We start from the raw sequence: 53911 nt of genomic DNA, 5'->3' as shown, positions 1-53911 counted from the left end.
CCATGTGAGAGTAGGGTGCCGCCAGACTTTTAAATATAGAGAGCCCAGCAGTCATGCAGGGCTTTTTGCTTTCTACACAAAACTTATTTGTAGTGTATTTCTAGTTTATTCGATGTTTATTATACGTTTTAACAATAGGTGTTCTCGCTGATGGTATTGGTCGTAATTTATAAAGATAGGTTATGATAATGAATGAAGAATGGGAACCTATATTTCAAATAGAGTTAATGGATATCATTAACAGTCTAAATATCAAAAAATTGCATGTTGGCTCATCTGATTCACTTATTTATGAAATAATGGGAGAGCCAGAATTAGCTGTCACAAGACTGAATAGAAAATCAAAAATATTTAGTCATCTATATGGCAATGTCAATATTCTCTCTGAAAATAACATGGTAATAAGTATAAATATTGATATGCATTGTTTTAGAAAAAAAATGGTAGTTCTTGGTAGAATAAATAGCTGGAAACTTGATACTTGGTTAGAGTTATCAAAAATAAAAGATTGGCGTGTAAATAAATTTTGTGATGTGGTTCGACTTGAAGGAAAAGGAATAGTTATTTGTTTATTACCGAATGGAGAAGTAGGGATGATTTCTCTTTGTTGAATGGTTTTTAATCACTGATGTTGAGTAGTAATTTGCGAAAATACTGTAATGAATATTGGAGTTTGTCGAGGTAAATGTGTACATAGAGATCATGTGAAAATTATCGCTTGCTGAGTGGAGTAACGTCAAAAGGAGACCAAACTGGCTGTTCCCATTGTATGAAGTTATTAGTTAGAATTTCTTTTATGTAATTTTCAAATTTAGAATTAAAGTATTTATCAGATATTATTGTTATTTTAAGAGTATAATGTTCATCACATAATAACTCACTAAGCCTATCAATTTTGTCGATAACAGCAATACTAAAATAATCCAATTCCGCTCTGGCAATATAACGACCTTTTTCATCTTTACAGGATAATTTACATTTAAATGCTAGTTCTATCTTAGTCAGCATTTCTTCAAATGAATTATTACTATCAATAAGTACAAAAGTTAACCATCTTTCATTTATTTTCATAACTCTATTATCCTAGAAAAATTTAATGCTAAAATATTAAAAAATAAATATTATTTACATAAAATGTAGAAATTGTTTACGTGTTATCCGAAGTAATTTGTAATGAATATGCATAAAAAACAAAATTAGCGTCTTATTATAAACAATAGATATGATGTTTATATCATAAAGAAGAAATAACTGCTACTGATTTGATTAAACGCTTATCGCTTGCTGAGTGGAGTAACGTCAAAAGGAGACCAAACTGACTGTTCCCATTGTATGAAGTTATTAGTTAGAATTTCTTTTATGTAATTTTCAAATTTAGAATTAAAGTATTTATCAGATATTATTGTTATTTCAAGAGTATAATGTTCATCACATAATAATTGACTAAGCCTATCAATTTTGTCGATAACGGCAATACTAAAATTATCCAATTCCGCTCTGGCAATATAACGGCCTTTATCATCTTTACAGGATAATTTACATTTAAAAGCCAATTCTATCTTAGCCAGCATTTCTTCAAATGAATTATTATTATCAATTAATACAAAAGTTAACCATCTTTCATTTATTTTCATAACTCTATTATCCTAGAAAAATTTAATCCTGAAATATTAAAAAACAAATATTATTTACATAAAATGTAGAAATTGTTTACGTGTTATCCGAAGTAATTTGCAATGAATATGCATAAAAAAACAAAATTAGCGTCTTATTATAAACAATAGATATGACGTTTATATCATAAAGAAAAAATAACTGCCACTGATTTGATTAAACGCTTTATGGTCAGTTATCCGACTATTTATAACTAGCCTAAGAAAGCCTGATTGAAGCTTTTTATTCCTTTAATCTGTAAGAATGAATGTTCTTAAACCATTATTTATAGCTAGTCAAAGTTGAAAAATCCATCAAAACTAAATTAAGTCAGCAAGCTAAATGCTATAACAAAACCTATTAGGGGATAAACTTATAGGTTATTCTTTACAAGAATAAAACCGATTTGTGTTCCTTTTCCTTGTTCGGTAACAAATGCGCCAACTGCGCAAATCAGTTGTTCGTTGTAGTAAATTAGAGGGATTCGAGTTCGCATCCATGGTGGAATATTATGCTCTTGCCATAGTTTTTTTATTGATCGTGAACCATGGCGATTAACAATTTGAAATTTTCCTTGAGCATGGAATCTAACGGTGATTTTTTCATCTGCTTGTGGTAAGCGGCAACATAAATCAGTTTGATAATTAACTTGTAATTCGCCAACATTATCTGGAAGTGTTAATGGCAACGCTAAATCCCAGTTTAGGATTTGCTGTTCAATATCTTGATATAATGCTAACAAATAAAGTTGATTTTGATAACGGCGAACTTGTTGGTTATTAAAGATAAATTTCGGATTAGCATCTTCTTTTGCTAATGCAACGGTTTGCCAAATTAATGTTATTTGTTGGCGTGTTGGCATATTAATATGATTGTGTTTAAACCACATGCGTAAAATTGCATTTCGTTTATACTCGGAATAGTCCATTAATGGTGCAATAGCCAGTTGATTTTGTTCGGTGATAACTTGTTTAAATTCTACCAATAATAACTCATTAATTAACGTTTCTTGTTGTTGACATAATTCCGCACTGCGTGCAACCATTTGCGAAAAATGTGGCCAGCGTTGATTAAGAATTGGTAAGACTTTTAAGCGTAAAAAATTACGGTCGTAGTGATCATCTTGGTTGCTTTCATCTTCTATCCAATTGAGTTGATGTTTATTCGCATAGGTTTCAATTTGTGATCGTGATATTGTTAATAAAGGTCGAAGATGTTGTTGATTTTCCCTTGGCATTGCGGACAATCCCGCAGGTCCACTACCACGTTTCAATGCCAAGAAGAAAGTTTCACATTGATCATCAAGATGTTGAGCTGTACATAACGTTTCATCATCTTTTAGATGGTGATATATAGCTTGGTAACGTGCATTTCTAGCTTGCTCTTCAATATTACCCGCTATGGGATCAAGTCTGACTTTTTCAATAATTATTGGAACTTGCCATGTTTGGCATTGTTGCCTGCAATGCGTTGCCCAGTTGTCAGCATTGCTACTCAAACCATGATGAATATAGATCGCTCTTAGTTCTAAATTTGGTAACAATTGCTGTTTAAGCTTAACAAGCACGTGCATTAATACCGTTGAGTCAACACCACCACTATATGCAACCAGTAGCGCTTTGTGGTGTTTTATATTATGAAAAACTGTTTGATTTATTATTTCGTCACACGTGATTTGGTTTTGATTATTCATCTTCTACTTAATTATGCTAAACTAAACATTCGTAATGCATTGGTTTTATATAGATTCATTTTTTATAGCTTGATTCTGTCTAAACCAGCAGCAAGATCGGCGATTAAATCATCGGGATCTTCAAGACCTATATGAAGACGAATTAAAGTTCCTTTAAAATCAATACCAGATACAGGTCTAATTTTTGCTAGTTCTTCGGGTTGATTGGCTAAAATTAATGATTCAAAACCACCCCATGAGTAAGCCATTGAGAAATAAGTTAAGTTATCAATAAAATCAGATAATTGCTCGTCAGTTAATCGATCTTTGAGTACAAAAGAAAATAATCCACTTGCACCTGAAAAATCACGTTTAAAAAATTCATGCCCCTTACAACTTTCTAATGCTGGGTGATTGACGGTAGCAACTTTAGGATGATGAGCTAACCATTTTGCTACTTTTATGCCATTTTCGTGGTGTTGCTTTAATCGTATTGCTAATGTTCGCAATCCTCGTGTGGCTATATAAGCGGTATCCGCATCGCACATTTGTCCCATTAAGTAAGAACGTTCGCGTAATTTTTCCCAACAGCGTTTGTTAGCAACAGCAGTGCCTATCATGGCATCAGAATGACCGATTAGGTATTTTGTACCTGCTTGTATTGAGATATCAATATCATGATCTAATGCTTTAAATAATACGCCGGCGCTCCATGTATTATCGATCATAATAATAATTTCTGGATTGGCGCTGCGAATTGCTTTAACCATTGAAGGAATATCATGAATTTCCATCGTAATGGAACTTGGTGATTCTAAAAATACGACTTTGGTATTGGGTTTAATTTGATTTGTAATATTGTGCCCCACTAATGGCGTAAAGTAATCTGTTTCAACACCAAAATTTTTTAAAATTTGCTGACAAAATTCTTGAGTAGGTTCGTAAGCGGCTTCAGACACTAATATATGATCGCCAGCTTGGACAAAAGCTAAAATAGCATTAGCGACGGCAGCTGCGCCACAAGGGTATAGATAGCAACCAGCTCCACCTTCGATTTCAACCATCGCATCTTGTAGCGCAAAATGAGTTAATGTACCACGGCGTCCATAAAATAATGCACCATTAGCACGGTTTTTGGTTGCTTCTTTTTTTGTTTCAATTGAATCAAAAACCAATGATGATGCACGTTGAATAACCGAATTAACAGCGCCTTGTGTATAACGCTTTTTACGTCCTGCATGAACTAATTTTGTTGGTAATGACATAATGATACACCCTTGCTACTATTTATTAAGGTTGATATTTTTATTAATTTTGATAACAGTTAGCATAGCATGCTGTTAGAATAGTAAAAAATAAATTTTATTAATATTTTCTTGCCAATTATGCTAATTGTTCAACTTGCTTGTCTTAAGGATGCTGACATTGATTTTTCGCTGTTGCCTCAAACGCTTCTTGATGAAGCGAATAATTTAAGTGGCCAACGTAAAAAACAGTTTTTAGTTTGCCGATCAATTTTGGCTCATTTGCTTAAACAATACTGTGATATTTCGATGTTACCTGTTATTAAGGTTGGAGATAATGGTCGTCCCTCTTTTTTAGAGCCACACTTACCAGATTTTAATATTAGTCATAGCCAAGATTGGGTAGCAGTTGCGATTTCGTTAGTAGGTAAGGTTGGTTTAGATATCGAAGTTGCACGTCCACGAAAAAATTATTTGAAAGTAGCTAAAAATTTTTTTGCTGATGACGAATATCAATGGATGACTAAACAAGATGATACATTAAGAGCCTTTTGGCAACTATGGACATTAAAAGAGTCTGCATTAAAGCTTTATGCTAAAGGTGTTTGGCAAATAAAATCGGTTAACGTCGACTTAAAACAGCAGATGATTATGGCACCTTTTGCACAAGAATTTTATTATCAATATCGTCAAGTGGATAATGTTCATCTGTCGGTGAACAGCAATCAACCGATCTCTAAATTAATTTTGTTGTCTTAATACAATGTTTTTCCATTATTTATTATGGTGCGATAATGGCTTGTTATTTATTAAACCAGATAGATATCTTGAATTCTTTTTCTATTAGTTTCGTTTAATTGATATTCCTGTGATAACCAATTGTCAATTGTACCGTGACGCGTTTTAATTGCATTCAGTGCCGCAGTTAGATACTCTTTTTTGGCGGCAAAAATTAATTTGCGTTTTTCAAACTCATCAGGCGTCATTTTATGTTGATATTGGCTTAATAGATTTTCACGATAATCTGACAATAGCTGTTCTGTTAGTAAATAATCTTGCATGACAGTTTCTTCACTAACACCCAAAGCAAACAATGTTAATGCAACGCCAACACCTGTACGATCTTTACCAACAGCACAATGTTGTACCAATGGTCTACCTTGTGAGTTTAGTAGGATTGAGGAAAGTTTTTGATATGCTGTGTTATTAAATGGTAGTAGCTGGTAAAGCTTAATCATAAAATCAAATGGAGCATTTTTTTTAAGTGTTTGGTGAGCATTGCCTAGATCACTTGTTAAACTTGCGGTGATCGTATTACTTAACGGATTAGCTGGTACATTAATATAATGAGTATTTTGCCATAATTTATCTGGATTTCGCTTAATTTCATCAGGATCGCGATAGTCTAAAACGTAGTGCAGATTTAGCTGATTAGCTAAAAAAGATTGCTCTTGTTGTGTAATAAGCGAGAATGCGCCTGAGCGGTATAGTAGGCCCGATCGAATTTGACGTCCATCAATTGTTTTGATTCCACCTAAATCACGAAAATTAATCCCATTTTTTATTGGTACAACTGATGCCATAACCCGTCCCTATTTATTTTTAACTTTACTTGCTATATTAACATGTTTCTGATTAGAATTAACTCATTGTTATGTTGTTTATCAATTTTTTGAGGTTTTTACTATGTCGATGTTATCTGTTTTACTAACTGATAAACCTGCACCAAAACAGTGGGGAAAAGATGCATTACTGAGCTTTTCTAACGAGGCGATTACTATTCATTATAAACCGGAACATCGCTTAGGGGCGATTCAACGTGCAGGTCGAAAGTTAGATAACCAAGGAATAAATTCGGTTAAACTAAGCGGTGAAAATTGGGATATCGAAGCTTGTTGGCATTTTTGGTTGGGCTATCGTAATGCCAAAAAAAGTACAAAAGTAACTTGGTCAGAACTCAACACCAAAGACAAACAAGAATTGAAACATCGTATAGAAATTATTGATTGGTGTCGGGATATTATTAATGAACAAGCTGAAACATTAAGTCCTGTTGAGTTAGCCACACGAGCAGCTAAGTTAATTAGCACTTACTCATCTGCTGTGACTTACAACATCATTTCAGGTGAAGCTTTAAGAGAGCAAGATTATATGGGCATTTATACGGTTGGAAAAGGTTCGGATCGGCCAGCGGCTTTGCTTGAACTAGATTATAACCCAACCCAAAATCCTAATTCACCGATAACAGCCTGTTTAGTTGGTAAAGGTATTACCTTTGATTCAGGAGGATATAGTTTAAAACCAAGTAATTTTATGGAGTCAATGCGCTCAGATATGGGTGGGGCTGCGTTAGTAACAAGTGCATTAGCATTAGCCATTGCGCGCGGTTTAAATCAACGTATTAAACTTTATCTATGTTGCGCCGATAATTTAGTCAGTGGCAATGCGTTTAAATTAGGCGATATTATTCGTTACCGTAACGGTAAAACGGTTGAAGTTGATAACACTGATGCAGAAGGGCGACTAGTTTTGGCTGATGGTTTAATTTGTGCTGATAATGACCAGCCTCATTATATTATTGATTGTGCAACACTGACTGGAGCGGCTAAGATTGCGGTGGGGAATGATTATCAGTCATTACTTTCGTTTGATGATAAATTTGCTAGCCAATTGTTAGCTAGTAGCGATATTGAGCATGAAGCTTTTTGGCGATTACCATTAGCCGACTTTCATCGTTCGCAATTCCCATCATCATTTGCTGATATAGCAAATTCAGGTATACCTAATACTGCTGGGGCAAGTACTGCTGCGGCTTTCTTATCGCATTTTATTAAAAATTATCAAAAAAATTGGCTACATATTGATTGTTCTGCAACATTCCGTAAAAGCGCCACAGCTTTATGGGCAACAGGGGCAACAGGTATTGGTGTGAGGACAATTGCTAATTTACTTAGTCAGCTTAAATAAAACAAAAAACCACTTTTAAAAAGTGGTTTTTAAAGTGGTTTTTGTTAACAAAGTGCAATTTTAATCATTTTTAATAACAATTGCTTTTTTGATATAAATAGGCTCAACTGGCACATTTTGATGTGGTCCCATGCGTTTAGTTGGGACACTAACAATTTTATCAACTATATCCATCCCTTTAGTTACTTTACCAAATACAGCATAACCATATTGTTCAGGTGATTTGTAATTAAGGAAATCATTGTTTACTACATTGATAAAAAATTGACTGGTTGCGCTGTTTATTTCACTTGTTCTTGCCATTGCAATGGTGCCACGATCATTTTTTAATCCATTGTCTGCTTCATTTTTAATTGGTGGGTTATTGTCTTTGAATTTTAGTTGATCATCAGCGCCACCGCCTTGAATCATAAATCCAGGAATTACGCGGTGGAAAGTTAAATTTTCATAAAAACCACTGTTAACATAATCAAGAAAGTTTTTAGTGGTAATTGGCGCATGTTCGCTGTCTAGTTCAATCTCAATATCGCCCATACTGGTTTGTAATAAGACTTGAGGAGTAGCTAAGGCGATAGTTGAAAAAATTGTTAGCAATAATGTTAAAATTAATAGTTTGATTTTTTTCATATTAATAAAATCTCTTTCCATTTGAATTGACTGATTATACCGAATATTAAGCTAATTTAAATAGCAATTATGCAAAATCGGATAATTTTTTGTGCTGTATATCGTATAACAATTTAATTATATTTAATTAAAAAATTGATTGGTCTATTTTATTAATGTTAACCTGATTTTAAACATTGATAAGATAAGGAGTTATAAAAAATGTTTTTTATAACTCCCTTTTTTATACTAACCGTTTTTATACTGAAACATAGTGTAACCTGAAACTTTTTTACAAATAAAACTATTAAATTTTATGCGATGTATTTTGTGTGATATGCCTTTATTTCTATCTCATCATGGCATTTGTAGCCAATGTGTTCAAAATATACCTAAATTTAATAAAGTCTGCCATCAATGCTGTTTACCACATTCTTTATCGACTGATATATGTTATCGGTGTCGTGCAAAGAAACCTTATTGGGATGAACTTATTGCTGTTTCTGAGTATGTTAATCCTTTAAAAAAATTGATTCATCATCTAAAGTTCTACAACAAAATTGAATTGAGTACTGCATTGGCAAGATTGATGTTTTTGGCTTGGTATCAACGGCGAGAAATCGATGCGTTAATTAAGCCCGATTTGGTCACTTGTGTGCCATTGCATCATTTTCGTTATTGGTCTCGTGGTTTTAATCAAGCTGAGTTATTGGCAAAACCGATTGCAAGATGGTTAGATTGTGAATTTTATCCTTATTTACTATCTCGAACGTCAAATGTACAAGATCAAAAAAAACTATCTCTTACAGAGCGAATCGCTAATGTTGAAAAGCTTTTTACATGCCATCAAAATCTTTCACATAAATCAGTAATGCTTATTGATGATATCGTTACAACAGGTAATACGATTAATGCAATTAGTCAGCAACTAAAAAATTGTGGAGCAACGAATGTTTATGTTGTTTGTTTATGCCGTACAGTATTGTAAAATCCTAAACAGCCCCTATAATAACCAAGAAAGTTAGTCAACTATTATTATTAATATATTATAAATGATGTTAGGTTTGTTTATTACCTAACTACATTAAAGTGAGGGGTTATGTCTATTATCACTATTTCTGAATCAGCTCAACAGCACTTTAAAAAATTGCTTGCTAATCAAGCCGATGGAACACAAATTCGAGTATTTGTTATTAACCCTGGTACTCCAAGTGCGGAATGCGGTGTTTCGTATTGCCCTGCTGATACTATAGAAGATAGCGATATAGAAGAACGGTATGCTGATTTTTCAGTTTATATTGATGAAATTAGTGCGCCATTTTTAGAAGAAGCTGTCATTGATTATGTGACTGATGAATTAGGTTCGCAGTTAACATTAAAAGCACCAAATTCAAAAATGAAAAAAGTAGCTGATGATGCACCTCTTATTGAGCGTGTTAATTACGCAATTCAAGCACAGGTCAATCCGCAATTAGCTAGCCATGGTGGCCATGTTAGTTTAGTGGAGTTGACCGAAGATAATTATGTTGTTTTACAATTTGGTGGGGGGTGTAATGGTTGCTCAATGGTTGATTATACTTTGAAAGAAGGTATTGAGAAGCAATTAATGGCAGAGTTTCCCGAACTCGCTGGTGTAAAAGATATTACTGAACACCAAGCTGGAGCTCATTCTTTTTGCTAATAATGGCAGAAAATAATTTTTATTTAAATCTTGCTTATTGCTGGGATTGAGTCATAATCGGATAACGTTTGCCATTTGACATTCTGATGGGGTTTTATGAATCAAGTTAGTATTATTTCAGATCTTATCGTTTGGATTGAAAAAAATTTGGAACAACCATTATCTATTGATCATGTTGCACAAAAATCAGGTTATTCAAAGTGGCATTTACAACGTATGTTTAAAGAGGTAACTGGTCAAGTTCTTGGTACTTATATTCGACATCGTCGTTTAACTTATGCTGCGCTTGCTTTACGCATGACAAGTAAGCCTATTTTAGATATTGCGATGCAATATCGTTTTGATTCTCAACAAACATTTACTCGTTCTTTTAAAAAACAATTCAATGAAACTCCAGCAAGTTACCGACGAGGAGATATTTGGGATCCTACAGGATTAACTCCTGCTATTGAGCTTAATAAAAACCGGTTTTCATTGCCTGAGCCAAAATTTGTTAATATGCCTCAAAAAACGTTTTGGGGTATCACCTTTAAAAATAATTGCAATTTGAGTCAATTATTAGATGAAGAAAATAAACTAAGATCACAATTTTTTCATAATTATATATCTCGCTGTGGCAATACATGTGAAAACTTGCCAGATAAAATTTATGCTTTTAGCCGTATATTGAAAAGCAAAGATAATGCTAATGAACAAGAGCTTTTTTATACAATTGCTTTAGATCAGAATAATAATTTAGAGCATATTGAGCAGATAGTTAATGAAGGAGGATTGTATCTTTGCTTTAGATATATTGGTTCTCCTGATGAGTTTGGCGATTTTATTTCACAAGTACATTTAGCTGCTATGCCAGCATTAAAGGTACGCTTACGTTGCTCTAGTTGTGTAATTGAGATTCATCATAATCTTCGTGATGACTCTGTCGAATCGTTTAAGGATATTAAGCATATGGAGTGTGATTATTGTGTGCCGGTTGTTGCTGATAGTGACGTCAATATCCAATCAAGTTTATAGTTAATCATAGTTATAATATGATATAAAAATCTGCTATTAGATATTGACTAAATCATTTAATTATCCTAGTTTAATAAAACCTTTTCTAACCACTTTTTAAATTCTGGAGTTGCTTCTTTTAGGCTATTAGATCCTCTTGTTACTGTTGCAATACCAATTTTTAGTTGCTCTTTAAGTTGGCGTTGATTGATTGAACCATCAAGTAATGAATGTACGATTTTAACTCGAGTAATTAAAGCATCTCGCTCATCGGCAGTCATTAGTAATTTTAATATATCCAGTGAATAACCATCGTTAAATGCTTGGTGTAATAATTCAACTGTTTGTTGCCATTCGTTAGTTTTCATTATAATCACCATTAATATTGTTTATTAAATTCATTTGAACTAAGAAAATTGACATTTTTTTGCCCTAAGATTACTTGATAAATATAATCATATACCAATACGTTTTTGACGTAATTACGTGTTTCAGTAAACGGTATACTATCGATAAATGCTACTGCATCAAGTTTTCCGTTACTCTTTTTTAGCCAGCGCTTAACATTATTTGGACCAGCATTATAAGCGGCTGAAGATAATATACGATTTTTATCATTTTGTAGATAAGCAGTGTTTAAATAGGTAGTGCCTAACTGTATATTTGTTTGAGGATCAAACAATTGTGCTGATGAAATATAAGTTAATGAATTAACTTTTTTAGCTGTCTCTTTTGCTGTAGCTGGCATTAATTGCATTAATCCACTGGCGCCGACAGGTGATTTGACAGTAGTATCAAGTGCACTTTCTTGGCGAGAAATAGCTAAAGCATAAGATAAACCAATAGCTTTATCTTTTAATGCATTGTTATATAAATCTTCGTACATAATAGGCAAACGCTCTGTCCAGTTATTCCAGAGTTTGCCTGCAATGGTTGCTTGAATACTAAGATCCCCCCACCCTTTTTGTAAGGCATATTGAGATAATGCTAAATATTCATTCTTATTTTTTTGATTATTTAACATATATCGCCATTCGTAGCTTGATTCTGAAAGCATTCCTAAATAACGTAATTCGTTAATTCTTTTTACATAGGGTTGATTGTCGTATTTGCTTTTTAAGGTTGATATTTCTGATGGTGTAATCTTTGGTGATTGGTTATTGATCGAATAAGGTTGATTAAGAGTTTGTGCACTTATCATGCCATAAAACCCACGTTTGGTTGTGAGTGTTTGTAAAATTTTGTTAGCTTCACTTTTTTTATCATTATTTAATAAAACTCTAGCTTGCCAATATTGCCAGTCTTCTTTTAATTGATCTTCTGGTGATAGTTGTGCTATCCAATAAGCGATGTCTGTGAAGTTATAGTTATCGATAGCAAGGCGGATACGTTTTTCAACTAATGTTGTATCGTGGTATTTTTCAATATAGCTATCACGCCATTTAATTTGTTCATCTGTTGCAGAATTTTTAAAGTAGCTGTTAGCTAAACTTTTTTGTAATGCTACCTGCTCTGCTTTACTTAAAGTTTGCTGTTTAACTAATTTTGGTAATAATGCTGCAGCTAAATTCATATCAGCTTTTACTAAGCGAGGGAATGATGATAAGACAACTTTTTTAGTGAAAGAGCTAGCTTTAATATTTTTTGAAAAATCTTCTAATTTTTTAGGATTATTAAGAACAGCTAGTAAATTGATTTTTGTTGTTTTGTAGTTGTCATCAAGTAAATTAGCTAGGTGTTTGGCTAATTTTAAATTATTTGCATCAATAGCAAGTTCGATACGTAATAGTATTAAATTAGCTGTCCGTTTACCTGCTTGAGCCCAAGCGTCAAGTAATGGATCGCATGCAGAAGGAAGTTCTTTGCCTGTCATCCAAAGAGATTCAACAGAGCTAAAAGCAACCTCGTTATTTCCTTGTTGTAGTAATGCATATTGATAACGACAGTTAGAGAGTATGGAGTTATCTTTTGGGAACGAAACGATTGAATTCCAATCTTGACGATTGCTTAATTCGGTTAAATAAGATTGTGTCAATGAAGCTGTTAGCGGAAAATCATTATATTGATTGACAAAATTGCTTACCATTTGTGGTGAAACGATTTTAATATTACTCTGAAAAAACTGTACAGCAGCATAAGGATATAATGGGTAATCTTTTATGGTAGAGAGCAATGTTTGCTGTTCTTCAAAGTTAAGTGATTGATATGAATTAAGCCATTTTTGATAATTTTCTCGTCCTTTTAGAGAACTATCTGCGTAAATGTTACCTGTGGACAATAGGCTAATTATCAAAAAATAACGTAATAGTAATTTCATCCTTTAACTCCCATGTGAATTTAGTTTATTAGATTAGCATATTAAGCTATGATTCGTCGATAATGAACTGCGGTTTAATTCCTACTAAAACACTCAACTAAATACTTGACTAAATCGAAAGGATATATACAATATGCATACACACATATAAAGGAATGCTCAATGAAACTGACATCAAAAGGGCGATACGCGGTGACAGCAATGCTTGATGTTGCTTTACATGCAGATTCAGGACCGGTATCACTAGCTGATATTTCAGAACGTCAAGAAATTTCACTTTCTTATCTTGAACAATTGTTTGCTCGATTACGAAAAAATGGTTTGGTGCGCAGTGTTAGAGGCCCTGGTGGCGGTTATATACTGAGTCGTTCTATGGATCAAATTGCTATTAGTTCAATTGTTAAAGCTGTCGATGAAACAGTGCATGCGACAAAATGTCACGGGCAAGATGGATGTCAAGGCGGTGTTAGATGTTTAACCCATACACTGTGGAATGATTTAAGTGAACGAATTGAGGACTTTTTAACTAGCATTACATTGAGTGAATTGGTCAATAATAAAGAAGTTAAAGCTGTTGCTAGCCGACAAAGTAATATACAACACGTTCAAATTAATTAATAAAAATAGAATACAGAATTTTTCATTGGGAGTAATTAATGAAACTACCTATTTATATGGATTATGCAGCGACAACGCCTGTAGATCCTAGAGTTGCTGAAAAAATGATGCAGTATTTAACGCCAGACGGTATATTCGGTAACCCAGCATCTCGTTCCCACAAATTTGGCTGGCAAGCTGAAGAAGCCGTTGATATTGCCCGTAATCAAATTGCCGATCTTATTGGTGCTGATTCACGCGAAATTGTCTTTACGTCAGGGGCAACTGAAGCTGATAATTTAGCAATTAAAGGTGCCGCTCATTTTAATCAAGCCAAAGGTAAGCACATTATTACTTGTAAAACTGAGCACAAGGCTGTGCTTGATACTTGCCGCCAGCTTGAGCGAGAAGGTTATGAAGTAACTTATTTAACGCCAGAATCCGATGGGATCCTTGATCTTGATAAACTTGCAACGGCTATGCGTAGTGATACAACCGTTGTATCAATTATGCATGTCAACAATGAAACGGGTGTAATACAAGACATCGAAAAAATTGGTGAGATGTGCCGTGAAAGAGGCATTGTTTTTCATGTTGATGCAACCCAGTCTGTTGGTAAATTACCAATTGATGTAGCTAACTTAAAAGTTGATTTAATGTCATTTTCTGGTCATAAAATTTATGGGCCAAAAGGTATTGGTGGGCTTTATGTAAGGCGTAAACCGCGTGTTCGTATTGAAGCTCAAATGCATGGCGGTGGTCATGAACGAGGTATGCGCTCTGGTACTTTACCTGTGCATCAAATTGTGGGCATGGGTGAAGCGTATCATATAGCTAAACAAGAGATGGTTACTGAAATGCCTCGTTTATTGGCTTTAAAAAATCGTTTATGGGATGGTTTAAAAGACATTGAAGAGGTTTATTTAAATGGTTCTTTGGAGCACAGTGTGCCAAATATCTTAAATGTGAGTTTTGCTTACATTGAAGGTGAATCGTTGATGATGGCTTTAAAAGATTTAGCTGTTTCATCTGGTTCTGCATGCACATCTGCGAGTTTAGAGCCGTCTTATGTATTACGAGCATTAGGGCTTAATGATGAGCTGGCTCATAGTTCAATTCGATTTTCTATTGGTCGTTTTACCACAGAAGAAGAAATTGATTATGTCATTAAATTAATCAGAGAATCTATTGGGAAATTAAGGGATTTATCGCCTCTTTGGGAAATGTTTAAAGATGGCGTTGATTTAACAAAGATTAAATGGTCAGCACATTAAAATTGGGAGTAAATTATGGCATATAGTGAAAAAGTTGTTGATCATTACGAAAACCCACGTAATGTTGGTTCGTTTGATCAAAATGATCCTAATGTTGGTAGTGGTATGGTTGGCGCACCAGCGTGTGGTGATGTGATGCGTCTACAAATCAAAGTGAATGACAACGGTATTATTGAAGATGCTAAGTTTAAAACTTATGGTTGTGGCAGTGCAATTGCATCAAGTTCTTTGGTTACAGAATGGATAAAAGGTAAATCATTAGACGAAGCAGAAGCTATCAAAAATACGGATATTGCTAAAGAACTTGCTTTACCACCGGTTAAAATTCACTGTTCAATTCTAGCGGAAGATGCAATTAAAGCTGCTATTGATGACTACAAAACCAAAAAAGGACAACGTTAATGGCAATCACATTGACTAATAGCGCAGCTGATCGTGTTCAAGCCTTTTTGGCTAATCGCGGAAAGGGTGTTGGGTTACGATTAGGTGTTAAAACATCTGGTTGTTCTGGTATGGCTTATGTTTTAGAGTTTGCCGATGTGATTAATGATGATGATAGTGTCTTTGAAGATAAACATGTCAAAGTTATCGTGGATAAAAAAAGCTTAGTTTATATTGATGGTACTGAACTTGATTTTGTTAAAGAAGGATTAAATGAAGGTTTCAAGTTTAATAATCCTAATACGAAGCACGAATGTGGCTGTGGCGAAAGCTTTAATGTGTAATCGGACACAATAATTATGGTTAATTACTTCGAGCTATTTAGTTTGCCAGCTCAATTGCCGGTAGATGTCGATCAACTAACAACTCATTATCAGCAATTGCAAAAGCAATATCATCCAGATAATTTTGCTGTTGTAAACGATATTGATAAAGTGGCAATTGTTCAAAAGTCAGCAATCATTAATGATGGTTATCATACGTTAAAAAATCCAATTAAAGCCGCTGAGTATTTTTTATCTCTACAAGGTTTTGACGTAGCAACTGAACAAAGTATTATTCATGATACTGATTTTTTAATGGAACAATTTGTTTTACGTGAAAGACTTGATGATATCGAACGTAAAGATAATTTTGAATTATTAGATGACTTTTATGCTGAGATTGTTGCTCGTCAAAAGATAGTCTATAACGAATTATTACAATTTATTACTAATCAAGATTGGTCAAAAGCACTTAATCAGATCTATAAAATTCGCTATCTTGCCAGATTGATTGAACAAATCGAAAAGTTACAAGAAAAGCAATTTGATTTATAATTTAAGATAAGTAACATATCGATAGAGATAGATTAAATGGTATTATTACAGATCAGCGAACCAGGACAAACTCCACTACCACATCATCGCCGCCTTGCTGTAGGAATTGATCTTGGTACAACTAATTCATTAGTAGCAACGGTACGAAGTGGACAAGCAGAGGTATTGCCTGATTTAGAAGGTAATCCGCTATTGCCATCCGTTGTGCATTATGGCATCGATCATGATGATAACTTTGTTATCACGATTGGAAAAAATGCCAAAGATAATGCTGTGAATGATCCGCAAAATACAGTTAGCTCTATTAAGCGATTAATGGGGCGAAGTTTATCTGATATAGATTTATCACAATTTCCTTATACTTTTTCACAAACTGAAAATGGTGTTCCTTTATTAAATTTGCCTAATGAACAAGTAAATCCAATACAAGTTTCATCAGAAATTTTGACAGCGTTAGCTGAGCGAGCAAAAGAGAGCTTACAAGGTGAAATTGATGGTGTGGTTATTACTGTGCCAGCTTATTTTGATGATGCACAGCGGCAAGCAACAAAAGATGCTGCCAAATTAGCTGGTTTGCATGTATTGCGCCTACTTAATGAACCTACAGCTGCTGCGATTGCGTACGGTTTAGATTCAGGGAAGGAAGGTATAATCGCTGTTTATGATTTAGGTGGCGGTACTTTTGATATTTCTATTTTACGCTTAAATAAAGGTGTTTTTGAGGTTCTAGCAACTAGTGGTGACTCAGCTCTTGGTGGTGATGATTTTGATCGGCTACTTGCTGACTATATAAAAGAGAAATTAGGATTAACGAATAATATAGATCCTTATATTAATCAAAAAATCAGTAGCCAAGTTACCGAAATAAAGATTTTATTAAGTGAGCAAGATTTAGCTGTATTTTCTCTGGATAATCAATCTTTGACTATTACTCGCCAGCAATTTCAACAATTAATTGAGCCATTGGTTAAACGCACTTTAGCTGTTTGTCGCCGTGCATTAAAAGATGCCAAGATTAATATGGATGAAGTAGTTGAAGTTGTTATGGTTGGCGGCTCTACTCGTGTGCCATTAGTGCGAGAATTAGTAGGGAATTATTTTAAAACTAATCCCTTGATATCTATCGATCCTGATAAAGTAGTTGCTATTGGTGCAGCTATTCAGGCCGATATTTTGGTTGGCAATAAACCCGATTCAGATATGTTATTGCTTGATGTGATCCCATTGTCGTTAGGCATTGAGATCATGGGTGAATTGGTCGAAAAAATTATTCCACGTAATAGTACAATTCCGTGTGCAAGAGCTCAAGAGTTTACAACTTTTAAAGATGGTCAAACCGCGATGATGGTTCATGTTTTACAAGGAGAACGTGAAAGTGTTGCTGATTGTCGATCTTTGGCTCGTTTTACTCTGCAAGGTATTCCAGCAATGCCTGCTGGTGGTGCGCACATTAGGGTGACTTTCCAAGTTGATGCTGATGGTTTATTAAGTGTAACAGCAATGGAAAAATCAACGGGTATTGAAGCTGCTATCCAAGTAAAACCTTCATATGGACTGACTGATAATGAAATTGCCGATATGATTCAAGATTCAATCAGTTACGCACAGCAAGATAAACAGATTCGAATACTTGCTGAACAAAAAGTTGAGGCAGCTAGAGTGCTTGAAAGCTTGCAAAGTGCTTTAGATAAGGATGCTGACTTATTAGATGAAAGTGAACTAAACCATATTTTAATTGCTAAGCATCAATTACAAGCTGTAAGTGAGTCAAATGACAGTTATGCAATTGAAAAACAAATTAAAATTGTTGATAAAGTAACACAAAATTTTGCAGCTAAGCGAATGGATAGGTCAATTCGACATGCGTTAACTGGCCATAACGTTGATGATATTTAACTAACGAGATTATTATGCCAAAAATTACTTTTTTACCGAATACGGAGCTTTGTCCAGATGGAAAAACTGTTGATGCCCAAGAAGGCGAATCCATTTTAGAAGTGGCATTGCGCAATGATATTGAAATCGAGCATGCTTGTGAAATGTCATGTGCTTGTTCAACATGCCACTGTATTGTGCGTAAGGGATTTGATTCGCTTGAAGTAAGCGATGAGCAAGAAGATGATATGTTAGATAAAGCCTGGGGAGTTGAACCGCATAGTCGTTTAAGCTGTCAAGCTCGTGTCACGAATGAAGATTTAGAGGTCGAAATCCCAAGATATAGCCTTAATCATGCCAAAGAAGATCATTAGTAAATTATCATAATGATTATCCATTATGGGTTAATATAAAAATAACATTAAATCTGGTTATTTGATTGAAATTTGGTAATTGTAAATTAATAACCAGAAAAAGCTTCCCATCTTTAAACCCAAATATCTGTATTTATTTCTTGCCGTTAGTTAACTAACAGAGTATAATTGCCCCACTTTGTTTATTGCCTTTATGTAAGCAAATGAGAAAAAGATATAATTGTTATATAAAAAATAGCTAATTATATCAACAATACTCCCGATTTGGGGGTTACGAAAAAGAACGGATTACACTCTCCTGTCAATCGAAACAGGGAAAGAGGAGTAGTCTTTTGTTATAACTTTTAAATAATGGAGCTCTGGTCTCATGTCGAACCAAAGAATCCGTATCCGGTTAAAAGCGTTTGATCATCGTTTGATTGATCAATCAACTGCTGAAATTGTAGAAACTGCGAAGCGCACAGGTGCGCAAGTTCGTGGTCCTATTCCATTACCGACACGCAAAGAGCGTTTCACTGTATTGATTTCTCCACACGTAAATAAAGATGCGCGTGATCAGTACGAGATTCGCACTCATAAGCGTCTAGTTGATATTGTTGAGCCAACTGAAAAAACAGTTGATGCTTTAATGCGTCTAGACCTTGCTGCCGGTGTTGATGTGCAGATCAGTTTAGGTTAATCCTAAGCTGAATGATTGAGAGGTCGAAACAATGATTGGTTTAATCGGTCGTAAAGTAGGAATGACGCGTATTTTCACTGAAGATGGTGTTTCTATTCCTGTCACCGTAGTTGAAGTTCAAAGCAACCGCATTACCCAAGTTAAAACACTTGAGAATGATGGTTATCAAGCTATTCAGGTTACTACTGGTAGCAAAAAAGCAAGCCGCGTAAACAAACCTGAAGCAGGTCATTTCGCTAAGGCTGGCGTTGAAGCTGGTCGTGGTCTATGGGAATTCCGTTTTGAAGAAGGCGAATTTTCTGTAGGTCAAAGTATTAACGTTGATATCTTCGCTGACGTTAAGAAAGTTGATGTTACTGGAACATCTAAAGGTAAAGGTTTTGCTGGCGTTACTAAACGTTGGAATTTCCGTACTCAAGATGCTACTCATGGTAACTCTTTGGCACACCGTGGTCATGGTTCTATTGGTCAAAACCAAACTCCGGGTAAAGTGTTTAAAGGTCGTAAAATGGCAGGTCACCTAGGTAATGAACGTGTAACTGTTCAAAACTTAGATATTGTACGTGTTGATGCTGAACGTAATCTTTTATTAATTAAAGGTGCAGTTCCTGGCGCAATCAATAGTGACGTAATTGTTAAACCGGCAATCAAGGCTTAACGTCGAGGAGATAGAGATGGAATTAGTAGTAAAAGACGCGAAAGCGCTTTCTGTTTCCGAAACTACCTTCGGACGTGAGTTTAATGAAGCGTTAGTTCATCAAGTAGTTGTTGCTTATGCATCTGCTGCTCGTCAAGGCTCTCGCGCACAAAAAACTCGTGCAGAAATCGCTGGTTCAGGTAAAAAACCATGGCGTCAAAAAGGTACCGGTCGTGCTCGTTCAGGTTCAATTAAGAGCCCAATCTGGCGCAGTGGTGGTGTAACATTTGCAGCAAAACCACAAGATCATAGCCAAAAAGTTAACCGTAAAATGTATCGTGGTGCATTAAAGAGTATTTTCTCTGAATTAGTGCGTCAAGAACGTTTAGTTGTGGTTGAAACATTTACTGTTGAAGCACCTAAGACTAAATTATTAACTCAGAAATTAAACGATATGAATCTTAATGATGTTCTTATTATCACTTCTGAAGTTGATGAAAATCTTTTCTTAGCAGCACGTAACTTACATAAAGTTGATGTGCGTGATGTGGCAGGTATTGATCCAGTTAGTTTGATTGCATTTGACAAAGTGGTTATCACAGTTGATGCCGTTAAACAAGTAGAGGAGATGTTAGCATGATTCGTGAAGAGCGTCTGCTTAAAGTCCTGCGAGCACCACATGTTTCTGAAAAAGCATCTATTTCAATGGAAAAAACAAATACATTAGTATTGAAAGTTGCTAAAGATGCTACTAAGAGAGAGATTAAAGCCGCAGTTGAACAACTATTTGAAGTTAAAGTAGATGACGTTAATACACTTGTTGTTAAAGGTAAAGTTAAACGTCGTGGTCAACAAATCGGTCGCCGTAGCGACTGGAAAAAAGCTTACGTTACTTTAGCAGAAGGTCAAAATTTAGACCTTGCTGGCGTCGCTGAGTAATTCGGAGGAGTAAGAACAATGGCAGTTGTTAAGTGTAAACCTACATCTCCGGGTCGTCGCCACGTTGTTAAAGTGGTTAACCCAGAGTTGCATAAAGGTAAACCTTATGCACCGTTGCTTGATTCAAAAAGCAAAACTGGTGGTCGCAATAATAATGGTCGTATCACTACCCGTCACATTGGTGGTGGTCATAAACAACATTATCGTATTGTTGACTTTAAGCGTAATAAAGATGGTATTCCAGCAGTTGTTGAACGTTTGGAATATGATCCAAACCGTAGTGCAAATATTGCATTAGTTTTATATAAAGACGGTGAACGCCGTTATATTTTAGCGCCTAAAGGCTTAAAAGCAGGTGATCAGATCCAATCTGGTGTTGATGCAGCAATTAAAACAGGTAACTGTTTACCAATGCGCAATATCCCAGTCGGTTCTACTGTGCATAATATTGAAATGAAACCAGGTAAAGGCGGACAAATTGCTCGCTCTGCTGGTAGTTATGTTCAAATCGTTGCGCGTGATGGTGCTTATGTAACATTACGTCTACGTTCAGGTGAAATGCGTAAAGTATTATCTGATTGTCGTGCCACTATTGGTGAAGTTGGTAATTCAGAGCATATGCTTCGTGTATTAGGTAAAGCGGGTGCAACGCGTTGGCGTGGTGTTCGTCCTACTGTTCGTGGTACAGCAATGAACCCGGTAGACCATCCACATGGTGGTGGTGAAGGTCGTAACTTTGGTAAACATCCTGTGTCTCCATGGGGTCAAAAAGCCAAAGGATTGAAAACGCGTAGCAACAAACGTACTGATAAGTATATTGTTCGCCGTCGCAATAAGAAATAATTAATATAGAGGATTAGCTATGCCACGTTCTCTCAAGAAGGGTCCTTTTATTGACCTACACTTGCTGAAGAAGGTAGAGAAAGCGGTGGAAAGCGGGGACAAGAAACCAATTCGTACTTGGTCCCGTCGTTCAACGATCTTTCCTAACATGATCGGTTTGACCATCGCTGTCCATAATGGTCGTCAGCACGTTCCAGTTTATGTTTCCGACGAAATGGTTGGTCATAAATTGGGTGAATTCGCGCCGACTCGTACTTATCGCGGCCATGCGGCTGATAAGAAAGCTAAGAAGAAATAAGTAGGAGAAAGAGATGGAAACAATTGCAAAGTACCGCCACGCTCGTTCTTCTGCACAAAAGGTTCGCTTAGTTGCAGATCTTGTTCGCGGTAAGAATGTGTCTCAGGCACTAGATATTTTAACGTACACCAATAAAAAAGCGGCTGTACTTGTTAAAAAAGTATTAGAGTCTGCTATTGCTAACGCAGAGCATAACGATGGTGCTGATATTGATGATCTAAAAGTTGCGAAGATTTTCGTAGATGAAGGCCCAACCATGAAGCGTATTATGCCTCGTGCGAAAGGTCGTGCAGATCGAATTTTGAAGCGTACGAGTCACATCACCGTGATCGTTTCAGATCGCTAGGCTGGAGAATAGCAATGGGTCAAAAAGTAAATCCAAATGGTATCCGATTAGGCATTGTCAAGCCTTGGACATCTACATGGTATTCGGGTACAAAGACATTCGCTGATAATTTAGAAAGTGATTTTAGAGTGCGTGAATTCTTAAATAAAGAATTATCTCAAGCGTCAATCTCTAAGATTGTGATCGACCGTTCAGCAGAAACTAACGTTCGTATTACTATTCACACTGCTCGTCCGGGTATCGTGATTGGTAAAAAAGGCGAGGACGTTGAAAAATTACGTAATGCCGTAGCTTCTATTGTCAATAAATATAAAGACAAAAGAGAAAAACGTGATGTTGCAGTACAAATTAATATTGCTGAAGTTCGTAAACCAGAACTTGATGCTAAATTAGTTGCTGATAGCATTACTTCTCAGTTAGAACGCCGTGTTATGTTCCGTCGTGCTATGAAACGTGCGGTTCAAAATGCAATGAAGGCGGGTGCTAAAGGTATCAAAGTCGAAGTAAGTGGTCGTTTAGGCGGTGCTGAAATTGCTCGTAGCGAATGGTATCGTGAAGGTCGTGTACCTTTACATACATTACGAGCTGATATTGACTATGGTTTATCTGAAGCATTAACTACCTATGGTATTATTGGTGTTAAAGTGTGGATCTTCAAAGGTGAGATCCTTGGTGGTATGGCTGCCGTTGAACAAGCAGAAAAACAACCTGCTGCTCAACCGAAAAAGCAGCGAAAAGGCCGAAAACAATAAGGAGCGTCGCTGATGTTACAACCAAAGCGTACAAAATTCCGTAAAGTGCACAAGGGCCGCAATCGTGGTCTTGCTGTAAGTACTGACGTTAGTTTCGGTACATTCGGTCTTAAGGCTGTAGGTCGTGGTCGTTTGACTGCGCGCCAGATCGAAGCAGCACGTCGTGCAATGACTCGTGCAGTTAAGCGTCAAGGTAAAATCTGGATTCGAGTTTTCCCTGATAAACCAATTACCGAAAAACCACTTGCAGTGCGTATGGGTAAAGGTAAGGGTAACGTTGAATACTGGGTTGCTCAGATTCAACCAGGTAAAGTCCTTTATGAAATGGACGGTGTACCGGAAGAAGTTGCTCGTGAAGCATTTGCGTTGGCAGCTGCAAAACTGCCAATTAAAACCACCTTTGTGATTAAGACGGTGATGTAAATGAAAGCAAAAGAGCTACGCGAAAAAAGCGTTGAAGAGTTAAATACTGAACTTCTTAATTTATTACGTGAGCAATTTAACTTACGTATGCAATTAGCTGGAGGTCAGTTAACACAGACTCATATGTTAAAACAAGTGCGTCGTAATATTGCACGTGTTAAAACATTATTAACTGAAAAGGCGGGTGCGTAATATGACTACTGAAGTAAAAATTCGTACTCAGCAAGGTCGTGTTATTAGCGACAAAATGGATAAATCTATTACTGTAGCTATTGAACGTAAAGTGAAGCATCCGTTATATGGTAAGTTCATTAAACGTACGACTAAATTGCATGTACATGATGAAAACAACGAGTGTGGTATTGGTGATACTGTAGAGATTAAAGAGTGTCGTCCATTATCAAAAACCAAATCTTGGACTCTTGTTCGAATCGTTGAAAAAGCAGTTATTTAATCTTTTTTTGATTGAAAACTGTACATAATATAATAAACGGCTGAACGGCCGTTTATTTTATGCTATCCATTTTATTTGAGTGGTGTTATACTATGCGTCCTCACGTAAGTGGGTTTTTGGTTGTCTATTCTTATCCATGGTAGTTGAGGTGGATGAAGGTAGATTAGACAATAATTAATTTATACGGAGCATTAAAATGATCCAAGAACAGACTAGGCTAGATGTTGCCGATAACTCTGGCGCACGTAGCGTAATGTGTATCAAGGTTCTCGGTGGATCGCACCGTCGTTATGCAGCAGTAGGCGATATCATCAAAGTTACCATTAAAGAAGCAATTCCGCGTGGTAAAGTTAAAAAAGGTGATGTACTTAAAGCTGTTGTTGTGCGCACTAGAAAAGGTGTTCGTCGCCCTGATGGATCTGTCATTCGTTTCGATCGCAATGCTTGTGTTATTTTAAATAATAACAGTGAGCAACCGATTGGTACGCGTATTTTTGGACCGGTCACTCGTGAACTTCGCTCTGAGAAGTTTATGAAGATCATTTCATTAGCACCAGAAGTACTGTAAGGAGCGGGTAATGGCAGCGAAAATCCGTCGAGAAGATGAAGTTATCGTGTTAACTGGCAAAGATAAAGGTAAACGCGGTAAAGTTAAGAGTGTTTTGTCTACAGGCAAAGTGATTGTTGAAGGTATCAATTTGGTGAAAAAACATCAAAAACCAGTACCTGCATTAAATCAAGAAGGTGGAATTGTTGAAAAAGAAGCAGCTATTAATGTTTCTAATGTGGCAATTTTTAATCCAGCTACAGGCAAAGCAGATCGCGTAGGCTTTCGTATTGAAGACGGTAAAAAAGTCCGTTTTTATAAGTCTACTAATGAATTAATCAATTAAGTAATTTGGAGTGTACGATGGCGAAACTGCATGATTACTACAAAGCACAGGTAGTAAATAAACTGCAAGAACAGTTTGGCTACAAATCTGTCATGCAAGTCCCTCGGATCGAAAAGATCACCTTGAATATGGGTGTGGGTGAAGCAATTACTGATAAGAAATTATTAGATAATGCTGTTGCAGATTTAGCTGCAATCAGTGGTCAAAAACCACTAGTCACTAAAGCACGCAAATCAGTTGCTGGTTTTAAAATCCGTCAAGGGTATCCTATTGGTTGTAAAGTCACTTTACGTGGCGAACGTATGTGGGAATTTTTTGAGCGTCTAGTTTATATTGCCCTTCCTCGTACTCGAGATTTTCGCGGTTTAAGCGCAAAATCTTTTGATGGTCGTGGCAACTATAGCATGGGTGTTCGTGAGCAAATCGTTTTCCCTGAAATCGATTATGACAAAGTTGATCGTGTTCGTGGTTTAGATATTACTATCACCACTACTGCACAATCAGATGAAGAAGGCCGAGCTTTATTATCTGCCTTTAACTTCCCATTTCGTAAGTAAGGTAGGGCATAATGGCTAAACAATCAATGATTGAACGCGATAAGAAACGCGTAAAGCTAGCAGAAAAATATTTTGCAAAGCGTCAAGAATTAAAAGCGATTATCTCTGATCTTAATGCATCAGATGAAGATCGTTGGAATGCAGTGCTTAAATTGCAAACGCTTCCTCGTGATTCTAGTCCATCACGTCAACGTCGTCGTTGTCGTCAAACTGGTCGTCCTCATGGCGTCCTTCGTAAGTTTGGTTTAAGCCGTATTAAGGTTCGTGAGTCAGCCATGCGTGGTGAGATTCCTGGTCTTAAAAAGGCAAGTTGGTAATCAGGGGAGTGTTATAGATGAGCATGCAAGATCCTATAGCAGATATGTTGACCCGTATTCGTAATGGTCAATCTGCGAATAAAGTTGCAGTCACCATGCCTTCCTCTAAGCTAAAAGTGGCAATTGCCAATGTGCTAAAAGAAGAAGGTTATATTGGGGACTTTAAAGTTGTTGGTGACACTAAGCCAGAACTGGAAATTACTTTAAAATATTTCCAAGGTAAAGCTGTTGTAGAAAGTATCAAACGTGTTAGCCGTCCAGGTTTACGTATTTATAAACGTAAAGATGAATTGCCGAAAGTTATGGCAGGATTAGGTATCGCAGTTGTTTCTACTTCTAAAGGTGTTATGACTGATCGTGCAGCACGCCAAGCAGGTCTTGGTGGTGAAATTATCTGCTACGTAGCGTAAGGGAGAAAAGAATGTCTCGTGTTGCAAAAGCACCTGTCGTTGTTCCTGCTGGCGTAGAGGTAAAACTCAATGGTCAGGTAATTACGATTAAAGGTAAAAATGGCGAATTATCTCGCACAATAAATAATGCTGTTGTGATTAATCAAGAAGAAGGACAAATTAAATTTGCTCCTCGTGATGGTTTTGCAGATGCTTGGGCTCAAGCTGGAACTGCGCGTGCTTTGATTAATTCAATGGTTATTGGTGTTACTGAAGGTTTTACTAAAAAACTTCAGCTAGTTGGTGTCGGTTATCGTGCACAAGTGAAAGGTAATACAATTAGTTTATCTCTTGGATATTCACATCCAATTGAACATCAATTACCTGCAGGTGTAACAGCTGAATGTCCATCTCAAACTGAAATCGTATTAAAAAGTACTGATAAACAGTTAATTGGGCAAGTAGCTGCTGATATCCGTGCTTATCGTCGTCCTGAACCTTATAAAGGTAAAGGTGTTCGTTACGCAGATGAAGTTGTGCGTACTAAAGAAGCTAAGAAAAAGTAAGGTAACACTATGGATAAGAAATCAGCTCGTATCCGTCGTGCAACTAAAGCGCGTCGCAAGATGCATGAACTACTTGCAACTCGCTTGGTAGTTCACCGCACTCCGCGTCATATTTATGCGCAGATTATCGCACCAAACGGATCAGAAGTACTGGCAGCCGCTTCTACATTAGAAAAAGCTATCAGTGAAAGTTTAAAATACACAGGAAACAAAGATGCTGCTGCAGCAGTTGGTAAAGCAATTGCTGAACGTGCGTTAGCAAAAGATATCAAAGAAGTTTCATTTGATCGTTCAGGTTTCCAATATCATGGTCGAGTTCAGGCGCTAGCAGATGCTGCTCGCGAAGCTGGCCTACAGTTCTAAGGTAGGAGTTAAAGATGTCAAACATCGAAAAACAAGCTGGTGAACTGCAGGAAAAACTAATCGCAGTTAACCGAGTTTCTAAAACCGTAAAAGGTGGTCGTATTTTTAGTTTTTCTGCACTAACAGTTGTTGGTGACGGTAATGGCCGCGTAGGTTTTGGATATGGTAAAGCACGTGAAGTGCCAGCAGCAATCCAAAAAGCAATGGAAAAAGCACGTCGCAATATGATTAATGTTGCTTTAAATAACGATACTTTACAGCATCCTGTTAAAGGTGCTCACACAGGCTCTCGTGTTTATATGCAACCAGCATCAGAAGGTACAGGTATTATCGCCGGTGGTGCGATGCGTGCAGTTTTAGAAGTTGCTGGAGTTCGTAACGTTCTAGCTAAAGCATATGGTTCTACTAACCCAATTAATGTGGTTCGTGCAACTATTGATGGCTTAGAAAGTATGAAATCACCAGAAATGGTTGCTGCTAAACGTGGTAAAACCGTCGAAGAAATTTTGGGGTAATTAACCATGGCAAAAACAATTAAAATTACACAAACTCGTAGTTCTATAGGTCGTCTGCCTAAGCATAAAGCGACATTAATAGGTCTAGGATTACGTCGTATTGGTCATACTGTTGAGCGTGAGGATACTCCTGCAATTCGTGGTATGGTAAACCAAGTTTATTACATGGTTAAAGTAGAGGAGTAATAGTAATGCGTTTAAATACTTTATCTCCTGCTGAAGGTTCAAAGCATGCACCAAAACGTCTGGGCCGAGGCATCGGTTCAGGATTAGGTAAAACTGGTACTCGTGGTATTAAAGGTCAAAAATCTCGTTCAGGTGGTGGCGTTCGTCGCGGCTTTGAAGGTGGTCAAATGCCTTTATATCGTCGTTTACCAAAATTTGGTTTTACCTCACGTAAAGCTCAAGTTACAGCTCAAGTTCGTCTTTCAGATTTGATGAAAGTCGAAGGCGATATTGTTGACCTAAATAGCTTAAAAGTTGCAAATGTGATTAATTCACATATCGAATATGCAAAAATCATGTTATCTGGTGAAGTAACTAAACCAGTAACTGTTCGCGGTATTCGAGTAACTAAAGGTGCTAAAGCTGCAATTGAAGCTGTTGGCGGAAAAATTGAGGAATAATTAGAAAGATGGCAAAGCAACCAGGATTAGATTTTCAAAGTACACGGGGCGGTAGTGGTGAGCTTAAAAGACGCTTGATGTTTGTGCTTTTAGCGCTTATTGTTTTTCGTCTTGGTTCTTATATTCCGGTTCCTGGTATTGATACTAAAGCGTTATCGGACTTACTAACAAGAGCATCGTCAGACGGTATTGTTGGTATGTTCAATATGTTCTCTGGTGGTGCTTTAAGCCGTGCTTCAATTTTTGCATTAGGGATAATGCCTTATATTTCAGCATCAATTATTGTGCAGTTATTAACGGCAATTAGCCCTAAGTTAGCTGAATTGAAGAAAGAAGGTGAATCAGGCCGTAAAAAAATTAGCCAGTACACTCGCTATGGCACACTTGCTTTAGCAATAATACAGGCTGTTGGTATCTCGACTGGTTTACCTAATATTCCTGATTATGGAAAGGTAGTAATTAATCCAGGATTTTCTTTCTATTTTATCGCATCGGTTAGCTTAGTTACTGGCACTATGTTTCTAATGTGGTTGGGTGAGCAGATCACTGAGCGAGGTGTAGGTAATGGTATTTCAATCATTATCTTTGCTGGTATCGTGGCGAGTCTTCCTCATGCTATTTATGAAACAATTGAACAAGCTCGCTCTGGTTCATTGCATCCGATTTTATTATTGGTTGTTGCTGCATTAGTGGTTGGTGTAACTTATTTTGTTGTATTTGTTGAACGTGGTCAGCGACGGATTGTTGTTAACTATGCCCAACGACAACAAGGTCGTCGTGTTTATGCTGCACAAAGTACACACTTACCATTAAAGATTAATATGGCAGGGGTTATTCCTGCGATATTTGCCTCGACAATTGCTATGTTACCATCAATGATGGCTTCTTGGTTCCAAGGAGATGGTACAGGATGGAGATATTTTATTGCACTTTTTAGGCAATATTTTGACCATGATCAACCGTTATACATAATCTTTTTTGCGGCGGCAATTATCTTCTTTTGTTTCTTCTATACAGCGTTGGTTTTTAACCCAAGAGAAACAGCAGATCAACTTAAAAAATCTGGTGCATTTATTCCAGGTATCCGTCCAGGTGAACAAACATCTAAGTATATTGACAAGGTAATGACTCGTTTGACGCTAATTGGTGCAATCTACATTACTTTTGTATGTTTGGTTCCAATGTTTATGACAAGCGCAATGAAAGTTCCAGTTCAATTTGGTGGAACATCATTATTAATTGTTGTTGTTGTAATCATGGATTTTATGGCACAAGTACAGACTTTAATGATGCCAAATCGTTATGAGTCAGTGTTAAAGAAAGCGAACCTTAAAGGCTATGGCCGATAAGTTAGCCAGAAGTTACGGAGAAAAAAATGAAAGTTCGTGCTTCAGTCAAGAAATTATGCAGAAATTGTAAAATCATTAAACGTAATGGCATCGTTCGTGTTATTTGCGTTGAAGGTAAACACAAACAACGTCAAGGTTAATTTATTTAGCCGGAAAGTTGAGCTTTTGCATATTTTTCTTGCCAAAGTATAGTAAAGCTGGCTAGAATAGCCAGCCTAGATTTATTTGTAAATTCACTATTTGAGTATCCTGAAAACGGGCTTTTCAGTATGGTGAATTTGCTAAACATTAACAATAAAGGAGTGCATAGTGGCCCGTATAGCAGGCATTAACATTCCTGATCAACAACATGCTGTAATTGCTTTACAAGCAATCTATGGTATAGGAAATACTCGAGCTAAGACAATTTGTGCTGAAGCTGGTATTCCTGAACATGTTAAGATCAGAGAACTATCTGAAGATCAGATTGAAAAGTTACGTGAACAAGTCGCTAAATTCACTGTTGAAGGTGATTTACGCCGAGAAGTAACTATGAGTATCAAGCGTTTATTAGACCTTGGTTGTTATCGTGGCATGCGTCACCGTCGTGGACTTCCTGTTCGCGGTCAACGCACAAAGACTAACGCTCGTACCCGTAAGGGACCGCGTAAGCCAATCAAGAAATAATTGAGGTATAATTAAATGGCAAAGACACCTGTTCGTACACGTAAACGTGTAAAAAAGCAAGTTTCTGATGGTATAGCTCATATTCATGCATCATTCAACAATACAATCGTAACTATTACCGATCGTCAAGGTAATGCGTTAGGTTGGGCAACCGCTGGTGGTTCTGGTTTCCGTGGCTCTCGTAAATCAACTCCTTTTGCAGCTCAAGTGGCCGCAGAACGTTGTGCTGAAGCTGTCAAAGATTACGGAATTAAGAATCTGGAAGTTATGGTAAAAGGACCTGGTCCTGGTCGTGAGTCAACAATTCGTGCATTAAATGCAGCGGGTTATCGCATCACTAACATTACTGATGTTACTCCGATTCCTCATAACGGTTGTCGTCCACCAAAGAAACGTCGTGTTTAATTTTTTAAACATTGAATGTTTAGGATTATTGGAGAAATAAAATGGCAAGATATTTGGGACCAAAACTCAAATTAAGTCGTCGTGAAGGTACAGATTTATTCCTTAAATCTGGTGTCCGAGCGATTGATAGTAAATGTAAATTAGAACAAGCTCCTGGACAACATGGTGCGCGTAAACCGCGTTTATCAGATTATGGTGTTCAGTTACGTGAAAAGCAAAAAGTTAGACGTATTTATGGAATTTTAGAACGTCAATTCCGTAATTACTACAAAAGCGCAGCTCGAATTAAAGGCAATACCGGTGAAAACCTACTTGGTCTTTTAGAACGTCGCTTAGATAACGTTGTTTATCGCATGGGATTTGGTGCAACTCGTGCTGAAGCTCGTCAATTAGTTAGTCATAAAGCTGTTCTTGTTAATGGTCGTGTTGTGAATATTGCATCTTATCAAGTTTCACCTGAAGATGTGATTAGTGTTCGCGAAAAATCAAAAAAACAAGCACGTATTAAAGCCGCTTTAGAGCTAGCTGAACAACGTGAAAAACCAACATGGTTAGAAGTTGATGCTAGCAAAATGGAAGGTGTATTTAAACGCTTACCAGAACGTTCAGATTTATCTGCTGATATCAACGAACATTTGATCGTCGAACTTTACTCTAAGTAAAGTTTAGCACTTAAGAGAGGACATAATGCAGGGTTCTGTAACAGAGTTTTTAAAACCTCACCTAGTTGATGTTGTTCAATACAGCCAAACACATGCTAAAGTGACTTTAGAGCCACTAGAACGTGGTTTTGGCCATACTTTAGGTAATGCACTACGCCGCATTTTATTATCATCTATGCCGGGATATGCAGTAACCGAAGTTGAAATTGACGGTGTTCTGCATGAGTACAGTACTAAAGAAGGCGTTCAAGAAGATGTACTTGATATTCTGCTTAATTTAAAAAAATTAGCAGTACGTGTACATACGAAAGATGATGTTATGCTGACTTTAAACAAATCGGGCATAGGTGCAGTAACAGCATCTGATATCACTCATGATGGTGATGTTGAAATTGTTAATCCTGATTTAGTGATTTGTCATCTTACTGATGCCAATGCTTCAATTAGTATGCGTATTCGTGTACAACGAGGACGTGGTTATGTCCCTGCTTCTGCTCGCGTTAAGTCAGAAGATGAAGAACGACCAATCGGTCGTCTGTTAGTTGACGCATGTTATAGCCCTGTAGAGCGCATTGCATATTCTGTTGATGCTGCTCGTGTGGAACAACGTACGGATTTAGATAAACTTGTTATCGATATGGAAACTAATGGTACTATCGATCCAGAAGAATCTATTCGTCGTGCATCAACTATTTTGGCTGAACAACTTGAAGCTTTCGTTGATTTACGAGATGTACGTCAACCAGAAGTTAAAGAAGATAAACCGGAATTTGATCCAATCCTTTTACGTCCAGTAGATGATTTGGAATTAACTGTTCGGTCTGCTAATTGCTTAAAGGCAGAAGCAGTTCATTATATTGGTGATTTAGTACAACGTACCGAAGTTGAGTTACTTAAAACCCCTAATCTTGGTAAGAAATCGCTTACTGAAATTAAGGACGTACTCGCATCTCGTGGTTTATCTTTAGGCATGCGTCTTGAGAATTGGCCACCAGCAAGTATTGTTGAAGACTAAGATAAAATTTATATAAGAAGGATAAAGTTATGCGCCATCGTAAAAGTGGTCGTCAACTGAACCGAAATAGCAGCCATCGTCAAGCAATGTTTCGTAACATGACAAGTTCACTTGTTGAACATGAAATCATCAAAACTACATTGCCTAAAGCAAAAGAGTTGCGTCGTGTTGTTGAACCGTTAATTACGCTAGCCAAAAGCGATAGCGTAGCTAATCGCCGTCTGGCTTTTGCTCGTATCCGTGATAAAGATACAGTTAAAAAATTATTTTCAGATTTAGGTCCACGTTTTGCTACCCGTCCTGGCGGTTATGTACGTATTTTAAAATGTGGTTTCCGTGATGGAGATAATGCTCCAATGGCTTATATTGAATTAGTTGATCGTCCTGCAGTAGAAGAAGCAGCATCAGCTGAATAATAATAAATCATTGTGTATTAAAACCGGCTATATGCCGGTTTTTTATTTATGTTTACTATATTTGAAAACTCAAATTACTAACTTTAGTTAAAATTAGTTAAAAACTAAAAGAGATCAAGACAAAATTATTAAATAAATAATTGTTAACAACAGTTATTTACCTCATAAATACAATTAATAGTGAGGTGGTGGTGTTTCTTCAGATAAATTAGCAATGTTTGAAGGTTGTGTTGCCTGTAGTTTTTGAGATAATAACGTCAATTGTTCTTTTAATTTGCTAACATCAGCTTGAAGGTTAGTTACCATTTGATTAAGTTCTTCGATGGTGATTTCTTGAAAAGCTACTTTGGTTTCAAGTAATTCTAATTGCTGGTTCATAAAATAAATTCATATATAGATTAGTTGATTAAATTACATTGTAAGTAAAAATAGCTACGAAATCCATCCATGCTCTGCAAAAGAGAAATATTCACCTTTACCTATAACAATATGATCTATGACTCGAATATCAACCAACTCACAAACTTCTTCTATTTTTTGTGTAAGATGGCGATCTGCCTGACTAGGTTTTGCCACACCCGAAGGATGATTATGAGCTAGAATCAATGCGGCTGCGTTATGTTGTAATGCTCGTCTAACAACTTCTCTTGGGTGGACTTCAACACAATTATAGGTACCGACAAACATATCTTCTGATGCTATGACGCGATTTTGATTATCTAAAAAAATAACCATAAAAACTTCACGATCTTTATTAGCCAATCGACTAGCTAAATAGTGATGTGTCAAAGATGACGATGTCAAAAAATTATCGGTAGTCATTTTAACTTTTAAATATCTATAAGAAAGTTCAACAACTGCTTTCAATTGTGTATATTTAGCCGTTCCCAATCCTTTCTTCTTGCAAAAATCACTATGGCTTGCATTAATTAAATTATAAAAAGAACCAAACTCATTTAATAGCTTTTGTGACAGTTCCAAAACAGGCAAATCTCGAGTGCCAGTGCGTAAAAAAAGAGCAAGTAATTCAGTATCACTGAGTGCTTCAACGCCAAATTTTAAAAGCTTTTCACGCGGCATTAATGCTATTGGTTGTGAAGGCATAGTTGCAGATCCCAATAATCGTAAAATAGAGATTATTAAAGGAAAAATTAGCAAAGCAAAATGATAATTTAAAATATTGGGAGTTGTTTCACAACTTATTAAGCAAAAACACAAAACAGAAGTAAATAAAAAGCGCTATATAGCGCTTTTAAAATTTAATTTAAATTAATTAAGAATTAGTGACAACCGCAGCCACCATGGCCACCGCCACAGCAGCCTGTGTTTTCATCATCTTCGTCTTCATGAGAATGGCCACCACAGCCACAACCGCCATGTCCGTGATCATGACCATGCTCACCATGAATATGCCCGTGAGCAATTTCATCTTCAGTAGCTTCACGAATAGCCAATACTTCAACGTTAAATTGTAAATCTTGTCCAGCTAACATATGGTTTCCATCAATAGTGATGGTATCGCCATCGATAGCGGTGATTTCAACGGGTAAAGAACCATGCTCGGTATCAGCAAAAAATCGCATACCAACTTCAAGTTCATCTACACCAACAAAAACGTCACGAGGAACATTTTGTACAAGAGCATCATTAAAATCCCCGTAAGCATTAATTAGCTCAACGTCAAATTTGTCGCCAACTTGGTGACCATCTAATGCGTTCTCAAGATCTTGTAGCAAGTTACCTGCACCATGTAAATATTCTAATGGCGCTGTCGTAGTTGCTTCATCAACTAAAACACCGTCTTTAGTGCGAACTTGGTATGCTAAACTAACCACTGTATTTTTTGCTATTTTCATTTTTTCTCCAACAAACTTTTATTGAGCAAATTACATTAGATTTTAACGGAAAAAAGAGTATAAGTATTCTAAATTTTATATTTTTGTTCAAAACTTACAAAAAAATAAAATAAAAAAGGCGCAAACATTTATGGTTTAGCGCCTTTTTCACACACACTGAGAACAGCTTATTTAAGTTCTAATTCATTCATCGCAGCGATGCTAAATCCACCGTCAACATGAATGACTTCACCTGTAATACCTGATGCTAAATCTGAACATAAAAATGCTGCTGAATTACCCACATCTTCGGTTGTCACAGTGCGACGGATTGGTGTTACTGATTCACAGTGAGATAACATTTTTTTGAAATCTTTAATACCCGATGCCGCCAGTGTACGAATAGGGCCTGCTGAAATTGCATTAACACGGACACCTTCAGGCCCCATAGCATTTGCCATATAACGCACATTTGCTTCTAGTGAGGCTTTAGCAAGTCCCATTACATTATAGTTAGGGATTGCACGCTCAGCACCAAGATAAGAAAGTGTCACTAATGCTGAATTTGGATTTAGCATTGAACGACATGCCTTAGCCATAGCAACGAAGCTATAAGAGCTAATATCGTGAGCAATAGCAAAACCTTCACGGGTAACAGCATTAACATAATCGCCATCTAATTGATCACCTGGTGCGAAAGCAATAGCATGAACAAAACCATCAAATTTATCCCAAGTTTTTGCAAGTTCAGAAAATAGTTCAGAGATGCTTTCATCATGAGCAACATCGCAAGGTAAAACGATTTTAGAACCAAAATCAGCGGCAAACTCTTCAACGCGTGTTTTTAATTTATCATTTTGGTAAGTAAAAGCGAGTTCAGCGCCTTCACGATGCATTGCTTGTGCAATACCGTAAGCAATTGAACGATTACTTGCAACACCCGTAACGAGTATACGTTTACCTGTTAAAAATCCCATAAATTATTCCTCTAATTTTCACTATATAGTCTAGGATGATGACGATTATATGTTGATCAAGCCAACTTCGCCACTATAAATTTATTTTCGTTGATAGGTTTTTATTTTATTGTCTAAAATAAATGATTGTTTACCATATTAATATCCTACTATAATAGTCAACTATTGTTTTTTTATAGGAGGTATCAATTTGAATAATTTAGTTTGTTACAAAACATTGCCTATTTGGAATGCTGATACATTACCTGCGTTGTTGCGTCAAAAGCATAATACCCAAATTGGTACATGGGCGAAGTTAGAAATTTTAAAAGGAAATATTGGTTTTGAAATGTTAACCGAACAAGACGAAGTGATTACTAAGCATTGTTTTGATACTCAGCAGCAACCGCCATTTATATTGCCACAGCAATGGCACCGTATAGCCGAAATATCAGATGACTTACAGTGCCAGTTAGCATTTTACTGTTTGCCTGAGGATTATACTCAAAAAAAATACCAAATGACCAAAACCCACTCCGAGGTAATTAACGCAACAAAGATTATCCAAACAGGAAAGGCATTGGATTTAGGTTGTGGTTCAGGTCGCAATTCACTCTATTTGCAGTTACAAGGCTTTGATGTTACCGCTGTTGATAAATCAGAACTCAGTATTGGAAATTTACAAAAAATCATTAATGATGATAACCTTAAGCACATTAATGCAATGGTTTACGATATCAATCAAGCAAATTTACCGGGCGAATATGATTTTATTTTTTCGACCGTTGTCATGATGTTTTTACAACCCGAAAGAATTCCAGCTATTATTAATAACATGCAAAAAATGACCAAATCAGGGGGATATAATTTAATTGTCAGCGCCATGTCTACGTCTGATTATCCTTGCTCTGTTGGGTTTTCATTTACTTTTAAAGAAAACGAGTTGCACCAATATTACCAAGATTGGGAAATACTAAAATATAACGAAGATATTGGACAATTGCATAAAACAGATATACATGGAAACCGAATTAAATTAAGGTTTGCAACCTTATTGGCTAAAAAGAGATAACAATTACAGGATATATCATCCTGTAATTTAATATATTTGATTAAAGTGTATTTAGTTTTTCGCCAACTGTAAACCAAGCCTTGCGTGAGTTTAACAAATCTTGGGCAGACATCGGTTTTTTCCCAGCAGGTTGCAAAAGTATCATATTCAATGCGCCGTTGCTGGTTGCAATACAAATGCCATTTTTATTGGCTTGCAAAATTGTGCCAGCCGGCTGTTTTGAATCCATTTTTAACACATGGGCTTGCCATACTTTTACTGGCTCACCATTAATCTCAAAATAACTCACTGGCCATGGGTTAAAAGCCCGAACGCAACGCTCAAGTTGCACGGCAGGCAAATTCCAATCAAGCTTAGCTTCCTGTTTTGACAGCTTTTCGGCATAGGTTGCTTGCGCCTCATCTTGTTTTTCCGGTTGGATTTTTCTTTCAGTGATTAACTCTAATGTATCAAGCAAGCCTTGGGGACCGAGTTTTGCGAGTTTCTCATACAGTGATGCGCTAGTATCGGATTGCTCAATAGGACAGGTAAGCTTATAAAGCATATCACCCGTATCAAGCCCTGCATCCATCTGCATAATGGTAATGCCTGTTTCTTCATCGCCTGCCCAACATGCACGTTGAATTGGCGCAGCACCTCGCCAACGAGGTAATAACGAACCATGCACATTTAAGCAACCTAATCTAGGTATACCAAGTACAGCTTGTGGCAAAATAAGTCCATAAGCAACAACAACCATAATGTCAGCATTTAATTCAGCAATGATTTTTTGATTTTCTTCGGATTTAAGCGTTTCTGGTTGATAAACAGGAATATTATGCTCAACAGCTAATTGTTTAACAGGGCTTGCTGTTAATTTATTACCACGACCTGCAGGGCGATCTGGTTGCGTAAAAACAGCAATTACATTATGGCGTGAGTTAATCAGAGCTTTTAAATGAGTTGCAGCAAAATCGGGTGTACCAGCAAAAATAATATTTAAAGGTTTAGTTGCATGTGGCATAAGCGTTATGTCCATAATCAAAAATTTATCTGAATTATACCCGAAATTTTAGTGAGAATCTTTAATCAAAAAAACTCATAGATATGATAAACATCTTTAGTTGGTATTAAATTTGATAATATTTATATACATTAGGTTATGTTGTGTAATTATCCCTCTAATTTAATACGATTAAACGGTATAAATGATTTCAGAAAAAACGCTTTATGGGTTTCTAGCGAATTATTTTAATCGATGAGATCCTTATCTTGCATCATGTTAGGCATAGTTATATTATGACTATAATGCAATATTATTTAAGGAATAAATTATGTTAAAATCAATTGATCCAACAACAACCCAATCTTGGAAATCCCTTCAAGCTAGTTACGAAAAACACCACAATAAAACCATTGCACAAATTCTGGAAGAAGAACCAAAACGTGTTGAAAAGCTTACTATTCCTTTTGAAGAAGAGTTTTTGGTTGATTTATCTAAAAATAGAGTGACACAAGAGACGCTAGAGTTGCTTTATAAGCTAGCTGATGAATGCGATCTAATTGGTGCTACTAAAGCCATGTATAGTGGTGAAAAGATTAATCGTACAGAAAATCGAGCTGTATTACATGTTGCATTACGTAATGTATCAAATACACCAATTTATGTTGATGGTAAGAATGTGATGGATGATGTTAATACTGTCTTAGCTAAGATGGAATCATTCAGTAAAAAAATCATTAATGGTGAATGGAAAGGATACACTGGTAAAGCCATTACTGATGTGGTCAATATTGGTATTGGTGGTTCGGATCTAGGGCCAGTAATGATTACCGAAGCACTACGACCTTACAAAAACCACTTGAACATGCATTTCGTATCAAATGTAGATGGCACACATATCGTTGAAGCGTTAAAAGGCCTAAATCCTGAAACTACTTTATTTTTGGTTGCATCCAAAACTTTTACCACTCAAGAAACTATGACAAATGCACAAACAGCACGAGCATGGTTACTTGATGCTGCTAAAGATGATAAAGCAGTTGCTTTGCACTTTGTTGCACTTTCAACTAATGCTAAAGAAGTTGAAAAATTTGGTATTGATACAGCTAATATGTTTGAATTTTGGGATTGGGTTGGTGGACGTTATTCATCTTGGTCGGCAATTGGCTTATCGATTGTTTTATCAATTGGTTTTGATAACTTCAAACAATTTTTAGCTGGTGGCCATGCGATGGATAAGCACTTCCAGAGCGCACCAATTGATAAAAATATCCCAACGTTACTGGCATTAATTGGTATTTGGTACAACAATTTTTGTGGTGCTGAAACTGAAGCTATTTTACCATATGATCAGTACATGCACCGTTTTGCGGCTTATTTCCAACAAGGAAATATGGAGTCAAATGGTAAAAGTGTCGATCGCAACGGTAATAAAACACCTTACACAACAGGCCCAATTATTTGGGGCGAACCAGGAACCAATGGTCAACATGCATTTTATCAATTAATTCACCAGGGTACTAAACTCATCCCTTGTGATTTTATTGCGCCAGCAATAAGCCATAATCCAGTTGGAGATCATCACCCAAAATTATTATCTAACTTTTTTGCTCAAACTGAAGCTTTAGCTTTTGGTAAAACAAGAGAACAGGTCGAGCAAGAGTTCATAGCTGCAGGAAAAAATCTTGATGAAGTGAAATCTGTTGTACCATTTAAAGTATTTGAAGGTAATAAACCAACTAATTCAATATTAGTGAAAAAAATTACACCTTATACTCTTGGTGCCTTAGTTGCGATGTATGAGCATAAAATCTTTACTCAAGGAGTTATTCTTAATATATTTAGTTTTGATCAATGGGGTGTTGAACTTGGTAAACAACTTGCTGGACGTATTTTACCTGAATTAGCAGATGATAAACTAGTTAGCTCTCACGATGATTCAACCAATAGCTTAATCAACCAATACAAAAAATGGCGTTAAGTATTATTAAAAAAGATAAGTTATAATATAAAAAAAACCTTCAGTTAAAACTGAAGGTTTTTTATAATAGTGAAAAAATTATTTTTTCACACGCATTATTGGAGTTTTACCTGCTTCGACAGAGCCAGATAATTTATTTAATTCTATTATGGTTTCCATATTAGAAATAACTACCGGAGTTAATACGGATTTAGCTTTGCTTTCAAGTAGAGGTAAATCAATTTCAATAATGGTATCACCTACTTTTACCTGCTGACCTTCTTCAGCAACTCGTTTGAAGCCTTCACCTTTTAGTTCTACTGTATCAATACCAAAGTGAACAAAAAGCTCAATGCCTTCATCCGATTCTATAGCAAAAGCGTGGTTGGTTTCGAAAATTTTGCCTATTTTTCCACTTAATGGAGCGACAATTTTATTACCAGAAGGTTTAATTGCTACCCCATCACCAACGATTTTTTCAGCAAAAACCACATCTGGTACATCTTCGATTTTGACAATTTCGCCACTTAAGGGAGCAATAATCTCGATGCTGTTTTTATTATCATCGGATACGAATTGCTTAATTTTATCGAATAGACCCATTATTGCCTCCTAACAAATTTGCTTTTCAGCAGTGTAATTTTCAATTAAATCAATGATTTCTTTAGAAGTTGCTTTTTCTAATACAGTATCAGCAAATTTTTTCGCTTCTTCATAGTTAGTATTGCGAATTAATTTTTTGATTTTAGGAATTGATACTGCACTCATACTAAATTCATCAAGTCCCATACCAAGCAATAAGATTGTGGCTCTTTCATCACCAGCAAGCTCTCCACACATACCTGTCCATTTACCTTCTTTATGAGAAGCATCGATAACATTTTTAATCAGAGTTAACACTGAAGGCGAAAACGGATTATAAAGGTGAGAAATTAATTCGTTACCACGGTCAACGGCAAGTGTATATTGAGTTAAGTCATTGGTACCGATACTAAAAAAGTCTACTTCCTTGGCTAAGTGATGTGCAATCACAGCGGCTGCAGGAGTTTCAATCATTACACCGATTTCAATATTTTTATCAAATGATTTTCCTTCAGCAGTCAATTGTTCTTTAAGAGTATTGATTTCGGATTTTAATGTTCGGATTTCTTCAACAGAAATAATCATTGGGAACATAATGCGCAATTTACCAAATGCTGATGCACGCAAAATTGCGCGTAGTTGTGCATGAAGTACTTCTTTACGATCTAAACAGATTCGAATTGCTCGCCAACCTAAGAATGGATTCTCTTCTTTTGGTAAATGCATATAAGGTATATCCTTATCGCCACCAATATCCATGGTACGGACAATTACCGATAAACCATTGGTTGATTCAGCTACTTCTTTATATGCTTTAAACTGTTCTTCTTCATCAGGATAAGCTTCGCGATCCATAAATAAGAATTCAGTACGGTATAGACCAACACCTTCATAACCGTTACGTTCAGCACCTGCAATATCGCGTACTGTACCGATGTTACCACAAATCTCTACTTGATGACCATCAAGGGTTACAGCAGGTAGATCTTTCAATTTAGCTAGTTCTTCTTTATCACTAATATATTTAGCTTGAACTTGTTTTAATTTTTCTTGCGTTGTGTGATCTGGATTGATATAAATAGCATTATTTATAGCATCTAAAATAACAAAATCGCCATGTTTGATTGCTTGAGTTGCATTAGATGTTCCGACGATAGCTGGTATCTCTAAAGAGCGAGCCATAATTGAAGTATGCGAGGTGCGTCCACCAGCGTCAGTAATAAAACCTAGCACCATATCCAAGTTTAGCTGAGCTGTTTCAGAAGGTGTTAAATCGGTTGCAACTAAAATACATGGTTGGCTAATAGCACTCAAGTCAACAATTTCAATACCTAAAATATTTTTGAGTAAACGTTTACCAATATCACGAATATCTGCGGCACGTTCTTTTAGATATTCATCATCTAGATTTTCTAATTCTTTAGCTTGAGTTTCAAATACAGATTGAACAGCGGCATCAGCGGTTGAATGTTTACTTTGAATACGAGAAATAACTTCTTGTTCAAGATCCTCATCTTCAAGAAGCATAATATGCCCTTCAAAAATGGCCGCTTTATCTTCGCCTAATGTGGATTTTGCTCGTTCCATAATCGTATGTAGCTGTTTACTTGATTTTTGGCGAGCTTCCTTGAAGCGCTCAATTTCAGCCTCAATCTTGTTATCAAGAATTTGCCTATTACTAATAACAATAGGCTCTTCTTTTAATAATAGCGCTTTAGCAAAAGCGATACCGGGGGAAACAAGTGTACCTGATACCATAACATTTAATCCTTATTCTATTTTAAAACCGTTCATAGCTAATCGGGAGTTATTATTCCAACTCAGGAATTAATTTTACTAAATGAGCAACTGCTTCTTTTTCGTCTTCACCTTCGGCAGAAATGGTAATAGTTGTGCCTTGTGATAAGCCTAATGTTTGTAACTTAAACAGACTTTTAGCACTCGCACTTTTACCATTAGATGTGACAGTAATTTCTGCATTAAAGTTCTTTGCTTCTTTAACAAATTGTGCAGCAGGGCGGGTATGAAGACCGTTAGATGCAGTAATAGTTACATCTTGTTTATACATATTATTTTACTCCCAAAATATTTTGTTTCACCGACCAATATAAATAAAAACTGCCTGAAAGGCTAGTAAGATTTCATCGATCTTTTATATTAAGTCGTCGTATTAGCTATCATATTAAGATAGCCATACTTTATCAGTATCGGTAGATACGAGTGACTTTATCACTACATTTTTTAAATTCTACCTGTCCATGGATTCCATGTTTAATATTCTCAAAAACGATTTCTTCACTACCATCAAGTTGTGATACGCGGATCTCCTCTCTACAGAAAGCCTCGAATCGCTGTAATTCCTGCTCACTATTACCCAATTTATAAGATTTAGGTAAGTCTTGACTGGTTACATAGGTATGTATTTTATCTTGCACATCAAGGACAATTACGCCTTTATTCGATAAAAACGAACTACAGGAGGTTAATGATAATGTTAATCCTGCAAAAAATGATAATTGCAGTGAAAATTTCATGATAAATCCTATAATGTTCAAAATAATTCCTTTATAAAGCAAAGCAATCTGTTTATGATTTATAATTAGATGCAAATTATATACTAATAATTGAAGAAAGTGCAGAGTGCATTTTTCTTGATGTAATAATATTAGGGGAAGTTTATGTCAGATACTATTAATTACGACGAATTTAATCGCCAATTAATCCAAAATAAAATAGGCATTACCGCTGCTGAGTTACATGGTTTTCTTTCAGGCATATTAGCTGGAGGTAACAATGACGAGAGCTGGCGTCCATTAGTTGAGGATATGTTAAACAATGGTCAAAAAATGCCAACATCATTAGATGAAAAAATTAGCCAACTTTATGCGCTTATCAAACAGCAATTTTTTGAAGAAGATTTCAGCTTTCAGTTATTACTTAGCGACAAAGATTTATATACACAACTGGATGATTTAGTTGGTTGGGTAAATCATTTCTTACTTGGTATTGGACTTGTGCAATCTAAAATTAACCACATTAAAGGTGATGTTGGTGAAGCTATTTATGACCTACGTCAAATTGTTAAACTAGGCTATGATGAAAATGAAGATCAACAAGAGCTTGGTTTTGCTTTTGAAGAGATAAAAGAGTATGTTCGCATAACTTCTATGCTATGTTTTGATGAATTTAACGAATTTAATGAGGCTGACACACCTCCAACAATCCATTGATATTAATAACATTACATCTTCAGGGGCATCACAATGATAAATACTGATATCGAAACAGAACTTTTTGCACGTCGAGAAAAATTACTAGCTCAAATGATACCAAATAGTGTTGCACTTTTTTTTGCTGCTCCAGAAATGACGAGGAGTAATGACACCCACTACCCATATCGACAAAATAGCGACTTTTGGTATTTTACACTTTTTTCTGAACCAGAAGCGGTATTTGCAGTAGTTAAACAAAAAGATAATACAACTAAATACATATTATTTAATCGCCCAAAAGATACGCTAGCAGAGACTTGGACAGGTTACCGTTTAGGTCAAGATGCCGCATTAAAGACGGTTTTTGTTGATGAAGCTTATATATTTGATGAGATTGAAAAAGTATTACCTGATTTATTAAATGGCAAAACGGCGGTTTACCATGCTGACCAACAGTATCAATATGCCGATAGAATCGTAGATCGCACAATGAATACTCTGCGACAAGGGAGTAGATTAAATCTTTATGCACCAAACAGCACGATCGATTGGCGACCGATAGTTCATCAAATGCGCATGTTTAAATCAGATTTTGAAATAAAAATATTGCGCAAGGCTTGCAAAATCAGCGCTCAATCTCACGTTCGAGCAATGCAAAGATGTAAACCGAATATGTATGAGTATCAACTAGAAGCTGAAATCTTGCATGAATTTGCGTGGCATGGCGCACGAGCACCATCTTATAACACCATTGTTGGTAGTGGTAATAATGGATGTATACTACATTATGAAAATAATAGTCAGCAGTTAAAAAATGGCGATTTAGTTTTAATTGATGCGGGTTGTGAATATCAGTACTATGCAGGCGATATAACTCGCACTTTTCCTATCAATGGCAAATTTAACCAAGCTCAACTTGAAATTTATAACATCGTTTTAGCATCACAATATCAAGCCATTAAATTATTTAAACCGGGCACTTCAATTATGGAAGTCAATAATCAAGTTATAAGAACGATGGTAGAAGGTTTAGTAAAACTCGGAATTATGCAAGGTGATGTTGATAGCTTAATTGCTAATAAAGCTTATACACAATATTACATGCACGGTTTAGGCCATTGGTTAGGTATTGATGTACATGATGTTGGTAGTGGACGAGATCGAATTTTAGAGCCAGGAATGGTATTGACCGTTGAACCAGGGCTTTATATTAATCAAGAATCAGATGTACCAGCACAATATAAAGGTATCGGTATTCGGATCGAAGATAACATTTTAATTACTGACACAGGAAATGAAGTTCTGACAGGTGATGTTCCAAAAGACCCAGCTGAAATTGAAAAATTAATGGAAAATAAATTTACTCATTAATTGTGTCGTTACCGTAATTTTTAAAATAAAAATTACGGTTTTTTGTTTTTATCTACCTAATTATTAATCCAACTTAATTGATTTATCACGATTAAAAATAATTCTAATTTTTAGGTCTTTTGCTGGAATTGGTTTGTATTTCCAAGTTTTCATGGCATTTATTACCGAACGATTAAATATATTATTAGGATTTGCTTCAACAATGCGAATATTTTCAACTCGCCCATCGCTGTTAATATCAAACATTGCTACCACGTAGCCTTCTAAGCGCATATCAAGCGCTCGGCGTGGATACTCAGGTTGATTCCGTCTAATTGGAGAAGGATTACCTGAATATTGGCGATTATCTGAAAGTTTGGGTGCAACAGAGGTATTTGCCAAATTATCACTAACCACTTCTTGCCTAACTTGTTTATGAGAAGCTTTTTGGACTGGCCTGCGCTTTTTTTTCGGCTTTTTCTCTTTTTTTACTACAACTTCCTTTTGGGGTTCAACCGTTGATTTATCGGATATTTTTTCGAGAATAGATTCAGGATTTTCTTCCTTAACTACTTCAGGTTCAACAACAGGATCAACTGGTTTTTCTTCAATTTTTTTGTTATCGATCAGTTCACTATTTTCTGCACCTTGAATTTCTGGAGTATTTTCAACTAATGATTGTTCAGGGGCGGCAAATTGGGATAGATCGACCATAATAGCTTTAATCGCATTATCGCCTTCATCAACAGCAACATTTTTAGCAAACAAGGCAGAACTAAAGAGCAAAGCAAATAAGATAAGATGCGACAATACAGAAACTGATGTACATACATAGTTGTTTTTAGGCTTTTTTTTAATTGGACTCAAAGGGGCCTTAGTATCATCGAGATCTATATCAAAGTTAATCTTCATAATAATAATCATATTTAACTTAATGACAGTTATTCTAAATGAAAATGCTTATCATTTGTAGTATTATTTTAAAATAAGATGGATGATACCTTGTTGCATAAAGATATTTATCAGATAATAGAAAATAAATATCTATTATTTGTAGTGGTTAGGCTGATGAATACTCCATCAATGAATCAAATACTCGATCTTGTTAAAAATGATTTAGTCAAAGTAAATGAGGCAATACAGGCAGAACTAACTTCTGATGTGGCTTTAATTAATCAATTAGGCAATTACATCATTAGTAGTGGTGGCAAACGTATACGTCCTGTTATCGCATTATTAATAGCCAAAGCACTCAACTACCAAGGCGATAAACATATTATCACTGCTGCTTTTATTGAATTTATTCATACCGCCACCTTATTGCATGATGATGTTGTTGACGAATCCGATTTACGCCGAGGCAAATCAACCGCTAATGCACTTTTTGGCAATGCCGCGAGCGTATTAGTTGGCGATTATATTTACACACGCTCTTTTCAAATGATGGTACGTACAGAATCGTTTAAAGTATTGACGATCATGTCGGCTGCAACCAATGTAATAGCTGAAGGTGAAGTACAACAGTTGATTAATTGTAACGATCCAGATATCACAAAAGAACAATATTTAGATGTAATTTATCGAAAAACGGCACGTCTATTTGAAGCAACAGCGCATTCTGCTGCTGTCCTAGCTGGAGCTAGTGAGGAGCAAGAACTCGCCTTACAAGAATATGGAAAATATTTAGGCACAGCCTTTCAAATCATTGATGATCTACTCGATTATAGCGCTGATAGCAACCAAAAATTAGGTAAAAATTTAGGGGACGATCTTAACGAAGGCAAGCCCACTCTACCGCTTTTACATGCTATGCACCACACAAAAAATGCTCAAGATGCGGCATTAATACGCCAAGCAATAGAGCAAGGTAATGGTCGACAATTATTAGATCGTATTTTAAACATCATGGACGAATGTGGTTCGCTAGATTTTACGTTACAAACTGCTCAAAAAGAAGCGCAAAAAGCGTTTGACGTTATCGCAATTTTACCTGATTCTCCTTATAAACAAGCGTTACAAGATCTTGCCTTATTGTCAGTAAAAAGAGAAAACTAACTAGCCAATAAATCAATTAAATATATGCTTTTTATACTCAAACACATAGTTTCCTGAAACTTTTTGTCATTAGTTTCATATACAATAACTTTAATTTAAGGTAATTATTTATGCTTAAAAGGTTTTGGCCTGTTTTGTTAATTTTTATCTCGATGATTTCAGTGCAAGGCAGTGCCTCAATAGCCAAATATCTGTTTCCTGTATTAGGGCCTGAAGGGATGACAGCTTGGCGATTATTTTTTTCAGCAATTATGTTAATTTTAATATTCAAGCCGTGGCGTAAAACACTGACAAAACAAGCATTAAAATACATTTTTTTATACGGTATTTCAATTGGTTGTATGAATTTAGCGTTTTACAATGCAATCGCAAGAATTCCGCTAGGTATTGCAGTTGCCATTGAACTCACAGGGCCAATTATGGTGGCGATGTGCTCCTCGCGTAAAGTACTTGATTTTATTTGGTTAGGTGTTGCTATTATTGGCTTGGCTATGCTTTTACCTATTGAACAAGCTTCAAGCAATTTAGATCCCAAGGGTATTTTATTTGCGCTATTAGCTGGAAGTGGTTGGGCGTGTTATATCTTATTTGGACGCAAAGCCAGCACTATTTATGGCTCAGCCAGCGTAGCGATTGGATCAGTCATTGCTTCGTGCTTTTTATTTCCTATTGGAATTTGGCAAAGTGGCAGTACCATGTTTTCGTTGGAATTGCTCCCAATGGTTTTTCTGGTCTCATTATTGGCATCAGCAATCCCTTATGGATTAGACATGATTGCACTACCAAAATTACCAGCACAAACATTTAGTACATTAATGAGCTTATCGCCTGTTTTTGCCGCGCTTTCTGGATTCATTGTTTTGCATGAACAACTAACCCACTACCAGTGGTTAGCCATTATTTTTATTATTACCTCATCAATAGGTACAGTGCTAACTATGAGTCGCCCAGTAAAAATAAAATCGAGTAAACCAAACAATTAAACAATTAAAACCACTATCGCACTATTTATAAGTGGATAGTGGTTGTACGGCAAGCTATAGTTAACAGTTACTAAGTACTCAGATATAACTCATTTAATTGAAAATTTAGTATTAATGACTTAACGAGGAGGTAATCCCATACCACCGCCCATTAATCCTTTCATTTGGCGCATCATCTTCATCATGCCGCCACCTTTCATCTTTTTCATCATCTTTTGCATATCTTCAAACTGTTTTAACAGCTTGTTGACATCTTGAACCTGAGTTCCCGAACCGTTGGCAATACGGCGTTTACGAGAACCTTTAATGATTTCAGGATTAGCACGCTCTTTTAATGTCATTGAACCAATGATTGCCTCCATTTTGATGGTAATTTTATCATCCATCTGTGCTTTAATATGATCAGGAAGTTGACCAACACCGGGTAATTTAGCTAACAAAGCCCCCATTCCGCCCATATTACGCATCTGTTTTAACTGATCTTGGAAATCGTTAAAATCAAATTTATCACCTTTTTTTAGCTTCTTGGCAATTTTCTCGGCTTTTTCGCGATCGACGTTACTTTGTAATTCTTCAATTAAAGATAGCACATCGCCCATACCTAAAATACGTGAAGCAATGCGATCAGGATAAAATGGCTCTAAAGCGTCTGTCTTTTCACCCATTCCTAAAAATTTAATTGGCTTACCGGTAATGTGGCGAATTGATAACGCTGCACCACCACGAGCATCCCCGTCAACTTTTGTTAAAATTACACCAGTAAGCGGTAATGCATCATTAAACGCTTTAGCGGTATTAGCGGCATCTTGCCCTGTCATAGCATCGACCACAAATAGCGTTTCAATTGGATTGACAGCATGATGGAGCGCTTTGATTTCATCCATCATATCGCTATCAACATGCAAACGGCCTGCAGTATCAACAATTAACACATCAAAAAATTGCAATTTAGCATGCGAAATAGCTTTATTAACAATATTGACTGGCTTTTCAGCAATATCAGATGGAAAAACTTCAACATCAATAGCTTTAGCTAATGTTTCTAGCTGTTTAATCGCAGCAGGGCGATAAACATCGGCAGAAACAACCAACACTTTCTTTTTATGTTTTTCTTTTAAAAATTTAGCTAGCTTAGCAACGCTCGTTGTTTTACCTGCCCCTTGCAAACCTGCCATTAAAATCACTGCAGGTGGTTGAGTTGCCAAATTGAGCGAACTATTAACCTCACCCATAGCAGTTGTTAATTCTGCCTGAACTATTTTGATAAATTCTTGACCTGGGGTTAAGCTCTTATTGACATCTAATCCAACAGCCTTTTCTTTAACTTGATTAATAAATTCACGAACTACGGGTAGTGCAACATCGGCCTCAAGTAGTGCCATACGAACATCGCGCAATGCATCTTTGATATTATCTTCAGATAATCGTCCTCGACCACTAATATTGCGGAATGTCTGTGATAAACGGTCGGTTAAATTCTCGAACATATTAACTCTCGTAATAAATGAAAAATTGCCATTATCATATCAGAAAATTTCAATAAGTCCCACGATCATAATTTTGCACTGACTTGACACAAAATTGTGTTCCTGTTGAAATGAGGAAAGAGAAAAAGACGATTATTAATAATTACAAAACAGAATAGTTTAGACTAAAAAGGAGAAAATCGGACATGGCAAAAGTAATTAGTACTGATAAAGCGCCAGCAGCTATTGGGCCTTATGTTCAAGCAGTAGATTTAGGTAATATGTTATTTGCCTCAGGACAAATTCCATTAGATCCAACAACTGGTGAAATGCCAACTTGTGTTAAAGAGCAAGCCAAACAAAGTTTAGCGAATGTTAAAGCGATCATCACTGCGGCAGGCTATCAAGTAAATAATATCGTTAAAACGACTATTTTCTTAGCTGATATCAATGACTTTGCTACGGTAAATGCAGTATACGAAGCCTTTTTTATTGAAAATAATGCATCTTTCCCTGCACGTTCTTGCGTACAAGTAGCTCGAATTCCCAAAGATGCCAAAGTCGAAATCGAAGTTATTGCCGCTAAATAAATTTGCTTATCAGATTAGCACCAATGGGTGCTAATTTCTGTCAAAAAGTTTCAGGTAACTATGTGTTTCAGTATAAAATTAATATAAAACATGACTTTTTGGGTTATTTTGTTCTTTATTCCTCTTATTAAAAAACGCCAATTTTCCAACCAAAAATCAACTTAATTATTTGCTATTAAACTATTATTTAATGATTGATCACCAATAGAGTTGGTGCAATAATCTACAATTATTTATTATTATTATTTGTACCAATTGGATTGTAAAAATGTTTGAAAAAGTAGAGCCGTACGCAGGGGACCCCATCTTATCACTAGTAACTGAATTTATTAATGATAGTCGAGACAACAAAATAAATTTAAGTATTGGTTATTATTATGATGAAAATAGCATAGTGCCTCAATTACAATGTATTAAAACGGCGCGTGATTATATCTATCATCACAACCAAGATGCTCAATTGTATTTACCCATGAGTGGCCTACCAGCTTATTGCCAAGCGATCCAATCTTTATTATTTGGTGAAGATCATTCGGCCTCTAAAGATAAACGTATCGCAACGATACAAACCTTAGGCGGATCGGGTGCTCTTAAAATAGGTGCTGATTTTTTATTTCGCTATTTCCCAAATTCACAAGTATGGGTCAGCGATCCAACTTGGGAAAATCACATCGCCATTTTTAATGGTGCAGGTTTTAAAGTAAACCAATATCCTTACTTTGATGAACAAACATGTGGCGTAAAATTTGAAGCAATGCTTGAGACATTAAATCAATTACCTGCTAAAAGCATAGTCTTACTACACCCTTGTTGCCATAACCCAACTGGCGCTGATCTAACGCAAGCACAGTGGGATAAAGTAATAGCAGTTTTACAAGCACGAGATCTTATTCCATTTATGGATATTGCTTATCAAGGCTTTGGCAAAGGTATTGAACAAGACGTTTATGCGATTCGAAAAATGGCAGATGTAGGATTGTGTGGATTTGTTAGCAACTCATTTTCGAAAACATTTTCACTTTATGGTGAACGAGTGGGGGGATTATCTGTTTTATGTGATAACAGCCAGATCGCTAACCGCGTGTTAGGACAGTTACAAGCAACGGTTCGCCAAAATTATTCAACCCCAGCGGCATATGGCGTGCAGTTAGTGAGTTATGTTTTAAATAATCCAGAACTTAAAGCGCAATGGTTAAAAGAAGTCGACTCCATGAGAACTCGCATCGTAACCATGCGATCAACTCTAGTTGAATTATTAAAAAAAGCGGCACCTGATTGTCATTTTGATTATTTAGTAAAACAGCAGGGCATGTTTAGTTATACCGGTTTTAGTAAAGAGCAAGTTACACAATTAAAAGATAATTTTGCTATTTATTTGGTGGGTAGCGGAAGAATGTGTGTAGCGGGTTTAAATCACCATAATATCGAACGTGTGGCAGAAGCATTTGCTGCACTAAAACAATCATGTTAATAAAGGAGTGTATTTTTATGTTCCATAAAATGTTAATGTTAATATTAGGTATAGCAATGGCGACTCTAGTTGTTGGATGTAACACCGTAAAAGGTGTTGGTCAAGATGTCGAATCGGGTGGAAAAGCCATTTCACATACAGCCGAAAAAGTGAGTGATAAAATGTAACTAAGGTTATAGACTATCTACAAATATTTTGATGTCTTAAATATATTTGGTTAAATGTCACGTATTTTATTTACAGTTACATTATTTTTACTTGTTGGGTGCAGCTCGTTAAACTTTCGAGCTGCACCTTTAACTATGGAAAATTGTCAATATTCAAACCTATCAGGTATTGAATTTTTATTAAACCCACTCCCTTCAAATAAACCAAGCTATCAGCATGTTTATATTAGCCAGAGTCGAGAAGGCAAACATTTGCCCAGTAGTTATGCAGGAATAAAAGGCAAATTAACCGATCAAATTCTTATTCGCAATTATCCCAAACAGACATTTTGGCGAACGCCAAATTTATTTGAAAGAGCCTCATTATATGATGATGGATATGATGACCTTTACATCAGCAAAGCACAAAAAGAGGCACGTGATCGTAAAGCAAAACTCGTAGTAAGACAAGCCGTGTTACAAAATTGCCAAATCGTTTATATCGCTATTGATTCTTTAGCTAAAGACAGAGATAATCCTTTGCTAATTGAATCTAACGATTTATCGATTATTAAACAGGTACAAAAATGATCAAGGAAAAAGAACTTAAAGGATTAGGCGGTTGGCTAATTTTAGTTGGTATTGAATTATTTTTTTGTTTTATTTTTATTGGATATGTTACTTTTTCTAGACTAAATGCGATTGATTTTATCGACGTATGGACACAATTATTGGATCCCTACTCGAAAATGCACACAATTCATTTGGGTCTGTTTATTTTAGGTGACATGGGGCTAAATTGTTTATTATTGCTTTTAAACGCTTATATTATATTTTTATATTTTACTAAAAGTTATAAATTTCCTAACTTTTTTATTATATTTAGTAGCAGTTTTATTGTTTTTAAGCTAATTCAAAGATGTTGGTATCTTTTTATAGTGTTACCATTTGAAGTTAAATTTGAGTTTTCTTTTATAAAAGATATTGTGATAGCAATCATTTATACCAGTATTTGGATTGCTTATGTGTTAAAGTCAGTTCGAGTCAAAAATACATTTGTTAATGGTCGCCATAGTGAAGTTACTCATAGCGACATAATTAGTTAATTTGTTTTAAGGAAATAAAATGACATCAAATTTAGACAATTCAGTAAATGGAAAAGTAACAAAAGCGGTTATCCCTGTTGCCGGTTTGGGTACTCGTATGTTACCAGCAACTAAAGCTATTCCAAAAGAGATGCTCCCCGTTGTTGACAAGCCACTTATTCAATATGTAGTTAAAGAGTGTATTGCCGCAGGCATAACTGAAATTATATTTGTTACGCACTCATCAAAAAACTCAATTGAAAACCATTTCGATACCAGTTTTGAATTAGAAGCCATGTTAGAGGCGCGTGTTAAACGTCAATTATTGCAGGAAGTACAAGGCATTTTACCTAAAAATGTTACCATAACTAGCGTCCGCCAAGGTTTGGCAAAAGGGCTTGGTCATGCGGTATTATGTGCTTATCCTTTAGTTGGTGATGAACCATTTGCTGTTGTTTTACCTGATGTGATTATCGATGAATACGAAAGTGACCTTACCAGCGATAATTTAGCTGCAATGATCAAAAATTACCATGAAACCAAACATAGCCAAATCATGGTAGAGCCCGTGCCAAAAGAATTAGTTTCTTCTTACGGTATTGTTGATTGTCGTGGTCAAGAGCTATCTGCGGGTAATGTTGCACAAATGTACAGCGTAGTTGAAAAACCATCAGTTGAAGAAGCACCATCAAACGAATCCGTTGTTGGACGTTATGTTCTATCTGAAAAAATCTGGCCTCTACTTGCCAAAACGCCATTAGGTGCAGGTGGTGAAATTCAATTGACCGACGCAATTGCTATGTTACTGGAAGAAGATTGTGTTGATGCCTATTGCATAAAAGGTCGTAGTCATGACTGCGGTAATAAACTTGGCTATGTACAAACATTTGTACAATACGCAATGCGACATAAAAGCTTAGGTAGCGATGTTAAAGCTTGGTTAAAAACGCTTTAATTTTTGATTTAGGTTAGCTAGGTTTCGAATGTTTTGACCTTTTGTGGAAATAATTAACATCAGTGACAACATCCGAAACCATTACACTGCCCCCTCTAAGCCTGCAATAACCGCTAGGTTTATTTAAAAATAAAAATTTCAATAAAATCAATAGTCCACCTGAACGATTTTAGAGCAAGAAACACGCTTATAGCACTACAATGTTAATCAGCCAGCTTTATCACAGCATCAAAATATGCCGATAACGAAGTAAAGCTAGTACGCTAAACTAGGTTGTTGGGTGTGTTTGTGTTTTAGATGTTATCAGCAATATTAATCATTCCGCAAAATACAAAAAATTATAAAACTAACACCTTATTTTAATTAGAAAATTCACCTATCTATAAAGACAAATCGTTTTTATCTTTACATTTCTTTACAAAAAAGTCCGCTAAAAAACTAGCCAACTATTTTATAAATGGTTATACTTTCGCCGTTATAGGAAAACAAGCTTATTAAATAAGCAAATAATTATAAAAATCTAAATAAAACAAATAATTACTTGACAGGTAAACCATAATGCATTATTATTTTAGGCACAAGGCACAAG

72 protein-coding genes are annotated in these 53911 nt (G+C 36.1%); 53 read left to right on the top strand and 19 right to left on the bottom strand.

What is annotated here, in order from left to right:
* Positions 1-188: 188 nt before the first annotated feature.
* Complete coding sequence (locus B9N71_RS11535; protein WP_051634391.1) at positions 189-611, top strand: hypothetical protein; 423 nt, start codon at positions 189-191, stop codon at positions 609-611.
* Positions 612-711: 100 nt separating this feature from the next.
* Here B9N71_RS11535 and B9N71_RS11530 read toward each other — a convergent pair whose 3' ends face one another.
* The 4 genes from B9N71_RS11530 to metC form a co-directional block, all read right to left on the bottom strand.
* A complete protein-coding gene (locus B9N71_RS11530; RefSeq protein WP_085166021.1) occupies positions 712-1071 on the bottom strand; it encodes a hypothetical protein in 360 nt (119 codons plus the stop codon).
* A 203-nt stretch (positions 1072-1274) separates the two neighbouring features.
* On the bottom strand, positions 1275-1634 hold the full coding sequence (locus B9N71_RS11525) for a hypothetical protein (protein ID WP_065589740.1): 360 nt from the start codon (positions 1632-1634) through the stop codon (positions 1275-1277).
* A gap of 392 nt (positions 1635-2026) precedes the next feature.
* A complete protein-coding gene (tilS, locus tag B9N71_RS11520; RefSeq protein WP_085166020.1) occupies positions 2027-3346 on the bottom strand; it encodes a tRNA lysidine(34) synthetase TilS in 1320 nt (439 codons plus the stop codon).
* A 62-nt stretch (positions 3347-3408) separates the two neighbouring features.
* The gene (gene metC / locus B9N71_RS11515) at positions 3409-4590 is read right to left on the bottom strand and encodes a cystathionine beta-lyase (protein WP_085166019.1); all 1182 of its coding nucleotides are present in this window, start codon (positions 4588-4590) and stop codon (positions 3409-3411) included.
* A 120-nt stretch (positions 4591-4710) separates the two neighbouring features.
* Between metC and B9N71_RS11510 the strand changes: the two genes are divergently transcribed.
* Positions 4711-5328: a 4'-phosphopantetheinyl transferase family protein gene (locus tag B9N71_RS11510; RefSeq protein WP_065605920.1), complete on the top strand. Its 618-nt coding sequence runs from the start codon at positions 4711-4713 to the stop codon at positions 5326-5328.
* A 50-nt stretch (positions 5329-5378) separates the two neighbouring features.
* Here the strand turns inward: B9N71_RS11510 and B9N71_RS11505 are convergent, their stop codons facing one another.
* Positions 5379-6152, bottom strand: coding sequence for a tyrosine-protein phosphatase (locus B9N71_RS11505; protein WP_085166018.1), 774 nt, complete (start codon positions 6150-6152; stop codon positions 5379-5381).
* A gap of 103 nt (positions 6153-6255) precedes the next feature.
* Between B9N71_RS11505 and pepB the strand changes: the two genes are divergently transcribed.
* Positions 6256-7536, top strand: a complete 1281-nt coding sequence (gene pepB, locus B9N71_RS11500; protein WP_085166017.1) for an aminopeptidase PepB — start codon at positions 6256-6258, stop codon at positions 7534-7536.
* Positions 7537-7596: 60 nt separating this feature from the next.
* Here pepB and B9N71_RS11495 read toward each other — a convergent pair whose 3' ends face one another.
* On the bottom strand, positions 7597-8163 hold the full coding sequence (locus B9N71_RS11495; protein WP_085166016.1) for a peptidylprolyl isomerase: 567 nt from the start codon (positions 8161-8163) through the stop codon (positions 7597-7599).
* Between the two features lie 316 nt (positions 8164-8479).
* On the opposite strand from B9N71_RS11495, the gene B9N71_RS11490 reads away from it, so the two are divergent.
* From B9N71_RS11490 to robA, 3 genes are all read left to right on the top strand, one after another.
* The gene (locus B9N71_RS11490) at positions 8480-9130 is read left to right on the top strand and encodes a phosphoribosyltransferase family protein (RefSeq protein ID WP_167370108.1); all 651 of its coding nucleotides are present in this window, start codon (positions 8480-8482) and stop codon (positions 9128-9130) included.
* A 117-nt stretch (positions 9131-9247) separates the two neighbouring features.
* Positions 9248-9823 (top strand): Fe-S biogenesis protein NfuA, encoded by a 576-nt coding sequence (gene nfuA, locus B9N71_RS11485; protein WP_065626402.1) that lies wholly within the window; start codon positions 9248-9250, stop codon positions 9821-9823.
* A 96-nt stretch (positions 9824-9919) separates the two neighbouring features.
* Positions 9920-10837, top strand: a complete 918-nt coding sequence (gene robA / locus B9N71_RS11480; RefSeq protein ID WP_065561029.1) for an MDR efflux pump AcrAB transcriptional activator RobA — start codon at positions 9920-9922, stop codon at positions 10835-10837.
* 65 nt (positions 10838-10902) lie between these two features.
* Here robA and trpR read toward each other — a convergent pair whose 3' ends face one another.
* On the bottom strand, positions 10903-11184 hold the full coding sequence (trpR, locus tag B9N71_RS11475; RefSeq protein WP_208610500.1) for a trp operon repressor: 282 nt from the start codon (positions 11182-11184) through the stop codon (positions 10903-10905).
* An 11-nt stretch (positions 11185-11195) separates the two neighbouring features.
* Positions 11196-13133 carry a murein transglycosylase gene (gene sltY, locus B9N71_RS11470; protein ID WP_065626325.1) on the bottom strand — a complete coding sequence of 646 codons (1938 nt, stop codon included), beginning with the start codon at positions 13131-13133 and terminating at the stop codon, positions 11196-11198.
* A 162-nt stretch (positions 13134-13295) separates the two neighbouring features.
* Between sltY and iscR the strand changes: the two genes are divergently transcribed.
* The 35 genes from iscR (at position 13296) to rplQ (ending at position 32622) form a co-directional block, all read left to right on the top strand.
* A complete protein-coding gene (gene iscR, locus B9N71_RS11465; RefSeq protein ID WP_065589729.1) occupies positions 13296-13751 on the top strand; it encodes a Fe-S cluster assembly transcriptional regulator IscR in 456 nt (151 codons plus the stop codon).
* 38 nt (positions 13752-13789) lie between these two features.
* Positions 13790-15004 carry an IscS subfamily cysteine desulfurase gene (locus B9N71_RS11460; protein WP_065626326.1) on the top strand — a complete coding sequence of 405 codons (1215 nt, stop codon included), beginning with the start codon at positions 13790-13792 and terminating at the stop codon, positions 15002-15004.
* A 15-nt stretch (positions 15005-15019) separates the two neighbouring features.
* A complete protein-coding gene (gene iscU / locus B9N71_RS11455; RefSeq protein ID WP_034911174.1) occupies positions 15020-15406 on the top strand; it encodes a Fe-S cluster assembly scaffold IscU in 387 nt (128 codons plus the stop codon).
* Positions 15406-15729: an iron-sulfur cluster assembly protein IscA gene (gene iscA / locus B9N71_RS11450; protein WP_065561024.1), complete on the top strand. Its 324-nt coding sequence runs from the start codon at positions 15406-15408 to the stop codon at positions 15727-15729. The genes iscU and iscA overlap by 1 nt, the downstream gene beginning before the upstream one ends.
* Before the next feature lie 15 nt (positions 15730-15744).
* The gene (gene hscB, locus B9N71_RS11445; protein ID WP_085166014.1) at positions 15745-16263 is read left to right on the top strand and encodes a Fe-S protein assembly co-chaperone HscB; all 519 of its coding nucleotides are present in this window, start codon (positions 15745-15747) and stop codon (positions 16261-16263) included.
* A 36-nt stretch (positions 16264-16299) separates the two neighbouring features.
* On the top strand, positions 16300-18159 hold the full coding sequence (hscA, locus tag B9N71_RS11440) for a Fe-S protein assembly chaperone HscA (RefSeq protein WP_085166013.1): 1860 nt from the start codon (positions 16300-16302) through the stop codon (positions 18157-18159).
* A gap of 14 nt (positions 18160-18173) precedes the next feature.
* On the top strand, positions 18174-18512 hold the full coding sequence (gene fdx / locus B9N71_RS11435) for an ISC system 2Fe-2S type ferredoxin (RefSeq protein WP_065589725.1): 339 nt from the start codon (positions 18174-18176) through the stop codon (positions 18510-18512).
* A 367-nt stretch (positions 18513-18879) separates the two neighbouring features.
* A complete protein-coding gene (gene rpsJ / locus B9N71_RS11430) occupies positions 18880-19191 on the top strand; it encodes a 30S ribosomal protein S10 (RefSeq protein ID WP_006120582.1) in 312 nt (103 codons plus the stop codon).
* 31 nt (positions 19192-19222) lie between these two features.
* Positions 19223-19849, top strand: coding sequence for a 50S ribosomal protein L3 (gene rplC, locus B9N71_RS11425; RefSeq protein WP_034911162.1), 627 nt, complete (start codon positions 19223-19225; stop codon positions 19847-19849).
* A 16-nt stretch (positions 19850-19865) separates the two neighbouring features.
* Positions 19866-20468: a 50S ribosomal protein L4 gene (gene rplD / locus B9N71_RS11420; protein ID WP_085166012.1), complete on the top strand. Its 603-nt coding sequence runs from the start codon at positions 19866-19868 to the stop codon at positions 20466-20468.
* On the top strand, positions 20465-20767 hold the full coding sequence (rplW, locus tag B9N71_RS11415) for a 50S ribosomal protein L23 (RefSeq protein WP_034885052.1): 303 nt from the start codon (positions 20465-20467) through the stop codon (positions 20765-20767). The genes rplD and rplW overlap by 4 nt, the downstream gene beginning before the upstream one ends.
* Positions 20768-20785: 18 nt before the next feature.
* Complete coding sequence (gene rplB, locus B9N71_RS11410) at positions 20786-21610, top strand: 50S ribosomal protein L2 (RefSeq protein ID WP_034911158.1); 825 nt, start codon at positions 20786-20788, stop codon at positions 21608-21610.
* Positions 21611-21629: 19 nt separating this feature from the next.
* A complete protein-coding gene (gene rpsS, locus B9N71_RS11405) occupies positions 21630-21908 on the top strand; it encodes a 30S ribosomal protein S19 (RefSeq protein WP_024496505.1) in 279 nt (92 codons plus the stop codon).
* A 13-nt stretch (positions 21909-21921) separates the two neighbouring features.
* Positions 21922-22254 (top strand): 50S ribosomal protein L22, encoded by a 333-nt coding sequence (gene rplV / locus B9N71_RS11400; RefSeq protein WP_034947997.1) that lies wholly within the window; start codon positions 21922-21924, stop codon positions 22252-22254.
* Between the two features lie 14 nt (positions 22255-22268).
* Positions 22269-23006, top strand: coding sequence for a 30S ribosomal protein S3 (rpsC, locus tag B9N71_RS11395; RefSeq protein WP_065561018.1), 738 nt, complete (start codon positions 22269-22271; stop codon positions 23004-23006).
* Between the two features lie 12 nt (positions 23007-23018).
* A complete protein-coding gene (gene rplP / locus B9N71_RS11390) occupies positions 23019-23429 on the top strand; it encodes a 50S ribosomal protein L16 (RefSeq protein ID WP_034911153.1) in 411 nt (136 codons plus the stop codon).
* A complete protein-coding gene (gene rpmC, locus B9N71_RS11385; RefSeq protein ID WP_034902373.1) occupies positions 23430-23621 on the top strand; it encodes a 50S ribosomal protein L29 in 192 nt (63 codons plus the stop codon).
* A gap of 1 nt (position 23622) precedes the next feature.
* Positions 23623-23883, top strand: coding sequence for a 30S ribosomal protein S17 (gene rpsQ / locus B9N71_RS11380; protein ID WP_034911151.1), 261 nt, complete (start codon positions 23623-23625; stop codon positions 23881-23883).
* A gap of 196 nt (positions 23884-24079) precedes the next feature.
* A complete protein-coding gene (rplN, locus tag B9N71_RS11375) occupies positions 24080-24451 on the top strand; it encodes a 50S ribosomal protein L14 (RefSeq protein ID WP_025314392.1) in 372 nt (123 codons plus the stop codon).
* Positions 24452-24461: 10 nt separating this feature from the next.
* The gene (gene rplX, locus B9N71_RS11370) at positions 24462-24776 is read left to right on the top strand and encodes a 50S ribosomal protein L24 (RefSeq protein ID WP_065561017.1); all 315 of its coding nucleotides are present in this window, start codon (positions 24462-24464) and stop codon (positions 24774-24776) included.
* A 17-nt stretch (positions 24777-24793) separates the two neighbouring features.
* On the top strand, positions 24794-25333 hold the full coding sequence (gene rplE, locus B9N71_RS11365; RefSeq protein WP_025314394.1) for a 50S ribosomal protein L5: 540 nt from the start codon (positions 24794-24796) through the stop codon (positions 25331-25333).
* Positions 25334-25344: 11 nt separating this feature from the next.
* Positions 25345-25650, top strand: a complete 306-nt coding sequence (gene rpsN, locus B9N71_RS11360; RefSeq protein ID WP_025314395.1) for a 30S ribosomal protein S14 — start codon at positions 25345-25347, stop codon at positions 25648-25650.
* A gap of 17 nt (positions 25651-25667) precedes the next feature.
* Positions 25668-26060, top strand: coding sequence for a 30S ribosomal protein S8 (gene rpsH, locus B9N71_RS11355; RefSeq protein ID WP_034911147.1), 393 nt, complete (start codon positions 25668-25670; stop codon positions 26058-26060).
* A gap of 11 nt (positions 26061-26071) precedes the next feature.
* Positions 26072-26605: a 50S ribosomal protein L6 gene (gene rplF / locus B9N71_RS11350; RefSeq protein ID WP_034911144.1), complete on the top strand. Its 534-nt coding sequence runs from the start codon at positions 26072-26074 to the stop codon at positions 26603-26605.
* A gap of 9 nt (positions 26606-26614) precedes the next feature.
* Positions 26615-26968 (top strand): 50S ribosomal protein L18, encoded by a 354-nt coding sequence (gene rplR / locus B9N71_RS11345; protein ID WP_025314398.1) that lies wholly within the window; start codon positions 26615-26617, stop codon positions 26966-26968.
* 14 nt (positions 26969-26982) lie between these two features.
* On the top strand, positions 26983-27483 hold the full coding sequence (gene rpsE / locus B9N71_RS11340; protein WP_034911141.1) for a 30S ribosomal protein S5: 501 nt from the start codon (positions 26983-26985) through the stop codon (positions 27481-27483).
* Positions 27484-27489: 6 nt separating this feature from the next.
* Positions 27490-27669, top strand: a complete 180-nt coding sequence (gene rpmD, locus B9N71_RS11335; protein ID WP_085166010.1) for a 50S ribosomal protein L30 — start codon at positions 27490-27492, stop codon at positions 27667-27669.
* A 5-nt stretch (positions 27670-27674) separates the two neighbouring features.
* Positions 27675-28109: a 50S ribosomal protein L15 gene (gene rplO / locus B9N71_RS11330; RefSeq protein WP_065589722.1), complete on the top strand. Its 435-nt coding sequence runs from the start codon at positions 27675-27677 to the stop codon at positions 28107-28109.
* A gap of 8 nt (positions 28110-28117) precedes the next feature.
* Entirely contained in the window at positions 28118-29458 is a 1341-nt protein-coding gene (secY, locus tag B9N71_RS11325; RefSeq protein WP_065561014.1) for a preprotein translocase subunit SecY, read from the top strand.
* A gap of 26 nt (positions 29459-29484) precedes the next feature.
* Positions 29485-29598 carry a 50S ribosomal protein L36 gene (gene rpmJ, locus B9N71_RS11320; RefSeq protein ID WP_025314403.1) on the top strand — a complete coding sequence of 38 codons (114 nt, stop codon included), beginning with the start codon at positions 29485-29487 and terminating at the stop codon, positions 29596-29598.
* 169 nt (positions 29599-29767) lie between these two features.
* Complete coding sequence (gene rpsM / locus B9N71_RS11315) at positions 29768-30124, top strand: 30S ribosomal protein S13 (protein ID WP_025314404.1); 357 nt, start codon at positions 29768-29770, stop codon at positions 30122-30124.
* Between the two features lie 15 nt (positions 30125-30139).
* Positions 30140-30529, top strand: coding sequence for a 30S ribosomal protein S11 (gene rpsK, locus B9N71_RS11310; protein ID WP_025314405.1), 390 nt, complete (start codon positions 30140-30142; stop codon positions 30527-30529).
* 41 nt (positions 30530-30570) lie between these two features.
* Complete coding sequence (rpsD, locus tag B9N71_RS11305) at positions 30571-31191, top strand: 30S ribosomal protein S4 (RefSeq protein WP_034911134.1); 621 nt, start codon at positions 30571-30573, stop codon at positions 31189-31191.
* 25 nt (positions 31192-31216) lie between these two features.
* Positions 31217-32206: a DNA-directed RNA polymerase subunit alpha gene (locus B9N71_RS11300; RefSeq protein WP_034911133.1), complete on the top strand. Its 990-nt coding sequence runs from the start codon at positions 31217-31219 to the stop codon at positions 32204-32206.
* Between the two features lie 29 nt (positions 32207-32235).
* On the top strand, positions 32236-32622 hold the full coding sequence (gene rplQ, locus B9N71_RS11295; RefSeq protein WP_065589720.1) for a 50S ribosomal protein L17: 387 nt from the start codon (positions 32236-32238) through the stop codon (positions 32620-32622).
* 174 nt (positions 32623-32796) lie between these two features.
* Here rplQ and B9N71_RS11290 read toward each other — a convergent pair whose 3' ends face one another.
* The 4 genes from B9N71_RS11290 to fabI all read right to left on the bottom strand — a co-directional run bounded on the left by B9N71_RS11290 (position 32797) and on the right by fabI (position 35434).
* Entirely contained in the window at positions 32797-33000 is a 204-nt protein-coding gene (locus B9N71_RS11290; RefSeq protein ID WP_034911129.1) for a SlyX family protein, read from the bottom strand.
* Positions 33001-33054: 54 nt separating this feature from the next.
* Positions 33055-33726: a RadC family protein gene (gene radC, locus B9N71_RS11285; RefSeq protein WP_065589719.1), complete on the bottom strand. Its 672-nt coding sequence runs from the start codon at positions 33724-33726 to the stop codon at positions 33055-33057.
* A 176-nt stretch (positions 33727-33902) separates the two neighbouring features.
* The gene (gene slyD, locus B9N71_RS11280) at positions 33903-34478 is read right to left on the bottom strand and encodes a peptidylprolyl isomerase (protein ID WP_085166009.1); all 576 of its coding nucleotides are present in this window, start codon (positions 34476-34478) and stop codon (positions 33903-33905) included.
* Between the two features lie 167 nt (positions 34479-34645).
* Positions 34646-35434 (bottom strand): enoyl-ACP reductase FabI, encoded by a 789-nt coding sequence (gene fabI / locus B9N71_RS11275; RefSeq protein ID WP_034911124.1) that lies wholly within the window; start codon positions 35432-35434, stop codon positions 34646-34648.
* Between the two features lie 190 nt (positions 35435-35624).
* On the opposite strand from fabI, the gene tehB reads away from it, so the two are divergent.
* The gene (tehB, locus tag B9N71_RS11270; protein WP_085166008.1) at positions 35625-36485 is read left to right on the top strand and encodes an SAM-dependent methyltransferase TehB; all 861 of its coding nucleotides are present in this window, start codon (positions 35625-35627) and stop codon (positions 36483-36485) included.
* Positions 36486-36525: 40 nt separating this feature from the next.
* On the opposite strand, the gene fmt is transcribed toward tehB, so the two are convergent.
* Entirely contained in the window at positions 36526-37488 is a 963-nt protein-coding gene (fmt, locus tag B9N71_RS11265) for a methionyl-tRNA formyltransferase (RefSeq protein WP_085166007.1), read from the bottom strand.
* 310 nt (positions 37489-37798) lie between these two features.
* Between fmt and pgi the strand changes: the two genes are divergently transcribed.
* The gene (gene pgi, locus B9N71_RS11260) at positions 37799-39448 is read left to right on the top strand and encodes a glucose-6-phosphate isomerase (protein WP_085166006.1); all 1650 of its coding nucleotides are present in this window, start codon (positions 37799-37801) and stop codon (positions 39446-39448) included.
* A 78-nt stretch (positions 39449-39526) separates the two neighbouring features.
* On the opposite strand, the gene crr is transcribed toward pgi, so the two are convergent.
* The 4 genes from crr to B9N71_RS11240 form a co-directional block, all read right to left on the bottom strand.
* Positions 39527-40030 (bottom strand): PTS glucose transporter subunit IIA, encoded by a 504-nt coding sequence (crr, locus tag B9N71_RS11255; protein ID WP_034911117.1) that lies wholly within the window; start codon positions 40028-40030, stop codon positions 39527-39529.
* Positions 40031-40039: 9 nt separating this feature from the next.
* Positions 40040-41767, bottom strand: a complete 1728-nt coding sequence (ptsI, locus tag B9N71_RS11250; protein ID WP_085166005.1) for a phosphoenolpyruvate-protein phosphotransferase PtsI — start codon at positions 41765-41767, stop codon at positions 40040-40042.
* A 52-nt stretch (positions 41768-41819) separates the two neighbouring features.
* A complete protein-coding gene (ptsH, locus tag B9N71_RS11245) occupies positions 41820-42077 on the bottom strand; it encodes a phosphocarrier protein Hpr (protein ID WP_034911114.1) in 258 nt (85 codons plus the stop codon).
* 133 nt (positions 42078-42210) lie between these two features.
* Complete coding sequence (locus tag B9N71_RS11240; protein WP_085166004.1) at positions 42211-42543, bottom strand: hypothetical protein; 333 nt, start codon at positions 42541-42543, stop codon at positions 42211-42213.
* 144 nt (positions 42544-42687) lie between these two features.
* Between B9N71_RS11240 and B9N71_RS11235 the strand changes: the two genes are divergently transcribed.
* A complete protein-coding gene (locus B9N71_RS11235) occupies positions 42688-43239 on the top strand; it encodes a UPF0149 family protein (RefSeq protein WP_085166003.1) in 552 nt (183 codons plus the stop codon).
* Positions 43240-43272: 33 nt separating this feature from the next.
* On the top strand, positions 43273-44592 hold the full coding sequence (gene pepP, locus B9N71_RS11230) for a Xaa-Pro aminopeptidase (protein WP_085166002.1): 1320 nt from the start codon (positions 43273-43275) through the stop codon (positions 44590-44592).
* Positions 44593-44655: 63 nt separating this feature from the next.
* Here pepP and B9N71_RS11225 read toward each other — a convergent pair whose 3' ends face one another.
* Positions 44656-45483 carry a TonB family protein gene (locus tag B9N71_RS11225; protein WP_167370107.1) on the bottom strand — a complete coding sequence of 276 codons (828 nt, stop codon included), beginning with the start codon at positions 45481-45483 and terminating at the stop codon, positions 44656-44658.
* Between the two features lie 156 nt (positions 45484-45639).
* Here B9N71_RS11225 and ispB point away from each other — a divergent pair, with 156 nt between their 5' ends.
* The gene (ispB, locus tag B9N71_RS11220) at positions 45640-46626 is read left to right on the top strand and encodes an octaprenyl diphosphate synthase (protein ID WP_085166000.1); all 987 of its coding nucleotides are present in this window, start codon (positions 45640-45642) and stop codon (positions 46624-46626) included.
* A 110-nt stretch (positions 46627-46736) separates the two neighbouring features.
* Entirely contained in the window at positions 46737-47609 is an 873-nt protein-coding gene (locus tag B9N71_RS11215) for an EamA family transporter (RefSeq protein WP_085165999.1), read from the top strand.
* Between the two features lie 119 nt (positions 47610-47728).
* On the opposite strand, the gene ffh is transcribed toward B9N71_RS11215, so the two are convergent.
* On the bottom strand, positions 47729-49096 hold the full coding sequence (gene ffh / locus B9N71_RS11210; protein ID WP_034915314.1) for a signal recognition particle protein: 1368 nt from the start codon (positions 49094-49096) through the stop codon (positions 47729-47731).
* 185 nt (positions 49097-49281) lie between these two features.
* Between ffh and B9N71_RS11205 the strand changes: the two genes are divergently transcribed.
* The 6 genes from B9N71_RS11205 to galU all read left to right on the top strand — a co-directional run bounded on the left by B9N71_RS11205 (position 49282) and on the right by galU (position 53322).
* Positions 49282-49665, top strand: coding sequence for a RidA family protein (locus tag B9N71_RS11205; RefSeq protein ID WP_085165998.1), 384 nt, complete (start codon positions 49282-49284; stop codon positions 49663-49665).
* 268 nt (positions 49666-49933) lie between these two features.
* Positions 49934-51136, top strand: coding sequence for an amino acid aminotransferase (locus tag B9N71_RS11200; RefSeq protein WP_085165997.1), 1203 nt, complete (start codon positions 49934-49936; stop codon positions 51134-51136).
* A gap of 35 nt (positions 51137-51171) precedes the next feature.
* On the top strand, positions 51172-51303 hold the full coding sequence (locus B9N71_RS11195) for an entericidin A/B family lipoprotein (protein ID WP_370738315.1): 132 nt from the start codon (positions 51172-51174) through the stop codon (positions 51301-51303).
* A gap of 54 nt (positions 51304-51357) precedes the next feature.
* On the top strand, positions 51358-51873 hold the full coding sequence (locus B9N71_RS11190; protein WP_085165996.1) for a hypothetical protein: 516 nt from the start codon (positions 51358-51360) through the stop codon (positions 51871-51873).
* Positions 51870-52388, top strand: coding sequence for a DUF2569 domain-containing protein (locus tag B9N71_RS11185; RefSeq protein ID WP_085165995.1), 519 nt, complete (start codon positions 51870-51872; stop codon positions 52386-52388). The genes B9N71_RS11190 and B9N71_RS11185 overlap by 4 nt, the downstream gene beginning before the upstream one ends.
* A gap of 19 nt (positions 52389-52407) precedes the next feature.
* Positions 52408-53322 (top strand): UTP--glucose-1-phosphate uridylyltransferase GalU, encoded by a 915-nt coding sequence (galU, locus tag B9N71_RS11180; protein WP_085165994.1) that lies wholly within the window; start codon positions 52408-52410, stop codon positions 53320-53322.
* Positions 53323-53911: the final 589 nt, after the last annotated feature.

The organism is Gilliamella bombi (assembly GCF_900103255.1).
Taxonomy (GTDB): domain Bacteria; phylum Pseudomonadota; class Gammaproteobacteria; order Enterobacterales; family Orbaceae; genus Gilliamella; species Gilliamella bombi.
This window is presented reverse-complemented; position numbering and strand designations above follow the sequence as displayed.

What these genes read in the sequence shown, in the direction of transcription:
- fabI (WP_034911124.1), bottom strand. Translation starts at nt 35,434, where the DNA reads ATGGGATTTTTAACAGGTAAACGTATACTCGTTACGGGTGTTGCAAGT.
- B9N71_RS11535 (WP_051634391.1), top strand. Translation starts at nt 189, where the DNA reads ATGAATGAAGAATGGGAACCTATATTTCAAATAGAGTTAATGGATATC.
- rpsQ (WP_034911151.1), top strand. Translation starts at nt 23,623, where the DNA reads ATGACTACTGAAGTAAAAATTCGTACTCAGCAAGGTCGTGTTATTAGC.
- rplF (WP_034911144.1), top strand. Translation starts at nt 26,072, where the DNA reads ATGTCTCGTGTTGCAAAAGCACCTGTCGTTGTTCCTGCTGGCGTAGAG.
- rpmC (WP_034902373.1), top strand. Translation starts at nt 23,430, where the DNA reads ATGAAAGCAAAAGAGCTACGCGAAAAAAGCGTTGAAGAGTTAAATACT.
- fdx (WP_065589725.1), top strand. Translation starts at nt 18,174, where the DNA reads ATGCCAAAAATTACTTTTTTACCGAATACGGAGCTTTGTCCAGATGGA.
- rpsH (WP_034911147.1), top strand. Translation starts at nt 25,668, where the DNA reads ATGAGCATGCAAGATCCTATAGCAGATATGTTGACCCGTATTCGTAAT.
- rplW (WP_034885052.1), top strand. Translation starts at nt 20,465, where the DNA reads ATGATTCGTGAAGAGCGTCTGCTTAAAGTCCTGCGAGCACCACATGTT.
- ffh (WP_034915314.1), bottom strand. Translation starts at nt 49,096, where the DNA reads ATGTTCGAGAATTTAACCGACCGTTTATCACAGACATTCCGCAATATT.
- ispB (WP_085166000.1), top strand. Translation starts at nt 45,640, where the DNA reads ATGAATACTCCATCAATGAATCAAATACTCGATCTTGTTAAAAATGAT.
- B9N71_RS11205 (WP_085165998.1), top strand. Translation starts at nt 49,282, where the DNA reads ATGGCAAAAGTAATTAGTACTGATAAAGCGCCAGCAGCTATTGGGCCT.
- metC (WP_085166019.1), bottom strand. Translation starts at nt 4,590, where the DNA reads ATGTCATTACCAACAAAATTAGTTCATGCAGGACGTAAAAAGCGTTAT.
- secY (WP_065561014.1), top strand. Translation starts at nt 28,118, where the DNA reads ATGGCAAAGCAACCAGGATTAGATTTTCAAAGTACACGGGGCGGTAGT.
- rplP (WP_034911153.1), top strand. Translation starts at nt 23,019, where the DNA reads ATGTTACAACCAAAGCGTACAAAATTCCGTAAAGTGCACAAGGGCCGC.
- B9N71_RS11505 (WP_085166018.1), bottom strand. Translation starts at nt 6,152, where the DNA reads ATGGCATCAGTTGTACCAATAAAAAATGGGATTAATTTTCGTGATTTA.
- rpsE (WP_034911141.1), top strand. Translation starts at nt 26,983, where the DNA reads ATGTCAAACATCGAAAAACAAGCTGGTGAACTGCAGGAAAAACTAATC.
- slyD (WP_085166009.1), bottom strand. Translation starts at nt 34,478, where the DNA reads ATGAAAATAGCAAAAAATACAGTGGTTAGTTTAGCATACCAAGTTCGC.
- B9N71_RS11300 (WP_034911133.1), top strand. Translation starts at nt 31,217, where the DNA reads ATGCAGGGTTCTGTAACAGAGTTTTTAAAACCTCACCTAGTTGATGTT.
- hscA (WP_085166013.1), top strand. Translation starts at nt 16,300, where the DNA reads ATGGTATTATTACAGATCAGCGAACCAGGACAAACTCCACTACCACAT.
- crr (WP_034911117.1), bottom strand. Translation starts at nt 40,030, where the DNA reads ATGGGTCTATTCGATAAAATTAAGCAATTCGTATCCGATGATAATAAA.
- B9N71_RS11490 (WP_167370108.1), top strand. Translation starts at nt 8,480, where the DNA reads ATGCCTTTATTTCTATCTCATCATGGCATTTGTAGCCAATGTGTTCAA.
- B9N71_RS11185 (WP_085165995.1), top strand. Translation starts at nt 51,870, where the DNA reads ATGATCAAGGAAAAAGAACTTAAAGGATTAGGCGGTTGGCTAATTTTA.
- B9N71_RS11235 (WP_085166003.1), top strand. Translation starts at nt 42,688, where the DNA reads ATGTCAGATACTATTAATTACGACGAATTTAATCGCCAATTAATCCAA.
- pepB (WP_085166017.1), top strand. Translation starts at nt 6,256, where the DNA reads ATGTCGATGTTATCTGTTTTACTAACTGATAAACCTGCACCAAAACAG.
- iscU (WP_034911174.1), top strand. Translation starts at nt 15,020, where the DNA reads ATGGCATATAGTGAAAAAGTTGTTGATCATTACGAAAACCCACGTAAT.
- B9N71_RS11525 (WP_065589740.1), bottom strand. Translation starts at nt 1,634, where the DNA reads ATGAAAATAAATGAAAGATGGTTAACTTTTGTATTAATTGATAATAAT.
- rpsJ (WP_006120582.1), top strand. Translation starts at nt 18,880, where the DNA reads ATGTCGAACCAAAGAATCCGTATCCGGTTAAAAGCGTTTGATCATCGT.
- fmt (WP_085166007.1), bottom strand. Translation starts at nt 37,488, where the DNA reads ATGCCACATGCAACTAAACCTTTAAATATTATTTTTGCTGGTACACCC.
- B9N71_RS11200 (WP_085165997.1), top strand. Translation starts at nt 49,934, where the DNA reads ATGTTTGAAAAAGTAGAGCCGTACGCAGGGGACCCCATCTTATCACTA.
- rpmD (WP_085166010.1), top strand. Translation starts at nt 27,490, where the DNA reads ATGGCAAAAACAATTAAAATTACACAAACTCGTAGTTCTATAGGTCGT.
- rpmJ (WP_025314403.1), top strand. Translation starts at nt 29,485, where the DNA reads ATGAAAGTTCGTGCTTCAGTCAAGAAATTATGCAGAAATTGTAAAATC.
- iscR (WP_065589729.1), top strand. Translation starts at nt 13,296, where the DNA reads ATGAAACTGACATCAAAAGGGCGATACGCGGTGACAGCAATGCTTGAT.
- galU (WP_085165994.1), top strand. Translation starts at nt 52,408, where the DNA reads ATGACATCAAATTTAGACAATTCAGTAAATGGAAAAGTAACAAAAGCG.
- pgi (WP_085166006.1), top strand. Translation starts at nt 37,799, where the DNA reads ATGTTAAAATCAATTGATCCAACAACAACCCAATCTTGGAAATCCCTT.
- tilS (WP_085166020.1), bottom strand. Translation starts at nt 3,346, where the DNA reads ATGAATAATCAAAACCAAATCACGTGTGACGAAATAATAAATCAAACA.
- rpsC (WP_065561018.1), top strand. Translation starts at nt 22,269, where the DNA reads ATGGGTCAAAAAGTAAATCCAAATGGTATCCGATTAGGCATTGTCAAG.
- rpsD (WP_034911134.1), top strand. Translation starts at nt 30,571, where the DNA reads ATGGCAAGATATTTGGGACCAAAACTCAAATTAAGTCGTCGTGAAGGT.
- robA (WP_065561029.1), top strand. Translation starts at nt 9,920, where the DNA reads ATGAATCAAGTTAGTATTATTTCAGATCTTATCGTTTGGATTGAAAAA.
- B9N71_RS11225 (WP_167370107.1), bottom strand. Translation starts at nt 45,483, where the DNA reads ATGAAGATTAACTTTGATATAGATCTCGATGATACTAAGGCCCCTTTG.
- rplD (WP_085166012.1), top strand. Translation starts at nt 19,866, where the DNA reads ATGGAATTAGTAGTAAAAGACGCGAAAGCGCTTTCTGTTTCCGAAACT.
- sltY (WP_065626325.1), bottom strand. Translation starts at nt 13,133, where the DNA reads ATGAAATTACTATTACGTTATTTTTTGATAATTAGCCTATTGTCCACA.
- pepP (WP_085166002.1), top strand. Translation starts at nt 43,273, where the DNA reads ATGATAAATACTGATATCGAAACAGAACTTTTTGCACGTCGAGAAAAA.
- rplE (WP_025314394.1), top strand. Translation starts at nt 24,794, where the DNA reads ATGGCGAAACTGCATGATTACTACAAAGCACAGGTAGTAAATAAACTG.
- B9N71_RS11290 (WP_034911129.1), bottom strand. Translation starts at nt 33,000, where the DNA reads ATGAACCAGCAATTAGAATTACTTGAAACCAAAGTAGCTTTTCAAGAA.
- radC (WP_065589719.1), bottom strand. Translation starts at nt 33,726, where the DNA reads ATGCCTTCACAACCAATAGCATTAATGCCGCGTGAAAAGCTTTTAAAA.
- rplQ (WP_065589720.1), top strand. Translation starts at nt 32,236, where the DNA reads ATGCGCCATCGTAAAAGTGGTCGTCAACTGAACCGAAATAGCAGCCAT.
- rplX (WP_065561017.1), top strand. Translation starts at nt 24,462, where the DNA reads ATGGCAGCGAAAATCCGTCGAGAAGATGAAGTTATCGTGTTAACTGGC.
- trpR (WP_208610500.1), bottom strand. Translation starts at nt 11,184, where the DNA reads ATGAAAACTAACGAATGGCAACAAACAGTTGAATTATTACACCAAGCA.
- hscB (WP_085166014.1), top strand. Translation starts at nt 15,745, where the DNA reads ATGGTTAATTACTTCGAGCTATTTAGTTTGCCAGCTCAATTGCCGGTA.
- B9N71_RS11240 (WP_085166004.1), bottom strand. Translation starts at nt 42,543, where the DNA reads ATGAAATTTTCACTGCAATTATCATTTTTTGCAGGATTAACATTATCA.
- ptsI (WP_085166005.1), bottom strand. Translation starts at nt 41,767, where the DNA reads ATGGTATCAGGTACACTTGTTTCCCCCGGTATCGCTTTTGCTAAAGCG.
- rplN (WP_025314392.1), top strand. Translation starts at nt 24,080, where the DNA reads ATGATCCAAGAACAGACTAGGCTAGATGTTGCCGATAACTCTGGCGCA.
- rplB (WP_034911158.1), top strand. Translation starts at nt 20,786, where the DNA reads ATGGCAGTTGTTAAGTGTAAACCTACATCTCCGGGTCGTCGCCACGTT.
- rplR (WP_025314398.1), top strand. Translation starts at nt 26,615, where the DNA reads ATGGATAAGAAATCAGCTCGTATCCGTCGTGCAACTAAAGCGCGTCGC.
- B9N71_RS11530 (WP_085166021.1), bottom strand. Translation starts at nt 1,071, where the DNA reads ATGAAAATAAATGAAAGATGGTTAACTTTTGTACTTATTGATAGTAAT.
- B9N71_RS11460 (WP_065626326.1), top strand. Translation starts at nt 13,790, where the DNA reads ATGAAACTACCTATTTATATGGATTATGCAGCGACAACGCCTGTAGAT.
- rpsK (WP_025314405.1), top strand. Translation starts at nt 30,140, where the DNA reads ATGGCAAAGACACCTGTTCGTACACGTAAACGTGTAAAAAAGCAAGTT.
- B9N71_RS11510 (WP_065605920.1), top strand. Translation starts at nt 4,711, where the DNA reads ATGCTAATTGTTCAACTTGCTTGTCTTAAGGATGCTGACATTGATTTT.
- iscA (WP_065561024.1), top strand. Translation starts at nt 15,406, where the DNA reads ATGGCAATCACATTGACTAATAGCGCAGCTGATCGTGTTCAAGCCTTT.
- rpsS (WP_024496505.1), top strand. Translation starts at nt 21,630, where the DNA reads ATGCCACGTTCTCTCAAGAAGGGTCCTTTTATTGACCTACACTTGCTG.
- B9N71_RS11215 (WP_085165999.1), top strand. Translation starts at nt 46,737, where the DNA reads ATGCTTAAAAGGTTTTGGCCTGTTTTGTTAATTTTTATCTCGATGATT.
- rplV (WP_034947997.1), top strand. Translation starts at nt 21,922, where the DNA reads ATGGAAACAATTGCAAAGTACCGCCACGCTCGTTCTTCTGCACAAAAG.
- rplO (WP_065589722.1), top strand. Translation starts at nt 27,675, where the DNA reads ATGCGTTTAAATACTTTATCTCCTGCTGAAGGTTCAAAGCATGCACCA.
- ptsH (WP_034911114.1), bottom strand. Translation starts at nt 42,077, where the DNA reads ATGTATAAACAAGATGTAACTATTACTGCATCTAACGGTCTTCATACC.
- B9N71_RS11495 (WP_085166016.1), bottom strand. Translation starts at nt 8,163, where the DNA reads ATGAAAAAAATCAAACTATTAATTTTAACATTATTGCTAACAATTTTT.
- rpsN (WP_025314395.1), top strand. Translation starts at nt 25,345, where the DNA reads ATGGCTAAACAATCAATGATTGAACGCGATAAGAAACGCGTAAAGCTA.
- rplC (WP_034911162.1), top strand. Translation starts at nt 19,223, where the DNA reads ATGATTGGTTTAATCGGTCGTAAAGTAGGAATGACGCGTATTTTCACT.
- B9N71_RS11190 (WP_085165996.1), top strand. Translation starts at nt 51,358, where the DNA reads ATGTCACGTATTTTATTTACAGTTACATTATTTTTACTTGTTGGGTGC.
- B9N71_RS11195 (WP_370738315.1), top strand. Translation starts at nt 51,172, where the DNA reads ATGTTAATATTAGGTATAGCAATGGCGACTCTAGTTGTTGGATGTAAC.